Source organism: Citricoccus alkalitolerans (assembly GCF_039528175.1).
Classification (GTDB): Bacteria; Actinomycetota; Actinomycetes; order Actinomycetales; family Micrococcaceae; genus Citricoccus; species Citricoccus alkalitolerans.
In genome coordinates, this window is record NZ_BAAALH010000002.1 from 587,334 (window position 1) to 637,570 (window position 50,237).

The 50,237-nt window shown below is 69.0% G+C and carries 48 protein-coding genes and 1 tRNA gene; 9 read left to right on the forward strand and 40 right to left on the reverse strand.

All coding sequences use genetic code 11. The features are described from left to right. Nucleotides 1–56: 56 nt before the first annotated feature. From ABD134_RS08580 to ABD134_RS08605, 6 genes are all read right to left on the reverse strand, one after another. Nucleotides 57–1,028, reverse strand: a complete 972-nt coding sequence (locus ABD134_RS08580; protein WP_344228633.1) for a universal stress protein — start codon at nt 1,026–1,028, stop codon at nt 57–59. Nucleotides 1,029–1,088: 60 nt separating this feature from the next. Continuing rightward, nucleotides 1,089–2,045 carry a spermidine synthase gene (locus tag ABD134_RS08585; protein ID WP_344228634.1) on the reverse strand — a complete coding sequence of 319 codons (957 nt, stop codon included), beginning with the start codon at nt 2,043–2,045 and terminating at the stop codon, nt 1,089–1,091. Next, nucleotides 2,035–2,568, reverse strand: a complete 534-nt coding sequence (locus ABD134_RS08590; protein ID WP_344228635.1) for a GNAT family N-acetyltransferase — start codon at nt 2,566–2,568, stop codon at nt 2,035–2,037. Before ABD134_RS08590 ends, ABD134_RS08585 begins: the two co-directional genes overlap by 11 nt. Next, nucleotides 2,565–2,900: a thiamine-binding protein gene (locus ABD134_RS08595; RefSeq protein WP_344228636.1), complete on the reverse strand. Its 336-nt coding sequence runs from the start codon at nt 2,898–2,900 to the stop codon at nt 2,565–2,567. The genes ABD134_RS08590 and ABD134_RS08595 overlap by 4 nt, the downstream gene beginning before the upstream one ends. Before the next feature lie 50 nt (nt 2,901–2,950). Further along, nucleotides 2,951–4,297: an Nramp family divalent metal transporter gene (locus ABD134_RS08600; RefSeq protein ID WP_344228638.1), complete on the reverse strand. Its 1,347-nt coding sequence runs from the start codon at nt 4,295–4,297 to the stop codon at nt 2,951–2,953. A gap of 127 nt (nt 4,298–4,424) precedes the next feature. Further along, complete coding sequence (locus tag ABD134_RS08605) at nt 4,425–6,167, reverse strand: gamma-glutamyltransferase (RefSeq protein WP_344228640.1); 1,743 nt, start codon at nt 6,165–6,167, stop codon at nt 4,425–4,427. A 159-nt stretch (nt 6,168–6,326) separates the two neighbouring features. Here ABD134_RS08605 and ABD134_RS08610 point away from each other — a divergent pair, with 159 nt between their 5' ends. Next, nucleotides 6,327–7,415, forward strand: a complete 1,089-nt coding sequence (locus tag ABD134_RS08610) for a DUF418 domain-containing protein (protein ID WP_344228642.1) — start codon at nt 6,327–6,329, stop codon at nt 7,413–7,415. Nucleotides 7,416–7,418: 3 nt separating this feature from the next. Here ABD134_RS08610 and ABD134_RS08615 read toward each other — a convergent pair whose 3' ends face one another. Then, nucleotides 7,419–8,309, reverse strand: coding sequence for a glycerophosphodiester phosphodiesterase family protein (locus ABD134_RS08615; RefSeq protein WP_344230802.1), 891 nt, complete (start codon nt 8,307–8,309; stop codon nt 7,419–7,421). 159 nt (nt 8,310–8,468) lie between these two features. Here ABD134_RS08615 and ABD134_RS08620 point away from each other — a divergent pair, with 159 nt between their 5' ends. Beyond that, nucleotides 8,469–9,737, forward strand: coding sequence for a DUF445 domain-containing protein (locus ABD134_RS08620; RefSeq protein WP_344228644.1), 1,269 nt, complete (start codon nt 8,469–8,471; stop codon nt 9,735–9,737). An 18-nt stretch (nt 9,738–9,755) separates the two neighbouring features. Here the strand turns inward: ABD134_RS08620 and ABD134_RS08625 are convergent, their stop codons facing one another. From ABD134_RS08625 to ABD134_RS08640, 4 genes are all read right to left on the reverse strand, one after another. Further along, nucleotides 9,756–10,784, reverse strand: a complete 1,029-nt coding sequence (locus ABD134_RS08625; RefSeq protein WP_344228646.1) for a hypothetical protein — start codon at nt 10,782–10,784, stop codon at nt 9,756–9,758. Nucleotides 10,785–10,824: 40 nt separating this feature from the next. Beyond that, nucleotides 10,825–11,544, reverse strand: a complete 720-nt coding sequence (locus tag ABD134_RS08630; RefSeq protein ID WP_344230804.1) for an alpha/beta hydrolase — start codon at nt 11,542–11,544, stop codon at nt 10,825–10,827. Nucleotides 11,545–11,551: 7 nt separating this feature from the next. Continuing rightward, nucleotides 11,552–12,934: an endonuclease/exonuclease/phosphatase family protein gene (locus ABD134_RS08635; protein WP_344228648.1), complete on the reverse strand. Its 1,383-nt coding sequence runs from the start codon at nt 12,932–12,934 to the stop codon at nt 11,552–11,554. A gap of 389 nt (nt 12,935–13,323) precedes the next feature. Next, nucleotides 13,324–13,396 (reverse strand) — tRNA-Lys (locus ABD134_RS08640). A 206-nt stretch (nt 13,397–13,602) separates the two neighbouring features. On the opposite strand from ABD134_RS08640, the gene ABD134_RS08645 reads away from it, so the two are divergent. From ABD134_RS08645 to ABD134_RS08655, 3 genes are all read left to right on the forward strand, one after another. Continuing rightward, nucleotides 13,603–14,277 (forward strand): hypothetical protein, encoded by a 675-nt coding sequence (locus tag ABD134_RS08645; RefSeq protein WP_344228650.1) that lies wholly within the window; start codon nt 13,603–13,605, stop codon nt 14,275–14,277. Between the two features lie 178 nt (nt 14,278–14,455). Then, nucleotides 14,456–15,082: a hypothetical protein gene (locus ABD134_RS08650; protein ID WP_344228652.1), complete on the forward strand. Its 627-nt coding sequence runs from the start codon at nt 14,456–14,458 to the stop codon at nt 15,080–15,082. A 5-nt stretch (nt 15,083–15,087) separates the two neighbouring features. Then, entirely contained in the window at nt 15,088–16,107 is a 1,020-nt protein-coding gene (locus tag ABD134_RS08655) for an inorganic phosphate transporter (protein WP_344228654.1), read from the forward strand. Nucleotides 16,108–16,143: 36 nt separating this feature from the next. Here ABD134_RS08655 and pstB read toward each other — a convergent pair whose 3' ends face one another. From pstB to pstS, 4 genes are all read right to left on the reverse strand, one after another. Continuing rightward, nucleotides 16,144–16,923 carry a phosphate ABC transporter ATP-binding protein PstB gene (gene pstB / locus ABD134_RS08660; protein WP_159553339.1) on the reverse strand — a complete coding sequence of 260 codons (780 nt, stop codon included), beginning with the start codon at nt 16,921–16,923 and terminating at the stop codon, nt 16,144–16,146. 32 nt (nt 16,924–16,955) lie between these two features. Beyond that, complete coding sequence (pstA, locus tag ABD134_RS08665) at nt 16,956–18,140, reverse strand: phosphate ABC transporter permease PstA (RefSeq protein ID WP_344228657.1); 1,185 nt, start codon at nt 18,138–18,140, stop codon at nt 16,956–16,958. Beyond that, complete coding sequence (pstC, locus tag ABD134_RS08670; protein WP_344228659.1) at nt 18,140–19,108, reverse strand: phosphate ABC transporter permease subunit PstC; 969 nt, start codon at nt 19,106–19,108, stop codon at nt 18,140–18,142. The genes pstA and pstC overlap by 1 nt, the downstream gene beginning before the upstream one ends. A gap of 150 nt (nt 19,109–19,258) precedes the next feature. Further along, a complete protein-coding gene (gene pstS, locus ABD134_RS08675) occupies nt 19,259–20,359 on the reverse strand; it encodes a phosphate ABC transporter substrate-binding protein PstS (RefSeq protein WP_344228661.1) in 1,101 nt (366 codons plus the stop codon). 392 nt (nt 20,360–20,751) lie between these two features. On the opposite strand from pstS, the gene ABD134_RS08680 reads away from it, so the two are divergent. Together ABD134_RS08680 and radA are read left to right on the forward strand one after the other, a co-directional pair. Then, on the forward strand, nt 20,752–21,924 hold the full coding sequence (locus ABD134_RS08680) for an FUSC family protein (RefSeq protein ID WP_344228663.1): 1,173 nt from the start codon (nt 20,752–20,754) through the stop codon (nt 21,922–21,924). A 70-nt stretch (nt 21,925–21,994) separates the two neighbouring features. Next, on the forward strand, nt 21,995–23,395 hold the full coding sequence (gene radA, locus ABD134_RS08685; RefSeq protein WP_344228665.1) for a DNA repair protein RadA: 1,401 nt from the start codon (nt 21,995–21,997) through the stop codon (nt 23,393–23,395). 22 nt (nt 23,396–23,417) lie between these two features. On the opposite strand, the gene ABD134_RS08690 is transcribed toward radA, so the two are convergent. Further along, nucleotides 23,418–24,137, reverse strand: coding sequence for a hypothetical protein (locus tag ABD134_RS08690; protein ID WP_344228667.1), 720 nt, complete (start codon nt 24,135–24,137; stop codon nt 23,418–23,420). A gap of 78 nt (nt 24,138–24,215) precedes the next feature. On the opposite strand from ABD134_RS08690, the gene ABD134_RS08695 reads away from it, so the two are divergent. Continuing rightward, nucleotides 24,216–25,136: an HhH-GPD family protein gene (locus tag ABD134_RS08695; protein WP_344228669.1), complete on the forward strand. Its 921-nt coding sequence runs from the start codon at nt 24,216–24,218 to the stop codon at nt 25,134–25,136. A gap of 73 nt (nt 25,137–25,209) precedes the next feature. On the opposite strand, the gene ABD134_RS08700 is transcribed toward ABD134_RS08695, so the two are convergent. From ABD134_RS08700 to dacB, 24 genes are all read right to left on the reverse strand, one after another. Then, nucleotides 25,210–25,407 carry a CsbD family protein gene (locus ABD134_RS08700; RefSeq protein WP_344228671.1) on the reverse strand — a complete coding sequence of 66 codons (198 nt, stop codon included), beginning with the start codon at nt 25,405–25,407 and terminating at the stop codon, nt 25,210–25,212. Between the two features lie 80 nt (nt 25,408–25,487). Further along, entirely contained in the window at nt 25,488–26,000 is a 513-nt protein-coding gene (locus ABD134_RS08705; protein WP_344228673.1) for an amino-acid N-acetyltransferase, read from the reverse strand. Between the two features lie 137 nt (nt 26,001–26,137). Beyond that, nucleotides 26,138–26,326, reverse strand: a complete 189-nt coding sequence (locus tag ABD134_RS08710; protein WP_344228675.1) for a hypothetical protein — start codon at nt 26,324–26,326, stop codon at nt 26,138–26,140. 170 nt (nt 26,327–26,496) lie between these two features. Further along, nucleotides 26,497–29,034 carry an ATP-dependent Clp protease ATP-binding subunit gene (locus tag ABD134_RS08715; RefSeq protein ID WP_344228676.1) on the reverse strand — a complete coding sequence of 846 codons (2,538 nt, stop codon included), beginning with the start codon at nt 29,032–29,034 and terminating at the stop codon, nt 26,497–26,499. 152 nt (nt 29,035–29,186) lie between these two features. After that, nucleotides 29,187–29,486, reverse strand: coding sequence for a histone-like nucleoid-structuring protein Lsr2 (locus ABD134_RS08720; protein ID WP_344228677.1), 300 nt, complete (start codon nt 29,484–29,486; stop codon nt 29,187–29,189). A 391-nt stretch (nt 29,487–29,877) separates the two neighbouring features. Further along, nucleotides 29,878–30,153, reverse strand: a complete 276-nt coding sequence (locus ABD134_RS08725) for a hypothetical protein (RefSeq protein WP_344228679.1) — start codon at nt 30,151–30,153, stop codon at nt 29,878–29,880. Next, a complete protein-coding gene (gene lysS, locus ABD134_RS08730) occupies nt 30,153–31,685 on the reverse strand; it encodes a lysine--tRNA ligase (protein ID WP_378108244.1) in 1,533 nt (510 codons plus the stop codon). Before lysS ends, ABD134_RS08725 begins: the two co-directional genes overlap by 1 nt. Nucleotides 31,686–31,729: 44 nt before the next feature. Then, the gene (locus tag ABD134_RS08735) at nt 31,730–33,808 is read right to left on the reverse strand and encodes a M13 family metallopeptidase (protein WP_344228683.1); all 2,079 of its coding nucleotides are present in this window, start codon (nt 33,806–33,808) and stop codon (nt 31,730–31,732) included. 58 nt (nt 33,809–33,866) lie between these two features. Then, nucleotides 33,867–34,337, reverse strand: coding sequence for an SRPBCC family protein (locus ABD134_RS08740; protein ID WP_378108317.1), 471 nt, complete (start codon nt 34,335–34,337; stop codon nt 33,867–33,869). A gap of 125 nt (nt 34,338–34,462) precedes the next feature. Further along, complete coding sequence (panC, locus tag ABD134_RS08745; RefSeq protein ID WP_344228687.1) at nt 34,463–35,476, reverse strand: pantoate--beta-alanine ligase; 1,014 nt, start codon at nt 35,474–35,476, stop codon at nt 34,463–34,465. 136 nt (nt 35,477–35,612) lie between these two features. Next, nucleotides 35,613–36,521: a Rossmann-like and DUF2520 domain-containing protein gene (locus ABD134_RS08750; protein WP_344228689.1), complete on the reverse strand. Its 909-nt coding sequence runs from the start codon at nt 36,519–36,521 to the stop codon at nt 35,613–35,615. Continuing rightward, the gene (locus tag ABD134_RS08755; RefSeq protein ID WP_344228691.1) at nt 36,518–38,074 is read right to left on the reverse strand and encodes a PH domain-containing protein; all 1,557 of its coding nucleotides are present in this window, start codon (nt 38,072–38,074) and stop codon (nt 36,518–36,520) included. The genes ABD134_RS08750 and ABD134_RS08755 overlap by 4 nt, the downstream gene beginning before the upstream one ends. Before the next feature lie 65 nt (nt 38,075–38,139). Next, entirely contained in the window at nt 38,140–38,664 is a 525-nt protein-coding gene (locus tag ABD134_RS08760) for a PH domain-containing protein (protein ID WP_344228694.1), read from the reverse strand. Then, the gene (locus tag ABD134_RS08765) at nt 38,642–39,193 is read right to left on the reverse strand and encodes a DUF3180 domain-containing protein (RefSeq protein WP_344228696.1); all 552 of its coding nucleotides are present in this window, start codon (nt 39,191–39,193) and stop codon (nt 38,642–38,644) included. The genes ABD134_RS08760 and ABD134_RS08765 overlap by 23 nt, the downstream gene beginning before the upstream one ends. Beyond that, nucleotides 39,190–39,768 (reverse strand): 2-amino-4-hydroxy-6-hydroxymethyldihydropteridine diphosphokinase, encoded by a 579-nt coding sequence (folK, locus tag ABD134_RS08770; RefSeq protein ID WP_378108243.1) that lies wholly within the window; start codon nt 39,766–39,768, stop codon nt 39,190–39,192. Before folK ends, ABD134_RS08765 begins: the two co-directional genes overlap by 4 nt. Next, nucleotides 39,765–40,154: a dihydroneopterin aldolase gene (gene folB, locus ABD134_RS08775; protein WP_344228698.1), complete on the reverse strand. Its 390-nt coding sequence runs from the start codon at nt 40,152–40,154 to the stop codon at nt 39,765–39,767. Before folB ends, folK begins: the two co-directional genes overlap by 4 nt. Nucleotides 40,155–40,157: 3 nt before the next feature. Continuing rightward, nucleotides 40,158–41,096, reverse strand: a complete 939-nt coding sequence (folP, locus tag ABD134_RS08780; protein ID WP_344228700.1) for a dihydropteroate synthase — start codon at nt 41,094–41,096, stop codon at nt 40,158–40,160. Between the two features lie 85 nt (nt 41,097–41,181). Next, a complete protein-coding gene (folE, locus tag ABD134_RS08785; protein WP_344230808.1) occupies nt 41,182–41,790 on the reverse strand; it encodes a GTP cyclohydrolase I FolE in 609 nt (202 codons plus the stop codon). A gap of 92 nt (nt 41,791–41,882) precedes the next feature. After that, a complete protein-coding gene (gene ftsH, locus ABD134_RS08790) occupies nt 41,883–44,039 on the reverse strand; it encodes an ATP-dependent zinc metalloprotease FtsH (protein ID WP_344228702.1) in 2,157 nt (718 codons plus the stop codon). A gap of 206 nt (nt 44,040–44,245) precedes the next feature. Continuing rightward, nucleotides 44,246–44,797, reverse strand: a complete 552-nt coding sequence (gene hpt, locus ABD134_RS08795; RefSeq protein ID WP_115932510.1) for a hypoxanthine phosphoribosyltransferase — start codon at nt 44,795–44,797, stop codon at nt 44,246–44,248. Between the two features lie 36 nt (nt 44,798–44,833). Continuing rightward, the gene (tilS, locus tag ABD134_RS08800; RefSeq protein ID WP_344228705.1) at nt 44,834–46,051 is read right to left on the reverse strand and encodes a tRNA lysidine(34) synthetase TilS; all 1,218 of its coding nucleotides are present in this window, start codon (nt 46,049–46,051) and stop codon (nt 44,834–44,836) included. Beyond that, nucleotides 46,021–47,193, reverse strand: coding sequence for a zinc-dependent metalloprotease (locus ABD134_RS08805; protein WP_344228707.1), 1,173 nt, complete (start codon nt 47,191–47,193; stop codon nt 46,021–46,023). The genes tilS and ABD134_RS08805 overlap by 31 nt, the downstream gene beginning before the upstream one ends. Nucleotides 47,194–47,300: 107 nt before the next feature. After that, on the reverse strand, nt 47,301–47,786 hold the full coding sequence (locus ABD134_RS08810; protein WP_344228709.1) for a DNA-binding protein: 486 nt from the start codon (nt 47,784–47,786) through the stop codon (nt 47,301–47,303). A gap of 98 nt (nt 47,787–47,884) precedes the next feature. Continuing rightward, nucleotides 47,885–49,507, reverse strand: coding sequence for a D-alanyl-D-alanine carboxypeptidase/D-alanyl-D-alanine endopeptidase (gene dacB, locus ABD134_RS08815; RefSeq protein WP_344228711.1), 1,623 nt, complete (start codon nt 49,505–49,507; stop codon nt 47,885–47,887). 118 nt (nt 49,508–49,625) lie between these two features. On the opposite strand from dacB, the gene ABD134_RS08820 reads away from it, so the two are divergent. Further along, the gene (locus ABD134_RS08820; protein WP_344228713.1) at nt 49,626–50,207 is read left to right on the forward strand and encodes an inorganic diphosphatase; all 582 of its coding nucleotides are present in this window, start codon (nt 49,626–49,628) and stop codon (nt 50,205–50,207) included. Nucleotides 50,208–50,237: the final 30 nt, after the last annotated feature.

Below are 50,237 nucleotides of genomic sequence, written 5' to 3' on the forward strand. Positions count from 1 at the left end.
GGTGAACCCGGTGAGCTTTGCGGGCAGAAATAAGTACCAATTTCTGCCCGCAAAGCTCAGGAGAAGGTGGGGCCGAAGCTGGCGCGGTGGGCCAGTCGGCTGTCCTTGAGGTACGGGACCACCATGACGGGACCGTGCGCGTGGGAGATGACGCCCTGGGAGGTCGAGCCCAGCAGGGCGCCGGTGAAGCCGCCGTGACCGCGGGTGCCGACCACGGTCAGCCGGGCCGTCTTGGACTCGTTGACCATGACGTCCACGGGGACACCGTCCACGATGTCCGAGGTGATCTCGAGGGACGGAAACTCCGATTTCAGCCAGTCGATGCCGGCCTCGAGCCGTTCCCGCATCTCCCCCACCAGGGACTGCTCGTCCACGGTGGCGGGCAGCCAGGCGACGGCCCCGGAGATCGGCGGCATGGCGATCACCACGCGCAGCGGGGACTGACGGACCTCGGCCTCGAGGGCGGCGGCGAGGGCCGCGATCCGGCCCTGTTCGGAACCGTCCACGCCCACGATGACGGGAACCCCGGCAGCGGCACGGGAGGCGTGCTCGCCCTTGGGGACGATCACCACGGGGCACTTGGCGTGGGCGGGCAGGGCGGAGGCCACGGACCCGAGCAACCGGCCGAAGAAGCCGCCGCGTCCACGCGTACCGGCCACCAGCAGGTTGGCGTTGGCGGAGTAGTCGACGAGGACCCCGGCGGCATCCCCCATCTCCACGCGATGCACGAGCGGCACCTCGAGCTGGCCGAGCTGATTGACCACGCCCTGCAGCACCTGCATGGCGCCGTCACGGATCATCGTGTCATCCGGAACGCCGTAGCCGGCCTCGAGGGCCGAGGCCGCGAACACGGGCATCGTGTAGGCGGTGACGAGGGTCAGCGGCAATCCGCGCAGCTCGGCCTCCCGGGCGGCCCACTTGGCGGCCGAGACGGACTGCTCGGAGCCGTCCACACCCACCACGATGCCGTGCGTGGTGGCGGCGTCCTGGGTGCTGGGGGTGTTGTCCTGTTCGTGCGAACCGGTCATGACGGCCTCCTGTCATTCACGCCGTTGTCCTCGTTGACACGGGCTGATGGTGATTCCAGTTTAGGACCCCAGCAACGGTTCCCCGCAGTACCTGGACCCCGCCGTGAAGTCATCGAGGGGTTCCACCAGGCGCGTGGGCAGGGGGTCGGACAGCAGGTGGCGCACGAGGGCGTCCCGGCGGGTGCCCCCTCCGGTCAACGGCCCGTTGCTCGCCACGAATACGATGTTGCCCCGGCGCCGCCCCTTGAGCATCTGTGGATCGGCCAGCGCGGCGACCGTGGAGAACGCCTCTCGGAGGGTCGCCGCCTCCTGCCGGGCCGCTGTCAGATCCGGGCCCCCGCCGTGATTGACGAGGTAGATCCCGTCTCCCACCACGCGGGCCGCGGCCCGGGCCGCCTCCACCCCGAGCAGGTGTCTGGGCGTGAACTGGTCCTTCGGAGTGGCCCCGGCGAACACGTCCCGGATGATCACGTCCCGGCTGCCCTCATGTGCCCCGGCCAGCACCTCGCCCGCTTCCGCCACCCGGATGCGCAGCTGCGGGGCGCGGGGAAGGGCGAAGCGCGCCCGTGCCAGGGCGGCCAGGCCGGCATCGAGTTCAACGGCGGTCTGCCGGGCATTCGGGAACCACACCGCCGCCCAGCGGGCCAGGGTGCACCCGGCGCCACCGAGGTGCAGGATCCGCAACCCGGCATCCGGTTCCCACCGGTGCATTATGACGGCGGCCATCCACCGCATGTACTCGAAGCCCAAGTCCAGCGGGGTCTCCGGATTGATCTGGGAAGACTCCGCCCCGTTGAGCTTGAGCAGCCAGGCGCCGTCCGTGAACGGGTCGCGCAGGATCTCGGCAGTGCCGGCGTCGATGGGGAAGACCCCGGGCTCGATGACCGGCTCGTCTGCGCCGCGGCGGCGGCCGCGTTCGACGCGGTGGTCCTTCACGCCGCCCTGGGCCGCCTTCGCCCCGGCTTTGCCGGCTTTCGCTCTGTTCTTGCCGGACTTCGAACCGCGGTCACCCGCCACGGCGCACCATGAGCCGTTCCGTCAGCCCGGACCAAGGGCCGTCCAGGGGTACAGGATCCCCCACGGCGGCGAAGCCGTGCCGCCGGTAGAAGGACTGGGCGCGGGCATTGTCCTCGACCACCCACAGCAGGCACGGGCTGTCGCCGATCGCCCGTTCGAGCAGGGCATCGGCCACGCCGCTGCCCTGGGCCTCCGCCAGGACGTACAGCGCGGAGAGTTGAGTCTGCGGCAGATCGGCATCCGGCGGGTCCTGGACGGGGCCGGCCGCGGCCAGGCCCACGCACCGACCCCGGGTGTCCTCCGCCATCCAGAGGACCTGCCCCTTCGCCATCAGCCCACGCCAGTGTTCGGCCTGGCGGTCCAGGGTGGCCTCCGCGGCGGCGAAGAACGATTCGTCCCGCAGGTGCCCGTAGGCCTCCCGCCAGGCCCGTGCCTTCATGGAGAGCACGGCCTCGAGGTCCGCCGGGGCGGCGTCGCGAACGTAGTAGCGGGTGCCGGCGGCACCGTGTCCTCGCCGGGTCACTGGTCCTTCAGGGCTGCTTCCAGCCGTTCGAGCTTGCCGTCCAACTCGCCGGTGTGGCCGGGACGGATGTCCGCCTTGAGAACCAGGGAGATGCGGGACCCGAAGGGGGCCACGGCCTCGACGGCCTGCTTGACCACGCCCATGACCTCATCCCATTCACCCTCGATCTCCGTGAACATCGAGGAGGTGCGGTGGGGCAGGCCGGAACCGCGGACCACCTTCACGGCCGCAGCCACGGCGTCGTGCACGGAACCGTCCCCGGGCCGGCTCTGGGCGGCCGGGCCATCGGGACGGGGGTTGCCGGAGGGGGAGACAGAGAAGGCGATGATCATGTGCCCAGTCTGCCCCACCACCCCCGGCGGACCGAAGCCCCCGGGCCGCGTCAGCCGTCGAAGAGCGGGGAGACAGCCTTGACCAGTTCGCTGCCACCCAGCACCACGAACACCAGGGCGGTGATGCCGAGCAGGCCGTTGTGCACCCAGTTGTTGCGGAATTGGGAGGGGACCAACCGCTTCTGGTTGTTCAGGACCAACAGGGTGACCGCCAGGAATGGCATGAACAGCGCGCCGAGCGTGCCGTAAAGCAGGATCAGGAAGATCGGCCGGTCCAGGAACAGCAGGGACATCGGCAGGATGGTCAGCCAGATCAGGTAGAAGCGGGCCGGCTTCGACCTCAGCGACGGGGCGTCGTCCTGGTCAAGGCTGTCCGCGGGCTTGCGGAAGTTCGTCCAGAAGTCGGCGAACATCAGGGAGACACCGTGCCAGACGCCCAGCAGGGAGGAGAAGGACGCGGCGAAGAAGCCGATGAGGAAGACGTAGGAGTATGCCTCGCCGTAGCGTTCGGCCAGCACGTTGCCGACATCCAGCAGCCCCTCGTCACCGGCGGAGATCGCCAGGCCGGCCGAGTGCAGCAGCTCCACGCCCATGATCATGGTGGCGATGACGAAGATGCCGGTGAGGGAGTAGGAGACCGCGTTGTCATACCGCATGACCTTCATCCACTTGGGCCGGTTCCAGCCCTTCTCACGTAGCCAGTACCCGTAGGCCGCCAGGGTGATGGTGCCGCCCACGCCGCCGGCCAGGCCGAGCACGTAGAACATGGACCCATCCTCTTCGGGGATGCGCGGGATGAGGCCGGTGAGGATCTCCCCGATGTTCGGAGCGGTCAGGAATGCGGACCACAGCACCGTGATGAACATGATGCCGATCAGCACCGTCATCAGCTTCTCGATGAGGTTGTACTTGTTGAGCCAGACCAAACTCATGCCAATCAGGCCGGCGGCGATCGCGAAGACCTTGGAGTCCACCGCCGGGAAGAGCGCCGACAGGGGCAGCGCCACCGAACTCATGGCGGTGGCACCGTAGACGAAGCCCCAGATGATGATGTAGATGCCGAAGTACCAGCTGGTCCAGACGCCGAGGGTGCGCCAGCCCTGGAAGATCGTCTTGCCGGTGGACAGGTAGTACCGGCCCACACCCTCCACGAGCACGATCTTGAAGATGACGCCCAGGACCACGGCCCACATCAGGGCATAGCCATAGCGGGAGCCCGCCGTCAGGGTGGCGACCAGGTCGGCCGCACCCACACCGGTCGCGGCTGCCACGATGCCCGGGCCCAGGGAATTCCATTTGACCTTGACGGGCGTCTCGTTGATCTCGGCGTCGGTGAAACCGACGATGTTCGGATTGTGGACGGGATGCCCCATGTCCACGTGGTCGCCTCTTGACATCTGTGCCCCTCGTTACTACTCCGTGCGTTGTGCACCACAGACTAGTGTGGTTGTCCGCGAGTCGAGGAATCTTCGTCGATCCTGCACCTGGGCACCGGCGCGACCTGCGGGGACACACCCTTACCTGTCAATCCGCCGGCACCACCGCCACGTCACCCTCACGCCGGGAATCCCTGGCCCCGGTGATGGTGCCGGCCCCGTAGTCGATCTCCAACGCCTGCACCGAGCCAAAGACGGCATCGGCCCGCTCGGTCACACGCGGCTGCCACCCACGCTGGCGGATCAGCGCGGCCACGTCTTGCGCGGGCTGTTCCTCCAGGGAGAGCGCACCGTCCTGGAGGTAGTGGCGCGGGGAGTCGACCGCTTCCTGCAACGGCACGTCCTGCAGGGCCCAGGGCACCATGACGGTGGCGAGGATCGCGGGGATGACCTGCCCGCCCGGGGACCCCAGTCCCATCACCACGCGGCCCTCGGAGTCCAGAACCAGGCTGGGCGTTGACCAGCTGACGGACTTGCGCCCCGGCTCCGGCTGGTTGGCGGGGGTGTCCAGGGCCTCGAACCGGGACAACTGGTTGTTGAGGAAGAACCCTCCGACGGTGCTGGACTCGGCGCCGCCCCAGAAGCTGGTGATCGTGTTCGTCATGGACACCGTCAGGCCTTCGTCGTCGACCACGGTCAGGTGCGTGGTGTTCCCCGCTTCAACAAGCTCAGCAGGTTCAGCGGGCGCAGCGGACTCGGTGGAGGAGGTGAGGGCCGGCGCCACCTCGGTCCGGGCCAGCTCGGCGTTGGCCTCCGGGTCCGTGAGCCGCTCCACGGGGACGTCCACGAAGGCCGGGTCCCCGAAGGACTCCGTCACGCTGGCATCCGCCACCTGCCAGGCCGCGGCCATGGCGTCCACGTACTCCGCGGAGCCGGGCTCGGTCTCCGCCACCCCGAGCGCCTCGGCGACCTGCAGGAATTGCACGACGGCGGCGCCCGGCAGCGGCGGTGCGGCCGAGACGTATTCGTAGTCACCGACCGGGCCGCTGACCGGTGTGGAGGTGACCGTCTCATAGGCGGCGAGGGACTCGGCATCGAGCCCGTCCACGGCGGTGAGGTCGTCCGCCAGGCTTCCCGTGTAGAGAGCGTCCGGGCCCTCTTGGGCGAGCGTCTTCAGGGTGGCCGCCAACTGGGTTTGGACCAGGGTCTCCCCCTCCTCGAGCGGCGCGGCTCCCCCCGCGCCCCCACCGGAGTGGAACGGGGCCTGCTCCTTGATGGCCCCGGGCCCGTAGTCAGAGCGCATCCGTTGGGCCAACAGGGGCGAGACCGGAAACCCCTCATCCGCCAGCTCGATGGCGGGGGCCAGCAACTCGGACCACTCCAGGGAGCCGTGTTCGGCGTGCAGGGTGGCCATACCGTCCACGAAACCCGGGACACCGGTGCCGGAGGAGGGGATGTTCCCGTCCTGGGCCACGGTCTCGCGGTAGTCATAGGCCTGCGGGTCACCGTCTCCGCGGGCGACCAGCGCCGAACCACCTCCCCCGATGCCCGAGGCGAAGGGTTCCACCACGGCCACGGCGAAGGCGGTGGCGATGGCGGCATCGGCGGCATTGCCGCCCTGTTCCAGGATTTCGGCCCCGACCTCCACCGCCGCCGGGTGTCCGGCGGCGACTGCCTGCTCCTGGAGGGCCGCCTCGGAGGCCGACGGGGCCGGCGTCGTTCCGGGGGTGCCGTTCGAGGGTGGACCGGAGGCTGAGGAGGATGGGGAGCCGGACGCCGGTCCGGACGGTTCATCCGGTGCTGGGGAGGCGCATCCGGCCAGGGCCAGCAGCGCGGCCGAGAGGGCGGCCACGCGGGCCAGGGCGGGGACGGAGGTGCGGGACCGCTGCATCAGGGTTCCTCGGGTGCTCGAGTACGGCGGGCCCGAGCGATCCTAACGGTTCCGCCTGCATGCCGTCTGGGCGGCGGCTGGGCGCCTCAACCAGTCGCCTTCTCTACACTGCCCACGACCTCCCCCGCCACCACCACCGCACAGGACAGAATGGCTTCCATGACCCCAGCCAACGTGCCGGCCGCCTCGGATTCCTCCGCGGCGTCTCCGCCCCCCGGCGTGCGCCTGACCGGCCTCGACGCGGCCCGGGCACTGGCCATCGTCGGCATGATCGCAGTGAACGTGGGTCCTCGGGGAGAGCCAGGGATGGCGGGATTCGTGTACGACCTGCCGGTGGGGCGGGCCTCCATCCTGTTCGTGGTGCTGGCCGGGGTGGGGATGTCCTTCCTGACCCGGGCCGCCCGCGCACCCAGCGGGCGGCTGCCGTGGCGGACAGTGCTGTGGCGCTCCGCGCTGCTGTTCGCCGGCGGACTGGCCCTGCAGGAACTCGGCCACAACGTCAGTGTCATTCTCGCCGTGTACGGGGCGCTGTTCCTGCTGTCCCTGCCGTTGCTGAGGGCTCCGACGCCGGTCCTCGCCGCCCTGGCAGGAATCCTGTTGGCCGTGGGACCCGTGGTCTGGATCGGGGTGCAGCTGGCCTCCGGGACCGTCTTCCAGTTCGCCGACCCGGACCTGAGCAACGACGTGCCCCACCTGCTCCACCGGATCTTCATCTCCGGCTCCTACCCGGTACTCGTGTGGTGTGTGCCCTTCCTGGTGGGGCTCATCCTGGGACGGGCGCCGTTGACCGACCGCAGGCTGCAGAAGCGGCTGGTGCTGTGGGGCGGTGGTGCGGCCGCCGGCGCCTACGCACTCTCGCAGGTGCTGATCCGGCTGCTGGGCCAGCCGGGCGACGAGATCGGCTGGGACCGGCTCCTGTCCGCCGTGGGACACTCGCAGATGCCGTTGTGGCTGATCTCCAGCATCGGTACGGCACTGGTGGCCATCGGCGGGCTCCTCTGGGCCGGGGACCTCGTGGACCGCCGCCTGGGGATGCTGGTCTCGGCCGGACGGCTGTCCCTCAGCATCTACGTGGCGCACCTGTTCGTCCTGGCCGCCATCATCCGGCCGGAGCCGCACACCCTGCTCCGGGGCTACCTCATCACGATCGTGTTGTCCGCGGTGCTGGTCCTACTGGCCCACTTGTGGGTGAGATGGCGGCCGATCGGACCACTGGAGCAGCTCATGCGCCTGCCCGGGAGGCGCTGACGTTCAGGCCGGGGTGCCGACCAGCACGCGCTCATGGCGTCGCACCCGCTCCAGCACACGGGCCGGCAGGTTCGTGGTGATCTGCTGCACCCCGGCCCTCAGCAGCAGGTCCACGTCCTCGTCCCGGTCCGCCGTCCACACCCGCAGGGTGCGCCCCGCGGCGAGCCACGCCTTCACGTCGGCCAGATTCTGGCGCACGTAGGCGAGCCCCGGCCCGGCGATGCCGGTACGGCCCTCCCAGATCAACCGTTCGCCGTCCGCCACGGCCTGGCGCAGCGTGGCCCGCACGGCGGCACGGCTCAGTGGGCCGAGGTTGAAGCGGCTCGGCACCGGCTCGGCGGGCACCACGGAGAGTAGCTGGCACAGGTACTCGGAACCCACGAACGGCGCGAGGTACTGCAGGGAGCCGGCGTAGAAGCTCATGAACGTCACCTCGACCGCCCCGATCGCCGAGGTCTCCGGATCCCAGCCGGCACCCAGCAGCCAGGACAGGGCGCGTTCCTCGAGCTCATGACCGAAAGGGCTCGGATGCTTGAGCTCCAGGGCCAGCCGCACGGGGCGGCCGGCGGCAACGAGCAACTCGACCAGGTCCGGCAACGTCAGCAGCTGGGCGGAGGCGGAACCATACTCGCCCGGGATCCGCACGCCCTTCCACCGGTGGAAGTCGAGCCGGCGCAGCTCGGCCAGCGTATGGTCCGCCACGGAACCTGATCCGTCTGAGGTGCGCTCCAGGGTCGGATCGTGCAGGCAGACCAGGTGCCGGTCCCGGGTCAGGTGGACGTCCACCTCCACGCCGTCCGCGCCCTCGGCGAGTGCGTGCAGGAACGCCGCGCGGGTGTTCTCGGCGTAGGCTCCGGAGGACCCCCGGTGGGCGATCACCAGCGGTCGCCGCAACGGCCGGTGCCGGTCGACGTCGGTATGGCTCGGGGTGGTGCCGGGGCCTGGGGTGTCGAACACATCCTCAGGCTAGGGGGCCCGCCCCACGGAAACCGCCGGCGGCAGGCGTCGGGCTGGTTAACTTGTGCTGACACTTTGACCCCGGCCGGAGGACCTATGGAGAACATGATGCTCGACGCCGGCCCCTCCGAGGCCCAGCGCGCCTCCGCCCTGCGCCGGATGAAGGCGGTGGCCACGGGCGTCCTGGTGCTGCTGGCGGCGGTCTTCGTGGTGTCCTTCGCCCTGCAGGATGACCACCCCTGGCTGAGGTATGTCCGGGCGGCAGCCGAGGGCGGCATGGTGGGCGCCCTCGCCGACTGGTTCGCGGTCACCGCCCTGTTCCGGCACCCGATGGGCTTGAAGATCCCGCACACGGCGATCATTCCGCGGAAGAAGGACACCATCGGGGAGTCCCTGGGAGCTTTCGTGCAGGAGAACTTCCTGGACGGGGACGTGGCCCGGGAGAAGCTCGCCGGGCTGAAACTCGCCGACCGCACCGGGGCCTGGCTGCGCCAGCGCCCGCATGCGGAGCGGGTGGCGGTGGAGGTCTCCGCCTCCGCCGAACGGATCCTGGATGCCATGGACGATGTCCTGGTGCGGGACCTGCTGGCCAATCTGGCCCAGAAACACATGATCGACCCCGATTGGGCGCCCACTCTGTCCGAGGTCCTGGGCAAGGTGACCGCCGAACGCCACCACGATCAGGTGGTGGACCTGCTGGTGGCCCGGACCGGAGACTGGGTCACCCGGCACCCCGAGTTCTTCCTGAACAGCGTGCGGCAACGTTCCCCGCAGTGGGTGCCGGGCGTCGTCGACCAATTGCTGGCCGAGCGGATTCATGCCGAGGCCCTGAAGTACCTCGCTGCCGTGCGAGAGGATCCGGACCACGAGCTGCGCCGCTCCGTGGATGACTGGCTCGCGGACCTGGTGACTGACCTGCACCGGGATCCGGCCACCAGGGCGAAGGTGGAGCAGGCCAAGAGGGAGCTGTTCAACGATCCGCGCATGCGGGAGTGGGCCGAGCGGGCGTGGGCGACGACCAAGTCGGCGCTGCTGGCCCAGCTGCGGGATCCCGGGTCTGACCTGCATCTGGCCCTGGTGGCCGCCCTGCAGGACGTCGGCGTCCGGCTCGAGGAGGATCCGGCGCTGGCGGGCCGGGTGGACGGCTGGGCCTCCGACGGCGCCCAGCACCTGGCCCGCCGCTACGGTCCGGAGCTGGTGGCGATCTTCGGCGAGACCATCCAACGCTGGGATGGCCGGCAGGCCTCCCGCACCATCGAGCTGTACCTGGGCCGGGACCTGCAGTTCATCCGGATCAACGGCTCCATCGTCGGAGCCCTGGCCGGCCTGGCGATCTACACGGTCGCCACGCTGGCCTTCGGCTAGCTGTACTGACGGGGCGGTTCACTGTCCGCGGATGCGGTTCCGGCGGTGTTCGGCGCGGGCGGCCTCCACGTCCGCCGCGAACCCGGCCGGGTCCTCCGCCTTCAGGGCGTCGAGGGTGCCGTCCGCACGCAGTGCCTCGATGTCCGCGCGCACGTCATCCTCGAGTAGGGCCGCCAAGTCCGGATCCGTGCCGGTGTCCTCCGCCTCCGCGGTCAACTCTCCCGCCCCACGGGAGCCCGAGTCGGAACGCCGTGGTTTCGGTTTCTTCCCGGCCGGCAGGGCCTGGAGGTCCGTCACCAGCCCCCCGGGCAGTGATGCCGGCAGGGGCCCGAAGATGTTCTGGGCCGCCTTGATGACGCTCTTGCCCATGGACCGGTTACCGACGCCGCCGATCACGGCGCCCACCCCGAAGGGCACCAGGCGACCGAGCATGCCGGCACCCTGCCGGACGATGAACTTCTTCATAAACATGCGTTTCATCTGCTGGAACAGCGCATCGGAGATGCCTGACGCCCCGGAGATGGCAGCCACCGCGCCTGCCAGCGGGCCGGACCCGGAGCCATTCGCCTGGCTGGTGAAGTCACGCAGGAGCTTGCGGCCGTCATCACCGAGCATCACGGCCATGACCAGGGTCTGCGCGCGCTGCGGGTCGTCGGTGGTCACCCCCATCAGCTCCGCCACGGACTGGGCGTACAGGGCCGTGGCCTCGAGGAAGCCAATGGTGGCCGCGGCGGAGAGGCCCAGGGCGGCGGCCGTGCCGACCCCCGGCACCACGGCGGTACCCCCGACGGCGGCCCCGCCTCCGGTGACCGCGGTCAGGTACTGCGTCCCCAGGCGTTCGGCGAGCTGGGCTGGAGTCTCCTCCGGATGTGATCGGCGCAGGCGGTTGAGATTGCGCAGCACCAGCGGGCGCTGGACCTCGACGGCCTTGAGCACGATCTTCTGGAAGGCCGGGGTCGGGTTCCCATGCGGGTCCACGGCCCGGTTCAGGGCGAAATCGGTCGCCTTCTGCCCGGCGACCGTCGAGATGATCGATTTCTTTGCCATGGTGCTGGCCTCCTGGAACTGGTGAATCCTACCGACGACGCTACCGGAGCGTGTGCTTCAGGAAGATCCGGACGTCCCGGGCCTCCTCGGCGCTCATCCCGTGCCCCATGCCCTCATAGGTGCGGGCCGTGAGCCGGGTGTTGGCGTCCAGCCAGCCGGCCGTGTACGCGATGGCATCCGGGTTGATGACGAGATCCTCCACGTCCCGGCCCCAGAAGAAGGGCCTGGGCCCCGGGCCCTCCGGGGGCGAGTCCAGGGTCTCCAGCAACGGGTTGGAGAGCACGAAGCCGCTGAGGCCCACCACGCAGCTGAAGGCCTCCGGTCGGAGCCGGTACACCGTGGAGGCCATGGCCATCCCCTGGGAGTGGCCCAGCACCGAGACCGTCCGGAAGCCGCTCCGGGTGACCTCATCGGCATCGAGCAGGTCGAAGACCCGATGGGCGGCCGCCACCACCTCGGCGAAGTCGTTCGTCAGGAAATAGTCCAGCAGGAACCAGCCCCAGGCGCCCGGATCGGAGCCTGGACCGGCCCCGGCACCGTCCGTGCCCTCCATGACCGGCGCGGCGCCGGCGTCGATCTCGAACCCGCCGCGTACGGCCAGGCCCGTGGCGTTCTCGGGAAGCATCCCGAAGTAGGCCTGGGCGGCCCGGACCTCGTTGGACCCGTAGCCGTGGATGACCAGCACGAGGTCAGTGCCGTGGCGCTGCGACTCGGGCCGTGACCAGACCACGTGGTGGCCGGTGGACAGGGTCTCCCGCACGGGCCCGTCAGTCGCTTCCGGAGCCGAGGTCGAGGTCGGTCCAGACCAGGCGGTGCTCACTCGGGGTGGTCTCGTTGGGTTCGCCCGGTTCGCCACCGGGGGCATTGGCGCGGGTGAGGTGCGAGCCGAGCTGACCGGACTGGGGCCAGAAAACGCCGGACGCGGCGGTGGTCAGGGAGGACGACGGCAGCAGGTAGTCCGATCGTGCCACCGTCCAGTCACCGCCCTCACGGCCCACCACCTCGGTGGCCATAGGATGCTCGTCCCCGGTGAGGGCCCCGGCGCCGCGCGAGGTGGGCTCCGGGTCCTGGATCGCCTCCGACTCCAGCAGGCCGGCGATGACCGAGGGATGCTCCTCATCGTCCAGGGCGGTGCCGGTCAGCGGTCCGAACTCGCCGGCCAGGATGAAGGACTCGCCCTCGCCCAGACCGCCGGACTGACCCTCGTCGTCCTCGATGTAGGCGGAGTCTGCCGGGTCACCTGAGACGTAGTCCGCCCACAGCCGCATCTCGTCGTGGTGACGTTCCGCTCCACCGAAGCCGTTCTCGCCATCATCCGGCCGGGCGGCCAGCACGTGCACGGTCTGGTCGCCGACCTGTACGGGGATGTCCCAGTGCGAGGTGGACGAGAGCCGCAGGACGGACCGCTCGAGATCGGAGAAGGTGTCCTCCGGGATGGCGTTGCCCGGCATGGAATCCCACGGCAGTTCCTGGAAGGTGCGGATGCCCTCCGTGTCCAGGGGATGCTTGGAGTACAGCAACATGCCGTGCTGGCCAGCGAACTCGCCTGGGCCGAACGCGTCCCCGGGGCCGCCGATGATGCCGTCGTTGTCCAGGTCCGCCCCGGTGTCCACTCCGTTGTTGACCTCGGCCACGTACATGTAGGGGTAGTCGATGCCCTGCTGCCCACCCGTTCCGACGGCCAGGTAGTTCGTCCGGAAGGACTGGGCGAACTCCTCGCCGCCGTCCACGTCCACGTCCGTCAGCAGCACGATGTCCGGCGCGGCCCGCTGGACGGTCTCGGCCACCTGCTGCCCCTGCTCATCCCCGGGGGCGGAGAGATCTTCGGTCAGCTCCCCGGGGCCGGAGCGGCTCAGCCCGGCCGAGAAGGTGGCGACCCGCAGGTTATCCGGGGCTGCGGAGGGCACCTGCCCCTCCTTGATCCACAGCATCTGCCGCAACAGGTCGGGGTTCTCGGGAAGGGCGTCGTTGAAGTCGAAGGAGGCCACGCGTTGCGCCGGCGAGATCGAGGTGTGCGCTACGGGTGTTCGCTGGATGGCCGGTGCGGCCGTCGCCGCGGGTGCGGCAAGCAGCGCCGCCACGGCGGCTGCAGGCACAAGGGCACCGCCAAGCACCATGCGCCGACGGAGCACCCGGGGGAAAGCACTCATGCGCCCCACCCTAGGCATGGACACCCTTCGGCGATAGGGCCACCCCGGGGCCGCGAGGGCAGGTCACGGCACTGATCGGGCGATGACCGAACTCAACGGACCGGCCCAGAACCGCGAGGACAGCGCGTGTCGCGGCCACTATCTTCAGAGTGGTTCAACGGTTCCGCCCCTCATTCGAGCCGCAGAACTCGTCATGCGGTTATCAAATCTTGATCTGGGCAGTGCCACCGAGACTTTTCCGAAACATTTGCGGTCAACCTGATTCCTGGAGACCGGAACGGCGGGGACTGCCGACGTCGCAGCTCGGGTGAGGAGCGAGCACACCTTGGCATAGGGCACGGAAACGGCCCCTGACCCGGCGTGATGCCGATTCAGGGGCCGCTGTGCGGTGGGCCCTGCGGGGATCGAACCCGCGACCCGCGGATTAAAAGTCCGATGCTCTGCCAACTGAGCTAAAGGCCCTGGCCAGCCAGTGGCCGCATCCCATGCTAGCGGACAGACGCCCCCCGGAGGCCATCGCTCGCCCGGTGCCCGAGGCCAAGACCGTGCCGCCGGTGAAGGCGTACCGTGGAGTGGGTTCCCGGTGGCGCCGCCCCTTGCAGTACCACGCCCCACGCGGGATCGTGACCCAGAGCAGACACACCCCCTCCCGGAAAGGTGGCCCTCCCGTGACATCCTCCCGGAAACGTTCCGGCCGGTCCCCGAGCTCGACAGCGGCCGGCACCGCCCGCCGTCACCGGCCACGGCCGTTCGCCCCGGACCAATTCTCCGCCTTCCAAGGTGGCGCCGATCCTGCGGTCACCGCAGAGGGCGCGGCATTGCTGGCCCGCGCCCTGGTCGACGGCGGCCGGTCCACCTCAGACCGGTCAGCGATCCGGCGGCTGGTCGGTCTGGTCGAGGAGGCCGGGATCGACACCGTGGCCCAGTGGTGGGCCGATGCCCCGGCGATCTCCCTGAGCGGTGTCCTCTGGCGTCTGTACGCCCTCCGCTCGGCGACGATTCGCAACGGGGCCCAGTGGGCCGCCTGGTACCGTGCCGGCCACGACGCGCATGTGGCCCGCGCCGTGGCGGGGCCGGTCGAACCGCCCGGCGCAGGCGAACTGCAGCAACTGACGACCGACATCCTCACCGGGGCCTTCACCGGAGACTTCGACGTGGCACTCGAGCGGGCCGCCGCCTACAGCCGGGTGATCTGCCTGGGCCAGGCACACCACTCCGAGGCCCTTGAGGCCGGCCAGCCTGCCCAGGCCGCTGTCCTGCTGCACCAGGCCAAACGGCTCCTGGGCACCGCCGAGGAACTCGAGGAGGCGGCCGCCGCCTGGCGCCGCGGCACGCTCGATTGAGCCGAGGGCTGACAACAACGGCACCGGTGGACATCCGCGCCCCGGACCGCGCACACTGGATACCGGTGCCGGACCGCGGTAACCCCGGGCTCCAATATTCTGCCGCTACGAGCGGCCACTCGCCGAGAGGCGTTCCCGGTCCGGCACCGCCCCCTTGAGCGGGATACCCTCTTCTTTGATGAACCTCTCACTGTCCTCCCTCCTCGCCCCAGACACCGCAAGCCTCGAACACCTCGCAGCCCTGGCGGATGGCCTGGGTGCCGCCGTGCATCAGGTCGCCCAGTTGATGGGCTCCTCCAAGCCCGCCGCTGAGGACGTCAGTACCCGGTTGTCCGAGATCGACAGCGAGTCCAGCGTCCGCCACATGGCCTTGCTCACCAGCCTGCGCAGTTCCTTCATCACGCCCCTGCCACGCCAGGACCTCTACCTGATGGCGGACGGACTCAACAATGCCGTGGAGAAGGTCTGCAATGCCGGACTGCTCATCGTCTCCACCGAGCAGTACCGATTGCCGGCCGAGGCCATGGACGTCCTGGAGACCTTGGGACGGCAAGCTGAGCTCCTCAAGGAGGCCACTGCCCAGTTCCGGACCCTTGATGCCCTCGAGGAGACCTGGATCCAGCTCCAGCGCAACTCGAAGCGCGCCGAGCGCGTCATGGTCGAATGGGTCTCCGGGATGACCGGTGACCTGCTGCAGCGCAGCTACAACCGGCAACGGGAGGCAGCGCACGCCGTGGATGCCGCCATCGTCGCCGTCCGGCAGGTCACCGTCCACGTTGGCAGTGTCCTGGTGCAGGAGTCCTGACGGACGTGTCCCCCCTCGTCCTGGTCCTGCTGTGCCTCGTGCTCGCCCTCACGGTCGGGTACGGGCTGCTCAACGGCATGCGGGACGCGCCCAACGCAATAGCCCTGCCAGTCCGCAGCCGGGCCCTCACGCCGGGGGTGGCCCTGCTCCTGGCCGCCGTGATGAACCTCGGCGGCGGAATCCTGTCCGGTGGCCTGCTGACCGCCGTGTGGCGGGAGCTCCCCCCAGCCATCCCCGACGGCGGACCGGGCCTGCTGATGGCCGTCGTCGCCTTGGCCGTTGCGATCGCCTGGGGGCTGTTCGCCTGGCAGCGCGGCCTGCCCGTATCCATGACGCATGCCCTCATCGCCGGTCTCATCGGGGCCGGCGTGGCCCTGACCGTGACCGGTGACGCCTCCTTCGAGGGGATCTGGTCCCCCGTGTTGGTCACCGCGATGCTGGTGGGGCTGCTGCTGACCCCGCTGCTGGGCAGCTTCCTGTCCTGGATCCTCGTCACCCCGGCCACCTGGTTGGCCCGCGATGCCGCGCCCGGCGCGGTCAACCACACCGCCCGCATGGGGCTGGCGATCACCGGTGCCGCCAACGCCCTCGGCCACGGCGTGCAGTCCGGCCAGCGGATGGCCTTCATGGTTGCCCTCGCCCTCACCGCCATCGGCCGGCCCGACGCGATGGGTTGGTGGATTCCGGTGGCGACCGGTCTCATCCTAGCCATCGGCACACTGTTCGGCGGGTGGCGTGTTGCCCACACCCTCACGGAGAAGCTCGTGCACCTGGACCCGCTGCGCTCCGCGGTGGCCTCAACCGTCAGCGCCGGGCTGCTGTTCGTGGGCTCGTTCGCCCTCCACCTGCCCCTGTCCTCCACCCATGCCGCAGCGGCGACCATCCTTGGCGCCGGCCAGAACCAGCGCTATACCGCGGTCCGCTGGCAGCAGGTCCAGCGGGTCATCGGCTACTGGCTCGCGACCCTGGTGGTGCCCGCGGCCGCGGCGCTCATCCTCGCCGCAGCAGCCAGCCCGCTGTTCTGAGGCGAGCCCAGCCTGAGCTGAGCCTGCCGGCGGTGGTCAGCCGAAGCGGCCGGAGACGTAGTCCTCGGTCTGCTTGTTGGCCGGGTTGTTGAAGATGACGGAGGTCTCGTCGTACTCGATGAGCTTGCCGGGCTTGCCGGTGCCTGCGATGTTGAAGAACGCCGTCTTGTCAGCCACTCGAGCAGCCTGCTGCATGTTGTGCGTCACGATCACCACGGTGAACTCGTTCTTCAGCTCATTGATCAGGTCCTCGATGGCCAGGGTGGAGATCGGGTCCAGGGCGGAGCAGGGCTCGTCCATGAGGATTACATCCGGCTCCACGGCGATGGAACGGGCGATGCACAGTCGCTGCTGCTGGCCGCCCGACAGGCCGGAGCCTGGCTTGTCCAGCCGGTCCTTGACCTCATTCCAGAGGTTGGCTCCGCGCAGGGACTTCTCCACGATCCCGTCCGCCTCCGAGCGGGACATCCGAGCGCCGTTAAGCTTGTGACCGGCCAGGATGTTGTCCCGGATGGACATGGTGGGGAAGGGGTTCGGGCGCTGGAAGACCATGCCCACCTGCGTGCGGACGGTGACCGGGTCCACGCCCGAGGCGTAGACGTCCTCGCCGTCCAGGAGCAGCCGTCCCTCGGCGCGCGCCCCGGGGAGAACCTCGTGCATGCGGTTGATGGTCCGCAGGAAGGTGGTCTTGCCGCAACCCGACGGGCCGATGAACGCGGTGACGGACCGGGGTTCGATGTTGATGTTGACGCCTTCCACAGCCAGGAAGTTGCCGTAGTAGACGTTGAGGTCAATGGCTTCGATGCGCTTTGACATGTGGATTCCTCTGTCTTTCGTCTCTGCTCGGCTTAGCGGCCGGAGTTCTTCGGCGCGAACGCCTTGGCGATGATGCGTGCGGCCAGGTTCAGCAGCATCACGATGACGATCAGGACCAGGGCCGCGGCCCAGGCACGGTCCGCCGAGGGCATGCCGGCAGCCGGCGCGGTCGGGTTCATCAGCTGGCGGTAGATGAACACCGGCAGTGCCGTCATCCACTCGCCGAACGGATTCCAGTTGGTCGCGGCCGCATAGCCAGCGGTCACCAGGATCGGTGCCGTCTCGCCCGTCACACGAGCAATGGCCAGGGTGATGCCGGAGGCGATACCGGACATGGCCGTGGGGAGCACGACCTTGAAGATGGTCCGCCACTTGCGCACGCCGAGGGCATAGGACGCCTCCCGGAGCTCGTTCGGGACCACTCGAAGCATCTCCTCGGTGGAGCGGACCACCACGGGGATCATCAGCACGGACAGGGCGATGGCCGCCGTCAGGCCCATCTTGATCATCTGCACGTGCCGCGGTGTCTCCCCGATGAACGTGGTGATGAACAGTTCCATCAGGGCGAACGCGAACAGGCCGGCCACGATCGAGGGGATGCCGGTCATGACATCCACGAAGAACACGATGGCGCGGGAGAACCAGCCGCCCCGGCTGTACTCCACCAGGTAGATCGAGGTCAGCAGGCCGATCGGAACCGAGATGATCGTGGCCATCAGCGTGATCATCAGGGTGCCGGCCAGGCCGTGCAGGAAGCCGCCCTGCACGGAGCCGCCCTCATTCTGTGTCGCGATGTCATCCGCGCCGGTCACGCCGCTCATGTCTGTCCACAGCAGTTGCGGATTGGCCAGCAGCGTGGGCAGGCCGTTGGCGAACACGGTCCAGACCACGGAGATCAGCGGGATGAGCGCCAGGATGAAGGCGGACCACACGAGGTTGCGCCAGATGCCGTCCGTGGCACGGCGTTTGTTCTCGATGACGTAGGTGGCGGCGTACATGCCGGCGATGTAGAGAATGGCGGCGAAGATCAGCCAGCCGGTCCAGCTGAAGGATCCGCCGCCCAGCAGGGCCGTGAGGCCGGCGGCCAGGACCAGCGCGCCGATGGCGACGGCGATCCAGGTCCAGCGCGGCATCTGTCCGGCAGTCAGGGAGTTCTTCCTGGTTCCGCCCGGTTGCGGGGCGACGCCCCGCTGGGTGGTGTCAGTTGAGGTGGTCATCAGTTCGCTCCCGAGAATTCCTTGTGCCGGTTGACGATCCAGCGCGCGATCATGTTGACCACGAGGGTGATGATGAAGAGCATCAAGCCGGCTGCGATCAGCTCGGACTGGCGCATGCCGAAGGCCTCGGGGAAGTTCAGGGCGATCTCAGACGGGATGGTCGCGTTCCGCCCAGAGGTGATGATGCTCCACGAGAAGATGCCCGGGGAGAGCACCAGGGTGACGGCCATGGTCTCGCCGAGGGCTCGGCCGAGACCCAGCATGATCGAGGAGATGATGCCCGCCCGGGCGAACGGGAAGACGGTCATCCGGATCATCTCCCAGCGGGTGGCACCGAGCGCCAGGGCGGCTTCCTCGTGCAGCTTGGGGGTCTGGATGAAGATCTCGCGGCAGAGGGAGGTGATGATCGGCAGGATCATCACGGCCAGCACGATCGCGGACGTCAGCAGGGCGCGGCCGGTATTGCCGGCGTCGCCTCCGAACAGGGGGATCCATCCCAGGTACTCGTGCAGCCACTTGTAGAGAGGCACCACCCCCCCGGCCAGCGTGGTCATGCCCCATGCGCCGAAGACCACGGACGGAATGGCCGCCAGCAGGTCGATGACGTAGCCGACCGGGGTCGCCACCGACTTGGGGGCATAGTGCGAGATGTAGAGGGCGATCCCCACCGCCACCGGGGTGGCCAGCAGGATGGCGATGATGGAGGCGATCAGCGTGCCGGCCATGAGCGGCCAGACGTACTGCCAGAACGTGTCCGCGCTCTCGATGGTGTCCTGAGTGGAGAAGACCTCCGGCCACAGGGCCGGTAGGGACTCGACCAGCAGGAAGATCGCGACGAACGCCAGGACCAACAGGATGATGACGCCTGCCGCTAGGGCCAGGCCGGAGAAGACCTTGTCCCCTGCTGCGCCGCCACGCGACGCGGTGAGCGACGACTTCTTAGCCGGCTCAGTGGCAGTTTCAGTCACGGTGACTCCCCTCGGAGTTCGTGGTGCGGACCCGGGGTCCACATCTCAGGAATGGATGGCGTGTAAAGCATGGCACAGCCGCCGACCCTACTTGAGAGGGTCGGCGGCTGGACCGTGAGGCCAATCAGCACCGGCCGGAACCGGCGATGATCAACCCTGGACGGAGATGGCCTGGATGGACTCCAGAGCGGACTCGCGGGTGGCCTCGGAGATCGGGGCATTGCCCGCGGAGGACTCGGCAGCGGTCTGGCCCTCCTCGGACACCACGTACTCGCCGAAGGCCTTGGCCGCGTCAGCGGTCTCCTGATCCTGGTACTGGTTGCAGAAGATGTGGTACGAGACCAGCACGATCGGGTAGACGCCATCCTCGGTGGTGGTGCGGTCGAGCTCCACGGCACCGGCCTCGCCCGGCGCTGCCTTCTCGACGGCGGCAGCGGCAGCATCGGCGGAGTACGGCACGTACTCCTCGCCGACCTGGACGGCCACGGTGCCGAGATCGCCGATCTGGGAGGCATCGGCGTAGGTGATGGCACCGTCGGTGGACTGGGCAAGGGAGACCACACCGGACGTCTGCTGGGCAGACTCGGCGGTGATCTCAGAAGGCCAGGTCTCGACGACGTCGTAGGTCCAGGACTCCGGAGCCGCGGCCGTCAGGTAGTCGGTGAAGTTCTCGGTGGTGCCGGAGTCATCGGCACGGTGCACCACGGTGATGTCGGTGTCCGGCAGTTCGGCATCCGGGTTCTGATCGGCGATGGCCGGATCGTTCCAGGTGGTGATCTCGCCGGTGAAGACCTGGGCGAGGGTCTCGGCATCCATGTTGACCTGGTCGACACCTTCGAGGTTGAAGGCGACGGCGACCGGGGAGATGTAGGACGGGACGTGGAAGACGCCCTCCGGGCCACAGATCTGCTCGGCGGAGGCCATCTCCTCTTCGTCCATGGCGGCGTCGGAGCCGGCGAAGGAGTACTGGCCGGCGAGGAAGCCCTCACGGCCGGAGCCGGAGCCCACCGGGTCGTACTGGACGGTCAGGTCCGGGTGGACCTCGGTGACGCCGTTGGTCCAGGCGGTCATGGCGGACTCCTGCGAGGAGGCGCCACCACCGATCAGGGTGCCCGAGACCTCGGCCGGGGCACCCGACTCGGAGCCGGCCGGAGCGGAGGACTCGGAGCCGCCGTTGCCGCCGCAGGCGGTCAGGGCCAGAGCGGCGACAGACAGGACGGCGGCGTAGCGCCCGATGCGAAGAGCCTTCACGGATATGCCTCTTTCGAGTTCGATGACAGTGCAGGCGAGGCCGTCACCACTGCTTGTCCGAGTGGCAACTGACGAGCAGGGCAGGGATGCCGATGGCCTCGATCCACCAGAAAGCTATGGGGGCAAGGTGACGCGAGGGTCGGTGCAAGATTAACGCGAGCTTAACGAGGTCACGGCATCGGAGGTGGCATCACCGCCCCGACGGGCGGGGAGGCCAGTAATGGCGCGGAAGTAACCGACTTCTCTGAAGATTTCCTTGTCGGCGTGAGTAATCTCACGCCGCCGGGGACTCCACCAGCGTCCCGCCACGGCTCCTCGGCGGTCCCGTGGTCGCGGTCCCGGCCCGGGTCGATCGTCCACCACGCCGGCCGCTCCCGCCTAAGCTAGTCGGCATGGAGCAGCAGCCCGCGTCCGGCTCCTCCTGGACGAGAACGGTGACGAAGGCACGGCAGTGGTGGACCCGCACATGGTCCTTCGCCACCCGCCGGGCACGCTCGGGCGCCTCCCGGGTCACCTCGGCCCTGGTCCCGGCCGCCGTCACCGCCCTCTGCGCCGTGCTCGCGTACGTCTTCGCCGAGCTCGTCCTGGGCCACGAGGATCCCCTCTTCGCCGCCACAGCAGCGCTCATCGCCCTCGGCTTCAACCGGGACCCGAAGGTCCGCAAGGTCATCGAGGTAGCCGTGGGATGCACCCTCGGCATTCTCATCGGCGACCTCATGCAGGCCGTGCTGGGCCAGGGCTATTGGCAGGCCGTGCTGGTCGTCTACACCTCGATCCTGGTCGCCCGATTCATCGACTCCGGGGCCACCTTCACCCTGCAGATGAGCTTGCAGTCAGTATTGGTGGTGCTCCTGCCAGCAGCGGAGGGTGGGCCGTTCACGCGCAGCCAAGATGCCATCGTCGGTGGTTTCATCGCTCTTCTGGTGACCCTGCTGATGCCGAAGAACCTGCGCAAGGAGGCTGCCACCGGCCTGCGCGACCTCTACGCGACGCTCACGGGTGCCCTGCGGGACTGCTCCGAGGCGCTGCGCTCCCATGAGTCCCGGACCGCGTGGATGGGCCTGGTGGCCTGCCGTGGCACGCAGACCGCCGTGGAGAACCTGCGCAAGGACGTCAAGAACGCCCGTGAGCTGGCCACCTTCTCCCCCACCAAGCGGCGCGCCCGCCCCGAGCTGGACGAGACGGCCCACACCGTGGAGATGTCCGATCTGGCGGTGCGGAGCATGCGAGTCGTAGCCCGCCGTGTCATCAGTGTGATCGACAACGGCGCCCTGGACGACGAGGGAACCGGCCTGCTGGCGGACTGGTTCGACGAGGCCGCGGACGCCGTCGGAATCCTGGGCCGGTCCCTGGGGGAGCCGGCGGCGGCCGGCCGGCACAAGTCGCTCTCCGTGGCCCGGGGTGCCCTCGGCGGGGCGGCCGCGCGGCTCGATCCAGCGGAGTTGGGCGCCACGACCCTGCACGCCGAGGCACTCGTCATGCTGTTGCGACCCATGATGGTCGACCTCATCGAGGCCACCGGATCCTCCCACGACGAGGCCGTCGGGTACCTGCCGCGCCTCTGAGATCAGGCTCAGGTGGACTCTGCACCGGCCCCGGAGTTAGCGCGTCCGTGCGCGGCACTAGCCTTGGTCCATGGCAACGAAGACCAGCAGACGAGCGACCCCCGGCTACCGCTGCAGCGAGTGCGGGTGGACGACCGCCAAGTGGGTGGGGCGGTGCGGCGAGTGCCAGGCCTGGGGCACGGTGACCGAGGCCGGAGCGGACGCCTCATCCGGCCGCACGCCCCCCGCCACGGTCGCGACGCCGGCCGTGCCGATCGGTGAGATCGACGCCTCACAGGCCCGCTTCCACACCACCGGGGTGTCAGAACTGGACCGGGTGCTCGGCGGCGGACTGGTTCCGGGCGCGGTGGTTCTGATGGCCGGCGAGCCCGGCATCGGCAAATCCACCCTGTTGCTGGACGTGGCTGCCAAGGTGGCACGGCACCGCCGCCCGGAGGGGTCCACGCGGTCTGTCCTGTATGTGACCGGGGAGGAGTCCGCGGCCCAGGTGCGGTTGCGTGCAGACCGGATCGGCGCGGTCGCCGACACCCTGTTCCTGGCGGCCGAGACGGATCTCGGTCGGGCCCTGGGCCAGATCGAGAGGGCCGAACCGGACCTGCTGATCGTGGACTCCGTCCAGACGCTGCAGTCCCAGTCCGTGGACGGCACCGCCGGAGGCGTCACCCAGGTGCGCGAGGTGGCGGCCAGTCTGATCAACGAGGCCAAGAGCCGGAACATGACCACCGTGCTCGTGGGCCACGTGACCAAGGACGGTTCCATAGCCGGTCCCCGCCTGCTGGAGCACCTGGTGGACGTGGTCTGCCAGTTCGAGGGTGAGCGGCACTCACGCCTGCGCCTGGTCCGGGCCGTGAAGAACCGCTATGGGCCGACGGACGAGGTGGGGTGCTTCGACTTGGGAGATGCCGGCATCGTCTCCCTGGAGGACCCCTCCGGGCTGTTCCTGTCCGGGACCCTAAACCCCGTGGAGGGCACCTGCGTGACGGTGACCCTGGAGGGGCGGCGGCCTCTGGTGGCCGAGGTCCAGTCCCTGCTGACCCCGTCCGGGCAGGGCAGCCCGCGCCGGACGGTCAGTGGGCTGGACTCGGCCCGCATCAACATGATCCTGGCCGTCCTGCAGCGCCGAGCGGGATTCCCCCTGAACCAGGACGACTGTTACGTGGCCACCGTGGGCGGGGTACGGCTGACCGAGCCGGCGTCTGACCTGGCGGCGGCCCTGGCCATCGCGAGCGCCAAGCTCAATGCCGTGGTGCCCAAGGGCCTGATCGCCTTCGGGGAGCTGGGGCTGGCCGGGGAGGTCCGCCCCGTGCCGGGCATCGGCCGGCGCATCCGCGAGGCCGCCCGGTTGGGTTTCCGCCGTGCTGTGGTGCCCAAGTCCCCCGAACCGCTGGGTGAGTTGCCGGACGGCGTGGCCGTGGCCGAGGTCCGCACGCTGACGGAGGCCCTGGAGACCATGAAGGACTGGGCCTCCTGATCCCCCGGCCTCCTGACCGGGATCACTGCAGGTTGAACGTCACTGGCTGGGCCCTGAGGTCCCCCAAGGACACCTCGAGACGATAGGTACCGCTGCGGGGCTCCTGGGTGGTCTCGCCGCAGTCCTCGGAGGAGCGCACGCGCGGCCAGGTGAACCGGGCACGCTCCTGCTCATCCGGGGAGATCTCCACCAGGGCGTCCTGGCCGTCCACCTGGCAGTCCTCCGTGGAGAAGATCCGGTCCGGGCCGGAGTACACGGTGAACACCTGCTGCGTGGTGCCGAGGTTCGCCTCGCAGGGTTCCTCACCCGTGTTGTCCACGCGCAACTCCAGGACCGGTTCCTCCCCCTCCCCGTAAGTCGGCTGATCCGTCGCGGCGGAGATCACGATGTCCCCGGGCGGGCAATTGCCCGAGGCCGCGGCCTCACCGGAGGCCGAGGTCGAGTCAGATGAGGACGGCTCAGCCTCGGCCCCGTCGGTGGCGTCGGATTCGGGCGCGGATCCCGTGGCGGACGCCGATGGCGAGGCCTCGCCGGAGGGGGTGGCGGCCACGCTCGGGGACGGTGTCGGCACGGGGGCGTCCTCGCTGCCGGCCGGCCGGAAGAGCGAGACAAGCCACCAGACCAGCCCGACCACGATCGCCAGGACCACCACGACCAGCACGAGGGCGACCAGCCGGCGACGGCGGTACACCGCGCTCGATTGCGGTCGCAGCAGGTCGTTGTTTCGGGGCTCACCGGGCATACCTCCAGCCTAGGGACAGCGGTGGCCGGACCCGGACTGGCCACGCCGAGGATCGGCAGGCGCACTACAGTAGACGGCATGTCTGCGCCGGTGATCACGTCCACCCTTCACCACCGGGTCAACGACTGGTTCTCCGGCCATGCCCGGGATCTGCCGTGGCGTGACCCGGAGTGTGACCCGTGGGGTGTCCTCGTCAGCGAGATCATGCTGCAGCAGACCCCTGTGGTGCGAGTGCTGCCCGTCTGGACGGCCTGGATGGAACGCTGGCCCACACCGCGGGACCTGGCCGCAGAGCCACCGGGCGAGGTCATCCGCGCCTGGGGCCGGTTGGGCTACCCACGCCGGGCACTCCGACTACAGGCTGCCGCCGCGGCGATCGCCGGCTCCCACGGGAACCGGGTGCCGTACCGTGTCGACCAGCTCCTCGCCCTGCCCGGCGTCGGCACCTACACGGCCGCCGCAGTCGCCTGCTTCGCCTTCGATCAGCCTGAGGTGGTGGTGGACACCAACATCCGCCGGGCACACGCGAGGATGGTCTCGGGCCGGGCGCTGCCGGAGAAATCCCTGACCAGTGCCGAGATGGCCCTGGCCCGGGACCTCATGCCCGAGGATCCAGACCAGGCCTGCCGGTGGAATGCCGCGGTGATGGAGCTGGGGGCTCTGATCTGCACGGCCCGATCCCCCCAGTGCGAGCTCTGTCCGGTGGCGGACCTCTGCGCCTGGCGAGCGGCGGGCATGCCGGAGCCGCACTACAAGCCCACGGGCCAGGCCTGGGCCGGCACCGACCGCCAGGTGCGCGGCGCCGTCATGTCCCTACTCCGTGCCAGCGGTTCCGTGAGGCTCTCCGCCCTTCCCGCACTCACGACGTCGGCCGGCACCTTGGGCGCGCATCGCCCGGAAGCCGTCCAGTATGAGCGGTGCGTGGACGGCCTGGTGTCAGACGGACTGGCCGTCCGGAACGGCAACGGCCCGGAGGCCATGCTCAGCCTGCCTGGCTGAGGGCCCCCGGGCCGCCCGGTGCCGGAACCCACGGCCGCCGTCTCGACGACCGTGGCTCCGACGACAGCGTTGGTCAGTTCTTCTTGTCTCCGCCGAAGAGGTTCCCGGCGGCGTCCTTGACATCCTCGACCTTGTCCTTGATCCCGGCCTTGGCCTCATCGGCCCGGCCCTCGTTCTTCAGACGGTCGTTGTCCGTCGCCTCTCCCAGACCCTGCTTGGCCTGGCCCTTGACCTCGTCAGCCTTGTTCTCAAAGCGATCTCCGGTACCCATAGTCTCCTCCTCGCGACGGTGGACGGCCGGCCCCGGCCGACCCTTGCCCCTGCAGTCAAACATGGCAACCCGAGCTGTGGCTACAGGTTGATGATCATGCGGGTGTTGCCGAGGGTGTTGGGCTTGACCCGGGCCAGGTCCAGGAACTCGGCTACGCCCTCGTCCTGGGAGCGCAGCAGCTCGGAGTAGACCTCCGGGTCGACGACCGACTGATCTGCCATGACCGCGAATCCGTGGCGGCTGAAGAAATCGACCTCGAAGGTCAGGCAGAACACCCGGGTCACACCCAACGCGCGGGCCCGGTCCAGCAGCCGATCCAGGACGCGGTGGCCCACCCCGTGGCCGCGCCACTGACTCGACGTGGCCAGTGTGCGCACCTCGGCGATGTCCTCCCAGATCACGTGGAGGGCACCGAATCCTGCCAGCGTGCCGTCCGGCGCCTCGGCCACCATGAACTCCTGGATGGACTCGTAGTAGGCCACGGCTTCCTTCTGCAGCAGCACGCGTTCACGGGCCAGTGGCTCCACGAGGGCGCGGATGGCCGGGACGTCCTGAGTCCGCGCGGTCCGGATGATGAGTGCAGTCGAGTCCATCGGTTCAGTGTAGGACTCCGTCAGCGGCGTCAGCCCCCTACGGCAGAGGACCCGCCCTTCGGGGCGGGTCCTCTCGGCATCAGCTGCCGTCAAGCCTCGGGGCCGGGCTGACGCCCGCACCGGATGGGTGTCAGTGGTCAGTTGCTCTGCTCGTCGTTGCCCTGACCGCCGAGGAACTTGTACTGTGCACCGTCAACGGCACCGTTGACGGCGTCACCATGCTCACCCAGCTTGTCGCCATGCTGTTCCTGGGCGCCGTCCACGGTCTCATTGAGCTTGTCACCATGCTCGTCGGCGAGGTTTCCGAGGTTATCTGCGAAGGACATGGGCATCTCCTTGTTCGGGAACACGACGGGTCACCCGAAGGGCCCCCGCCGCTTCGCCATCCAGCGGTAGTCCCAAACCTAGAGGGACGGAGCGGCTGGGTTCAATCCCTCCAGACTGGGAATCCCCTGATCAACCACTGAATCAGCTGCTCGCGATGGACTCCTCGAACCTACTGCCCGGGGGCCGAGGCTTCGATCTCCCCGTGTTCCGGAGCCGCTTCCAGGGCCTCGGGCTGGTGGGCGACGGTGAAGGTGAGCTTGGCCGTCTCCGCCTCCCCTTCCAGACCCACGCTGATGGCAGAACCGGGCGTGATCTCCCCGAACAGTATCCGCTCGGAGAGCTGGTCCTCCACGAGGTGCTGGATGGTACGACGCAGCGGGCGGGCGCCCATGGCTGGGTCGTAGCCCCGGTTGGCCAGAAACTCCTTGGCCGGGGTGGACACGCTGATGGTGAGGTCCTGCTCGTCCAGGCGCTTCTGCAGGCGCGCGATGAACAGGTCCACGATCTGCACGATCTCGCCCCTGGACAACTGCGGGAAGACGATCACGTCATCCACGCGGTTGAGGAACTCCGGCCGGAAATGCTGGCGCAGTTCCTCCTGGACCTTGCCCTTCATCCGGTCGTACCCGGTCTGCGTGTCCGCGGCGGACTGGAAGCCCGTCATGACGCCCTTGGAGATGTCCTTGGTGCCGAGGTTCGTGGTCATGATGATCACGGTGTTCTTGAAGTCCACCACGCGGCCCTGGGAATCGGTCAGGCGGCCGTCCTCCAAGATCTGAAGCAGAGAGTTGAACAGGTCCGCGTGGGCCTTCTCCACCTCGTCGAACAGCACCACGGAGAACGGGCGGCGACGGACCTTCTCCGTCAGCTGGCCGCCTTCCTCGTAGCCCACATAGCCGGGAGGGGCACCGAAGAGACGGGAGACGGTGTGCTTCTCCTGGAACTCGGACATGTCCAGCGTGATGAGGGCTTCCTCGTCACCGAACAGGAACTCGGCCAGGGCCTTCGCCAGCTCGGTCTTGCCGACGCCCGTGGGTCCGGCGAAGATGAACGAGCCGGAGGGCCGGTTCGGATCCTTCAGGCCCGCGCGGGTCCGGCGGATCGCCTGAGACAGCGACTTGATGGCCTCGTTCTGGCCGATGACCCGCTGGTGGAGCTCGGCCTCCATGTTGCGCAGTCGATCGGTCTCCTCCTCGGTGAGCTTGAAGACCGGGATCCCCGTGGAGGCGGAGAGCACCTCGGCGATGAGATCGTCATCCACCTCGGCAATGCCCTCGGTGACGGAGGTCCGCCATTCCTCTTCCTTCTGGTTGCGCTCGTCCGTGAGCTTCTGCTCCTGGTCGCGCAGGTTGGCTGCACCCTCGAAGTCCTGGCCGTCGATGGCGGCCTCCTTCTCGGCGCGGACCTCGGCGATCCGGGCCTCGAACTCCTTGATCTCCGGCGGTGTGGTCATCCGCTTGATGCGCAACCGTGCCCCGGCCTCGTCGATCAGGTCGATGGCCTTGTCCGGCAGGAACCGGTCCGAGACGTACCGGTCAGCCAGGGTGGCGGCCGACTTCAGGGCCTCGTCCGTGATCGAGACCCGGTGGTGTGCCTCGTAACGGTCACGCAGCCCCCGGAGGATCTCGGTGGTCTCTTCGACGGAGGGCTCGTTGACCTGGATCGGCTGGAAGCGGCGCTCCAGCGCGGCATCCTTCTCGATGTGCTTGCGGTACTCGTCCAGGGTGGTCGCACCGATGGTCTGGAGTTCGCCGCGGGCCAGCATCGGCTTCAGGATCGACGCGGCGTCGATGGCGCCCTCGGCGGCACCCGCGCCCACGAGGGTGTGGATCTCGTCGATGAACAGGATGATGTCCCCACGGGTGCGGATCTCCTTGAGCACCTTCTTCAGGCGCTCCTCGAAGTCACCGCGGTAGCGGGAACCGGCGACCAGCGAGCCGAGGTCCAGCGTGTACAGCTGCTTGTCCATCAGCGTTTCCGGGACATCGTTGCGGACGATGGCCTGGGCCAGGCCCTCAACCACGGCCGTCTTGCCGACGCCGGGCTCACCGATGAGCACAGGGTTGTTCTTGGTGCGGCGGGACAGCACCTGCATGACCCGCTCCATCTCGAGGGCACGCCCGATGACCGGGTCCAGTTTGCCCTCGCGGGCCGCGGCGGTCAGGTTGCGGCCGAACTGGTCCAGCACCACCGAGCCGGCGGGGGCCCCTTCGGACTGGCCGCCGGCGGAGACGCCGGCTCCGGCGGTCTCCTTGCCGCTGGCACCACCCTGATAGCCGGACAGCAACTGGATGACGGTCTGGCGGACCCGGTTGAGGTCAGCGCCGAGCTTCACCAGCACCTGGGCGGCCACGCCCTCGCCCTCGCGGATCAGCCCCAGCAGGATGTGCTCGGTACCGATGTAATTGTGGCCCAGTTGGAGGGCCTCGCGCAGGGAGAGCTCCAGGACCTTCTTCGCCCGTGGCGTGAAGGGGATGTGGCCGGACGGGGTCTGCTGACCCTGGCCGATGATTTCCTGGACCTGCTCGCGCACCGCGCCCAGGGAGATGTTGAGCGACTCGAGGGCCTTGGCGGCCACTCCTTCGCCTTCATGGATCAGACCGAGCAGGATGTGCTCGGTACCGATGTAGCTGTGGTTGAGCATCCGCGCTTCTTCCTGCGCGAGCACCACCACCCGCCGGGCACGGTCCGTGAATCTCTCAAACATTTGGGCACACTCCTTGCTGACTGTGGTGTCGATGCTACGCATCGCAAGACGACTTCGGGCGGCTGTTCGCCACTGGGAGAACAGCCGCCCGAAGGGGAGCGGGTGCGGCGCGGGGACGGGAGCGGAGTGGTCCGCCCTACCGCGCCACTGAATTACTTCTTCGCGTTCCGGTATGCCTCGACGATGTCCCGGTGCAGCCGCCCCCGGCGGGAGACCTCATAGCCGTTGTCCGCGGCCCATTCACGGATCTTCGCCGCCTCATTCGCGGGGGCCGGCGGTGCCACGGCGCGTGCCTTGCGGATGTACCCCTTCAGGGTTGTGCGCAATTCCTTGGCGTGCTCCGCCGACAGGTCGATTTCATAGTGGCGTCCGTCCAAGGCGAACTGAACGGTTTCTTCAGCCGGTGTTCCGTCCAGATCGTCAACCAAGACCACTTCCACTTTCTGTGCCAAGACTCCCCCTAGGTGTTCTGCTTTTCCCTCTCCAGCATCCGTTCAATCGACCGCGGTGATCCACGGACAATGCAACGGCAATCTGGAATCTGATCCACTGATCTTGATCCGAATACCGAGTATTGCGGAGAAGATAAGAAACCTTCAACTCAGAACGGCTTCCAGGTCATCATTCCATGCGAACTCACAGGTTCGGAATGCGTGATGAATCGGAGCAGCAAAGATCCTCAACGCCGTCTTTCACCCTGATATGGCGAGGCATTAACCGATCAAGGAGTGACATATTCTCGTGTCATTGACACCAGAATGGCGTTGTTTTCCCGGGTATCCACTCTCCCTGGACCTGGGGGTGAAACCGTGCCGCGACCGGTGCCCGGGACGGACCGGAGGTTCAGTCGCGGGGGGACTGACCGCGTCGGTCGAACTGGCCAGAGCCACCGAGCCGATCGACTCCGTCGACCCGACCAGGGTCGTCCTGTCGGTCCGCTGTCATGCCCTGCCCCCCACGCCGGCGGGCCCACTCTTGCGCCTCGCGCTCCTCGAGCTCCGCCTTGGCCTGGCGCTCCCCGGTGTCCACCCGGAACACCGAGCGCATGACGAGCCAGAAGATCAGGGCCAGACCCACGGAGGGGGCCAGGACGGAGAAGTAATCCCAGAAGCTTGCCATCAGTGACCGCTCCCGGGGGCCTCTGGCTTGAGCAGGGGGAACAGGATGGTCTCCCTGATTCCGGCACCGGTGAAGAGCATGACGAGCCGGTCGATGCCGAGACCGATGCCGCCCATGGGCGGGGCTCCGTACTCGAGGGCTCGCAGGAAGTCTTCGTCGAACTGCATGGCCTCGTCGTCCCCGGCCGCTGAGGCCCGGGACTGCTCCACGAGCCGCTCTCGCTGGATGACCGGATCGATCAACTCGGAGAACGCGGTGCCGCGCTCCATACCACCGATGATCAGGTCCCAGGCCTCGATGACCTCCGGCTGGTCCCGGTGCGGGCGGGCCAGCGGCTGAGCTGCGGGCGGGTAGTTGTAGACGAAGGTCGGGTTGATCAGAGTCGGCTCGACGATCTCCCCGAACAACTCGAGGACCATCTTCTCGGCGTCCCAGAAAGGATCGAACTTCACCTCGTGCTTCTCGGCGACCGCCCGCAGTTCCTCGACGGCGGTGTCCGGGGTGATCTCCTGACCCACAGCCTCGGACAAGCCGGGGTATACCTCGATCCAAGCCCACTCCCCACCCAGGTCGATCTCGCCCTGGGCGGTCTGGATGAGACGACCGGCGCCCACGGCATCGGCGGCGTTCAGGATCATCTCCTTCATTCGGTCCGCCATGACGTACATGTCCGCCCAGGCCTCGTACGATTCCAGCATGGTGAACTCGGGCGAGTGCGTGGAGTCCACGCCCTCGTTGCGGAAGACGCGGCCGATCTCGAAGACCCGGTCGATGCCGCCGACGACAGTCCGCTTCAGATAGAGCTCCGTGGCGATGCGCAGGGTCATGTCCTGGCCGAAGGCATTGAGGTGGGTCTCGAACGGGCGGGCGTGCGCGCCGCCGTGCACGAGCTGCAGGATCGGGGTCTCGACCTCCACGTAGTCGCGCGCTTCCAGGGTGGTGCGAATGGATCGGATGATGGCCGCCCGGGTATGCACCATCTTCCGGGCCTCGGGCCTGACGATCAGGTCCGCGTAACGCTGGCGGACGCGGGTCTCCTCATTGAGTTCGGCGTGCAGCACGGGAAGCGGCCGCAGGGCCTTGGAGGCCATCTGCCAGGAGTCGGCCATGATGGACAGCTCGCCGCGGCGCGAGGCGATGACCTCGCCGCTCACAGCCAGGTGGTCGCCGAGGTCCACGAGACGCTTCCAGTCCGCGAGGGAGTCCTCGCCGACATTCGCCAGGGAGACCATGACCTGCAGGCGGACTCCCTCGCCGCCGTCGTCTCCCACGCCGCCTTCCTGCAGCGTGGCGAAGCACAGCTTGCCGGTGTTCCGCAGGAACACGACGCGGCCGGCAACGCCGACCGCGTCTCCCGTCTCCGTGCCGGGTTCGAGGTCGGGGTAGGCCTCGCGGATCTGCTGCAGGGAGTGGGTGCGCCCGACGGCGACCGGGTACGCCTCGCGCCCGGCGGCCAGCATCTCGGCGCGCTTGTCATGGCGCACCTGGCGCTGATCGGTGGTGCTGGTGGGATTGTCCGTGCTCACGGTCATCCAGTCTACGTGCCCCCGGCCGGACGCACATTGACGCTCGAGTGTCACCAGATGGTGACGCGGTCCTCCGGGTCCAGCCACATCGCGTCGCCGGGTTCCGTGCCGTACGCCTCGTGGAACGCGTCCAGGTTCTTCACCACCTGGTTGCAGCGGAACTCGTTGGGCGAGTGCGGGTCCGAGGTGATGCGTGTGATCGCGGTCTCCGTGCGGGTCAACTGGCGCCAGCACTCGGCCCAGGACGCGAAGAACGCCCGGTCCTGCTCGCGGGAGGCCTCGGCGGCGTCGGCCCGCTCCGCGGGGCCGTCGGTATCCGCGTGGCCCTCGGTGTCAGCCCTCTGCTCCTCAGTGCCGGCACCGTCCGCGCCGAGATTCTCCTCGCGCCAGATGCCCAGCGCCTGGGAGGCGATGCCGAGCCCGCCCAGGTCGCCGATGTTCTCGCCGAGCGTGAGTTCGCCGTTGACGCGGTGATCGGGGGCCTCGGCAGGGCTCAGCACCTCGTACTGGCCGACGAGCTGGGCGGTGCGCTCCTCGAAGGCCGCGCGGTCGGCGTCGGTCCACCAGTTCTGCAGGGAGCCGTCGCCGGCGTACTGCGAGCCCTGGTCATCGAAGCCGTGGCCGATCTCATGGCCGATGACCGCGCCGATGGCCCCGAAGTTCTCCGCCGCCAGACGGTTCGGGTCGAAGAACGGGGGCTGGAGGATGGCCGCGGGGAACACGATCGCATTCTCCAATGGGGAGTAATAGGCATTGACCGTCTGCGGGGTCATGTGCCACTCCTCCGGGTCCGGCCCCGTCTCGATCCTGGCGAGGTCCCGTTCGAACTCGAACGCATTGGCGGCCCGGACATTGGCGATGAGGTTCTCCGGGTCTACCGCCAGGGACGAGTAGTCGATCCACTTCACGGGGAAGCCGACCATGGGCTTGAACATGGACAGCTTCTCCAGGGCCTTCTGGCGGGTGTCCTCACCCATCCAGTCGAGGCTACTGATCGACCGGCGGTAGGCCTCGATGAGGGCGGAGATGAGGCTGTCCATGGCGGCCTGGTGACCGGCCGGGAAGTGCTTCGCCACATACAGCCGGCCGACGTCCTCGCCCACGGCGCCGTTCACGAAGGCGACGCCGCGCTTCCAACGGGGCCGGACCTCCTCGGTGCCGGCGATCTTGCGGCCGTAGAACTCGAAGTTCTCGTTGACGAAGGCCTCGGTCAGGTAGGGCGCGGCGGACCGGAGCAGCTGCAGCTGCAGCCACCGCTTCCACGTGCCCAGATCCTCGTCCATGAGCAACCTCTGCATCGCGGCCAGGAAGTCCGGCTGCCAGGCGACAACCTCGGCACTGCGGGCACCGGAGGCGCCGACCCCCTCGAGCCAGCGATCGGCCAGCGGGAAGGCCTCCAGCAGGGCGGTCCGGTCCAGGAGGTTGTACCGGGCCACAGCGTCCCGGACCTTGACGACGTCCCAGTGGGCCGCAGCGATCTTGGCCTCCAGGTCCACCACCCGGTCCGCGTCCCGCTCGGCCTCGTCCCGGTCCCCACCGATGCCGGCGAGCATGAACACGTTGTCCACGTGCTGGCGGTAGTCCGTGACCAGATCCGCGAACTTCTCCTCGCGGTAGTAGGACTCATCCGGCAGTCCGAGGCCGTCCTGGATCAGGTGCAGCAGCATGCGCTCGGGGTTGCCGGCGTCGTTGAGGGAGCCCGTGGCGATCAGCCCACTGACGCCGGCGCGCTGCAACTGGCCGGAGAGCTGGATGAACTCCTCCGGGGTGGACACGCCCTCGATCTGGGCCAGGTCGGCGACGATCGGTTCGAGGCCGCGCTCCTCCACTCCGGATTCATCCATGAAGGACGCGAAGAGGGCGCCGATCCGGCGGCGAGCGCCGTCGTCGTCATTCCCCGCAGTGAAGGAACCGGACTCACGTCCCGCGCCCGGACCGGACCAGAAATGAGCGGCCGCGTCCTCCGCGATGTGCCGCACGGCCAGTTCCGAGGCATCCCGCAACTCCATGAACGCCCCGTAGGCGCCCTGGTCCGCGGGGATCGAGTTGGACTGCAGCCAGGCACCGTTGACGTGCCGGTAGAGGTCCTCGCGGGCGCTGGGCTGCCGGGATGGGGTGGTTTCAGTCACGGATGCTCCTAGGAAGGGCCGGGCATGTCCACCGATCCTAGCGGCGAAGGGCCCCGACTCAGACGAGCGACTGCAGACGGGCCAGGGACTGGTCCATCTGATCCGAGCTGATGGCGGGGAAGATGTTCTTGGCCAGCAGCTCCTGATCGGTGACCTGGGACCAGTCGTAGGTGAGAGAGACCTCCGTGGTGTCCTGGTCCACCGGTTCCAGCTGGTACACCCACTGCCAGCCGCCCGGTTCCCCTCCGACGGGGCCCGGCTTCCAGCCCACGAGCTTGTTCTCGTCATAGGCCACGACATGGTTCTCACGCTGGTAGTCACCACCCTGGGACTCGGCGTGCATGTTCATGACGAACGTGTCCCCGACCTGCTGGATGCGCTGGGACTTCTCATCCGCGCGCACCATGTCAGAGCCGTCGAACTCCTGATGCCTGGCCGGCAGGGTCAGGATCCGGAAGATGTCCTTGGCCGGAGCCTCGATGGTCCGGGTGACAGTCTGCTTCTTCTCGCCGTGTGCGGTCTCGTTCATCGTCATGCTGCACCCTAAACATGTCCGGCTCCCGAGTTTCAAGGGCGGTGGCGCTCGGACCGGTCAACCGGAGCAGTTGGTCAGAGCGGTTTGCCGGGGCGATGGTCATCCCGCGTCATCCCGGTCTACCGCCGCATGGCCGGCAGGATCATGTTGTCGATGAGCCGGACCGATTCGACGGTGGCGGCCACCAGGGCCAGCGCCTCATGGTCCAGGGGGGCGGCGAGCTGCTCGGCGCTCAGGGGCTCCAGGGTCGAGTGGTCCACGATCTCCAGATAGTCCAGGCCCGCCAGGGGCTCGGCCCGGACCAACGCGCGGGCCGAGTCAAGATCGAGGGGACGGCCGGCGTCGGCGGCCAGGCGCAGGGATTCCAAGGCGCGGTGCAGCACCAGGGCCGCCTCTAGGCCCGCGGGGGACAGCCGGGTGTTCCGGCTGGATAACGCGAGGCCCTCCGGTGAGCGGATCAACGGGACCGGGCGGATCTCGAGGTCGAAGTCCAGATCCGCCTGCATCCGTCGCAGGACGGCCAGCTGCTGGGCGTCCTTCTGCCCGAAATAGCTGCGCAGCCGCGCAGGGGCGGGTGGCATCGCGGCATGCCAGAGCTTCGCGACCACGGTGCAGACGCCGTCGAAGTGCCCCGGACGGGCGGCGCCCTCGAGGACCTCGCCCATGTGGCCGGCGGTGACGGTGACCCTGGGCGCGTCCGGATAGCCCGGATACATCTCTTGCAGGTCCGGGGCGAAGACCAGCTCGCAACCCTCGGCACCCAGAATCGCCCGGTCCGCCTCGAGGGTGCGCGGGTAGTTCTCCAGGTCGGACGGATCACCGAACTGCAGCGGGTTGACGAACACCGAGGCGATCACGATGTCGTTCTCCTCGCCGGCCTGCCGGACCAGGGCCGCATGACCGCCGTGCAGCGCGCCCATGGTCGGGATCAACCCCACGGTGGGCTCAGGCACCCCGGCGGCGACGGCGGCCCGCACCTTCTCCGAGAGCGCGGCCTTGAATGCCGCCCGGGTGGTGTGCACGGCGGGCAGGTCACCGGCAACCGGGGCCGGCTGGCGAGCCGTGTCCTCCAGGGTCAGGCCGGTGCCGGCGGGGATAGGGGTGCGGTCGGGAACGCGGTCGAGCGGGGTCACGCAGGCGAGTCTAGGACGGTCCAGGCGGGCGCTTCCTGTCGAGTCGTCAGTTGGCGTGGCGAAAGGCCCCCCACCGGCGCCACAACTCCCGATTCGATGCCCGGTTCGGCCTGCCTCCGCACGCGGGCCGTCAGGGTCACTGGTCCAACAGGTCCAGCAGTTCGGCCACTCTCGCCTCGGACAGCGCCCCCCGGGCCAGGGCGCGCTGTGCGGTCGCCGAGGCCATGGCGCGGTAGGCCTGCCCGACGTCGGCCGGGATTCCCTCGGCGGCGAGCACCTGCAGGTGCCGGCGCACCGTGCCCACGTCACCACGGGCCACCGGCCCGGTGAGGGCCCCATCCCCGTTGGCGAGGGCGTTCTCGAGGGAGGCGTTCAACAGCGGGGAGAGCATCCGGCCGGTCTGCTCCACGCCGATCGAGGCCAGGACCTGTGCGGCCTGCGAGGTCAGGGTGACGAGGTGGTTCGAGGCGTGCGCGAGGGCCGCGTGGTAGGTTCCACGGTCTGCCTCGGCGATGACGGCAGGCTCGCCGCCCATCTCCACCACGAGGGCCTGGGCCACCGGCAGCACGATCGGGTCGGCGGTGACCCCGAACATGCAGTCCTGCAGCCGGGCCAGGTCCAGGGTCAGCCCCGTGAAGGACATGGCGGGGTGGATCGCGAGTGGGATCGCCCCGGAGGCCCGCACCGGGTCCAGCACGGAGACACCGTGCGCACCGGAGGTGTGGACCACGAGGTGGCCGGTCTGGAAGTGACCGGCCTCGGCGAGTCCTGAGACCAGGTCCGGCAGCACGTCGTCGGGAACGGCAAGCAGGACCATCTCGGATCGGCGCAGGATCTCCGGGATCTCGAGCACCGGAACCTCGGGCAGCAGGGCTTCCGCCCGGCTGCGGGAGGCCTCGGAGACAGCGTGCACGCCCGTGACGGCGTGGCCGGCGTTGCGCAGGGCAGCCCCCAGCACGGCACCGACCTTGCCGGCTCCGATGACACCGACACCCAGCCGGCCCGGGCGGTTCTGCGGCTCAGCAGCCCAGGGCTGGGTGCTCACTGCTTGATCGCCTGCTGAGTGCGTTGCTCGAAGCGGGCCAACTCGTCCTCGCGCATCCACTGGTTGCGGTCCCGCATGCGACGGGAGACGGCGGCGATGTCCGCCTCCTCGTGGAACAGGCGAACGGCGACATCCAGATCCGCGTGCGGCAGCAACGGCACCACGGGGCCAGCGGTGGAGTGGAATCGCAGGGTGGCCACGCGCAGGCGTCGTTCGAGGGGACCCTGGTGCAGGCCGATGGATTGGATCCGCTCGTGCGGCATCAGGACCAGGTAACGCTCGAGCCTGCCCGAGCGCAGCAGGACCATGGTGTCCGTGGACCGGTAGGCGTTGCGTTTCCAGGTCAGCGGGTCCAGCCACCACACGCGCCGCGGCGAGTGCGTGAAGCCCTGCCCGTCGCCGCTGCCGGTGATGCCTTCACCGATGACCTCGGGCGCGTTCTCCACGCCCGGGTCCGGCGCCACCACGGAGAGCACGCGCATGACGTCCTCGATGGTCCCGACCGGCAGCACCGTGGACTTGTCGCTGCCGGTCCCCTCCACGCTGGGGCCGTAGCCCGCCACGTTGACACTCATCTTGTACCAGCCGAAGGCCCGCCACAGCAGCCCTTGGCTGATGCGGATCGCCTGGACACGGCCCGGCGGGACGGTCTGCTGCGAGGTCTCGAGCAGGCCGTACCGCAGGCGCAACCCGTCCGGAGAGGTCGCGACCGTGAAGTTGTAGCCCTTGTTGAATCCGCCCCACGCGACGCCGATCAGGGAGAACGCGAAGGGGATGAGGACGAACAGCAGGATCAGCCACCAATTGTCCTCGCCGTCCTGGGGGATGGTCATGTCCAGGATCCAGGCACCCAGGACCAGGAGGATGATGATGGAGAACATCACGAGCATCGCCGTGGACAACAGCACCGACCCGATCATCCGGCCCGCCGGGACCTTGAGCATGACGTGCTCGGGCGCCTCCGGGAGGGGCTGCTGCGGGGCCTCGGCCGGAGGCGGGCCCTCGCCGGGGTCCTCATTCAGCTCCTCACCCGACTCGGCAGTAGCCGCCGCGGCACCCCGCCGTGCAATCTCCTCGGGGTCCGCCGCGGCACGGATGCCCGCGGCACGGCCCATGATCTCGGCGCGGAGGATGCGGGCCTCGTCCTCCTTGATGAAGGCCAGCTGCATGGCCGTACTGCCGCCGTCCGCCGCCTCGAACTTCAGTTCCGCGAGTCCGAAGATGCGCGCCACCAGCGGTTGTCGGATGTCCACGGCCTGGACCCGGTCGTAGCGCACACGCCGGTGCTGACGGAAGATCACGCCGGTGTCCAGCAGGACCTGTTCCTCGGCGAGCTGGTACTTCGTGAAGCGCCAGGAGAAGTAGTAGATGACCACCATGACCACGAACACCGCACCGTAGATGGCCAGGGTGATCCACAGTCGTCCGGCATCTTGGAACTCGCCCTGGCCGACGAGGGTCCGGACCATGTCCTCGCCAAAGGACTGAGTGGCGAAGAACAGCATGGCGACGAGGATCACCCAGCCCCGCACCCAGGGGCTGATGGGATGCACGCGGTGCCATTCGCCGTCGGCCGCCTCCGGACGCCCCGCGCCGGGGGATGGCTCAGCCGGCGCCGTCACAGTCCGGCCAGACGTGCCTGTCCGCGGGCCATGAGCTGGTCGCGGAGCCGTTCACTGTCCTCGGCCGGAATGCCTTCGATGGTGGCGTTGGTGGCCGCCGAGGCGGTCTGCAGTTCCAGGGAGCGGATGCCGAAGCGCCGCTGCACGGGGCCCTCCTTGATGTCGAGGTACTGGAGGCGGCCGTAGGGGACGGCCAGCACGCGGCGGAACCACAGGCCGGACTTGAACACGAAATCGTCCTCACGTTCGGCGTAGCCCATGGCGCGCACTCGGCGCGGGACGAGTACCAGGTCCACGAGGCCCCACACCAGCACGACCCCCGGCAGCCCCCAGGCCAGCCAGGCCGGGTAGGCGGGCCAGACATCCACCAGCATGAGGACCAGCGGGACGGCCAGGACCGCCGTGATGATCAGTGTGGTGAGGCCAGTGGAGATGAGGTGGGCCGGGACCAGCTTCGGGGACACCGGGATCCAGTCCACCTGCTCCAGGTCGCCCACATCATGAGTCGTTCGTTCGCGCATATCCGCCTTCCCCCTCCGCGCCGTAGGCGGGTCCGGTCTGTCCCCGGCGCCCCTCGCCGTTCCGGCCGTTTGCGTCTGTGGTGCCGTCCGCCCCGTCTTCCGGGGGTAGGCGGCAGAATTGCTCCACGATGTATCCCACGATAACCAGAACCAATCCCGCGACCACCATCAGCAGTGCGTCGTTCACCGTGGGGGTGCCGAAGCCGGTAGCCGAGGTCAGGTGAACGAGGACGCCCCCGTGCCAGCCTGCGATGAGCGATCCGGCGTAGGCCCCGGCCTGCGCCAGTGCCAGGGTCCGAGTGGCCACGAACGGGTTCATTCGGGCTGCAGGCGGGCGCTTCTTGTCCCGTTGGACGCGGATGCCGAGCACGAGCACCAGCAGGGCGACGGATCCGAGGGTGATCGTGGAGGAGCGCACCAGCACCGGTGCGACCACGCCCACCTCGGCCGTCAGCAGCGCGGCCACCCAGCCCAGTCCGCCGGAGACGAGCAGGATCAGCAACAGCCACAGGGGGCGGATGCCGTTCATGAGCCCGGCCCCTCGGTGCCGGTGGGCAGCCGCCGTACCGACCCGGCGTCGTCCGCCTGTGCGGCCAGGTCCGCGACGAGCGCACCGCTGAGCGTGGCCTCGGGGTCCATCCAGGACCACGGGGTGAGCACGAACGCGCGGAGGTGGGCGCGTGGGTGCGGAAGGGTGAGGTCGGGCTCGTCCGAGGTGAGGTCATCGTAGGTGATCACATCGATGTCCAGGGTGCGCGGTCCCCAGCGCACCTCGCGGGTGCGGTGGTGCGTGCGCTCGATCTCCTGGCCGGCCGCGAGCAGGGCACGCGGGGACAGGCGAGTCATGAGGGTCAGCACGAGATTGAGGTAGTCGGGCTGGCCCGGGGGGCCGCCCACCGGCTGGGTCACCGCCACCGGGGACACCCCGGTCAGTTCGATCCCCGGCGCTTCGGCGAGCTGGCGGACCGCTTCCGTGAGGGTCGCGGCTGCGTCACCCAGGTTCGCCCCGAGTGCCAGCACCGCCGGGACCGGGACGTGCGGGACGCGGTCGAGGTCGGGGCCCTGATGACCGGCCTCGTCAGCGGGCGAGGCGTGCGAGGTCACGTCCGGCTCCGGAAGACCGTGACCGCGACGTCAGTGAAGTCCGCCTGGATGGGGGCGTGCGGTTTGTGCACGGTCACCTCGACAGCGGTGGCCACGGGCTGTTCGGCGAGGAGTGCGCGGGCGATGCGGTCGGCGACGGTCTCGATGAGATCGAGGGACTCCCCCGTGACCACGCCGAGCACCGTCTCGGCGACCTGGGCGTAGTTGACGGTGCGGGCCAGGTCGTCACCGGCGGCGGCCGGTGCCGCGTCCAGGTGCACCACCACGTCCGTGGTGAAGTCCTGGCCGTCCCGCTTCTCCTCGGCGAAGACACCGTGGAATCCCCGAGCGGTCAGCCCGGTGAGGGTGATGCGGTCGACCGGCCGCCCGCCGGTGCTCTCGACCACGGCTCAGGCTCCCCGACGGCGGGTGCTGGCGGATTCCGGATCCAGCCACGCCCGAGCGGTCTTGACCGCGTGGAGGCTGGGCTCGATCTCGTGGACACGCACTCCCCACACCCGGCTCAGGGCGGACAGGGCGGAGACGGCTGCGGTGGCGTGGTCGCGGTCCGCGGGCGCCGGTTCTGCGCCGGCCTCATTGGCCAGCAGGGTACCGAGGAAGCGTTTGCGGGAAGCGGCCACGAGGACCGGGAATCCGAGGGACTGCAGGCGGTCCAGGCCCTTCAGCAGCTCCCAGTTCTGCGCGCCGGCCTTCGCGAAGCCCAGTCCCGGGTCCAGGATGAGCTGCGCGGGCTGGACGCCGGCCGCCAGGAACGCGTCCTTCAGCTCGGTCAGCTCCCGGGTCACATCCTCGACCACGTCACCGTAGTCCGCGAGGGAATCCATGGTCTTGGAGTCCCCGCGGTTGTGCATGAGGACGTACGTCGCCCCCGTGCGGGCTATCAGCTCGGGCATCTCCGGTTCATAGTTCAGCCCCGAGACGTCGTTGATGATGACGTCCCCGAGCCTGAGGGCTGCCTCGGCGGTGACGGTGTGCATGGTGTCCACGGACACCACGGCGCCGGCCTTCACGAGGGCCTCGACGACGGGCAGGATGCGGTTCTGCTCCGTGACCGGGTCGATGGCCTCCGCCCCGGGACGGGTGGATTCCCCACCCACGTCAATGATGTCCGCACCGGCGTAGTGCAGGCGCAGCCCCTGCTCGATGGCAGCATCCGCGGCGAGGTACTCCCCGCCGTCCGAGAAGGAGTTGTGGGTGACGTTCACGACGCCCATGATCAGCGTGCGGTCCGTGGGCAGGTCACGCAAGGTGCGGCGGCGAACCTTGCGGACCACCGAGAGGGGGCCCGTGTTGGGCCCGGTTCCGGTCTGTGCTGCCATCGAGTCCATCGGTGGTCCTTTCATCGCGGTGGCCGGTGACGCCGGTGGCGCGCGGCAGGTCAGAGCTGCTGGCGGTGCCTTGGTGGCGCCGAGCTCAACCGTGCAGGATCAGGCTCATCGCCTCGGAGCGGGTGGAGGAGTCGCGGAGCTGGCCCCGGACGGCCGAGGTCACGGTCTTGGCACCGGGCTTGCGGACGCCACGCATGGACATGCACATGTGCTCGGCCTCGATCACCACGATGGCCCCGCGGGGGCTCAAGTGGGCCATGAGGGCCTCCACGATCTGCGTGGTCAGCCGCTCCTGAACCTGGGGACGCCGGGCGAAGACCTCCACCAGCCGGGCCAGCTTGCTCAGTCCGGTGACCAACCCCTCCGGGGAGGGGATGTAGCCGATGTGGGCGGTGCCGTGGAAGGGCACCAGGTGGTGTTCGCACGTGGAGTAGAACGGGATGTCCTTCACCAGCACGAGTTCCTCATGAGCGATGTCGAAGGTGACGCCCAGGATGTCACCGGGATCCTGCTTCACGCCGGCGAAGAACTCGCCGTAGGCCTTGGCCACGCGCTTCGGGGTGTCCTGGAGACCCTCCCGGTCCGGGTCCTCGCCGATCGCCTCGAGGATCTCGCGCACGGCTGCCTCGATGCGGGGACGGTCCACCCCGGCTGGGGACAGCTCAGCCTCGTCGTCCACGTCCACGTCCCTCAGGGTGTTCTGTGTCTGCTCCACGATTCCGATCCTATCGGTGAGTGAACCGGTGCGGCGGCCGGGCCACCGGGCGGTGGCCGGTGGCGGACCGGTCAGGTCTGGTCGGCGCGAGGCAGGTCCGTGGGGCCCGAGGGCCCCCCGGGCCGGCCGGTCCCGCCGTCGGGCTTCCCGGGCAGCTGACTGCCGGGGCTGGGGTCCACCGTGGGATTCAGCGAATCCGAGGAGGACTCGGGGTCCACGGGAGGTTCCTGCTCCGGATCGGAGTGACCGTCAGAACCCCTGCGGCCGGCGTCGCCTCCCTGGCCGTTCGATCCGGCCTTCTCCGCCACGGCCCGGCGCTCGGCCGGGGACAGGATGGGCGGCTGGTCGGAGACCGGCCGGTCCTCGCTGGAGAGCCATACGGTGCGGGGCTCGCGTTGGCGGATCTCGGAGAAGATCTCGGCGATCTGGGCCTGGTTGAGGGTCTCCTTGGCCAGCAGCTCGTAGGCGAGCCGGTCCAGGATCTCCCGGTTCTCGTTGATGATCCAGTATGCCTCGTCATGGGCCTGGTCCAGGAGCTGGCGCACCTCGGCGTCCACCAGGCCGGCGACCTGCTCGGAGTATTCACGGCCGCTGCTCATGTCCCGGCCCATGAAGGGCTCACCGCTTCCGGTGCCGAGCTTCACAGCGCCGATGCGCTCGCTCATGCCGTACTCAGTGACCATCTTCTTGGCCGTGTCTGTGGCCTTGGAGATGTCATTCGAGGCTCCGGTGGACGGATCGTGGAAGATGATCTCCTCGGCCACGCGGCCGCCCATGGCGTAGGCGAGCTGGTCGAGGAGCTCGTTGCGGGTGACGGAGTACTTGTCGTCCTCCGGGACCACCATGGTGTAGCCGAGAGCGCGCCCACGCGGCAGGATCGTGATCTTGGTGACGGGCGCCGAATTGCGCAGTCCGGCCGCCACCAGCGCGTGGCCACCCTCGTGATAGGCGGTGACCTTTCGCTCGTGCTCCTTCATCAGGCGGGAACGCTTCTGCGGTCCGGCCATGACGCGGTCCACAGCCTCGTCCAGGGCGCGGTCGTCGATCAACTGCGCATTGGAGCGGGCCGTGAGGAGTGCGGCCTCGTTGAGGACGTTGGCCAGATCAGCACCGGTGAATCCGGGGGTGCGCTTGGCCAGGCCCCGCAGGTCCACCCCGGGGGCCATCGGCTTGCCCTGGGCGTGCACGGACAGGATCTGGTGACGGCCCTCCAGGTCCGGGGCCTCCACCGGGATCTGCCGGTCGAACCGGCCCGGGCGCAGCAGGGCGGGGTCCAGCACGTCGGGCCGGTTGGTGGCCGCGATGAGGATGACGTTGGTGGTGGCGTCGAAACCGTCCATCTCAACCAGCAACTGGTTCAGGGTCTGCTCGCGTTCGTCATTGCCGCCGCCCACGCCGGCACCACGGTGGCGGCCGACGGCGTCGATCTCGTCCACGAAGATGATGGCCGGGGAGTTGTTCTTGGCCTGCTCGAACAGGTCGCGCACCCGGGAGGCACCCACGCCCACGAACATCTCGACGAAGTCGGAGCCGGAGATCGAGTAGAACGGCACCCCGGCCTCGCCGGCCACGGCCTTGGCGAGCAGGGTCTTACCGGTGCCGGGCGGGCCGTACAGCAGCACGCCCTTGGGAATCTTGGCGCCGACGGCCTGGAACTTGGCGGGCTCCTCGAGGAATTCCTTGATCTCGTGGAGTTCCTCCACGGCCTCCTCGGCCCCGGCGACGTCCGCGAAGGTCACCTGGGGCATGTCCTTGGTGATCAGTTTCGCCTTGGACTTGCCGAATTGCATGACCTTGCCGCCGCCGCCCTGCATGCGGGACATCAGGAACCAGAAGACCAGGCCGATCAGGAGGAAGGGGATGATGAAGCCCAGCATGGACAGCAGCCAGTTGTTCTGCACCGGCTCGTCCGTGAAGCCGTCCAGGCCGGAGGCGTCGATGGTCTCGACCACGTTGTCCGCACGGGCCGTCGAGTAGTAGAAGTAGACGTCCGTGCCGAGGTCACGGCCGTCCTGGGAGTAGGACTCGCGCAGGGTCAGGTCGACGCGCTGCTCGCCGTCCTGGATCTTGGCCTGAGCGGCCCTGTCCTCCTCGAGCAGGACGAGGCCCACGTTGGTGTCCACCCGGGCGGAGGATCCCTGCGTCAGCGCCGGGATGATCAGCATCAGGAACACGGCGGCCAAAACGATCCAGATGATCGGGCCCTTGAAGACCTTCTTGGCTTTCAACAACTCTCCTGACCTTGACCTGCTCCGATGGGCACGGCGTGTCCATCCGGTACGGCACTGTGCCGTTGACCCGCTGCGGAACGGAGCAACCGGCTCCGGGCAGAGCCGTACCCGTCCACGGTACCGGGGGACAGTCTACGGCCGGGGTCTGAGAGTTCGCCGTTCGCGGGAGGTGGAATGGCCGCGAGCGCCGTCGGGGAACGGCGTCAGGAGTAGACGTGCGGGGCGAGCGTCCCGATGAAGTCCAGGTTGCGGTACTTCTCGTCGAAGTCCAGGCCGTAGCCGACCACGAACTCGTTGGGGATGTCCTGGCCGACGTACTTGACGTCGATCTCGACCTTCATGGCCTCCGGCTTGCGCAGGAAGGCGCAGATCTCCACCGAGGCGGGGCCACGGGACTCGAGATTGGTCTTGAGCCAGGACAGCGTCAGGCCGGAGTCGATGATGTCCTCGACGATGAGCACGTGGCGGCCCATGAGGTCGGCGTCCAGGTCCTTGAGGATCCGCACCACACCGGAGGACTGGGTCCCCGAGCCATAGGAGGAGACGGCCATGAAGTCGAGGGTGACGTGCGAGTGCAGTGCGCGGGAGAGATCTGCCATGACCATCACCGCCCCCTTGAGCACCGCCACCAGGAGGACGTCCTTGCCCTCGTAGTCGCGGTCGATCTGGGCTGCCAGATCCTTGATGGTGTCCTGGATCTGCTCTGTGGTCATGAGCACATGATCCAGGTCGCCGTGCACGTCCTGTGCTTCCATGCGGGCTGCTCCTGCTGCGGGTTTCTGTGGCTTGCGCTACCGGGAAGGCGCCGGGGGAACTGGGGGGTCCGCAAGGGACTCCAGGACCGCTCCGGTGCCGAAGTCCAGTGTCGCATACCCGCCGGTACGACGGCGGTGGGAGACCACGCCGCCCGGCAACTGGACCGGCCCGGCCGAAGTTCCCCCGCCGGACCGGCCGGCGATCAACCCGTCCACGGCCAGCACGCGTTCGCGGCTGGGCCGCTCACCGCCCGCTGCGACGACGGCGCAGCCGATGACCCGGTACCGGATCGCGTCCGGCAGCGTCGCCAGCTCCTCCAGTGGCAGGGACACGTTCGCGCCCCGACCGGCCGTGATGTCGGGACGGCTGCCGGCGCCGGAGACATGTCCGCCGGACCTGTACCTCACGAGTCGCGTGTACTCACGGGAGGCCCACTGCTCGAGGGCATCGGCGTCCTCGGCCGCGATGTCCGCACTGCGGGCCAGGGCCGCGGATAGGCCGGGGCCCAGACCTGCCTCCGGATCCTCGAGCGCGGGCAGGACGCGGGTGCGGAGCCGCGATCGCAGGTATGCCGGGTCCGCGTTGGCCGGATCCTGCCACCAAAGCACGCCGGCCCAGCGGCAGATGATCTCCGTCTCCTCCCGCGTCAGGTCCAGCAGCGGACGCAGGATCAGCCCCCGACGGCGGGGGATCCCCGCGAGCGACCGCGTCCCAGATCCCCGGGCGAGACCCAGGAGGACCTGTTCGGCCTGGTCGTCGCGGGTGTGCGCCAGCAGCACGGCGCCGGAGTCCAGACGCTGGGCGGCGCCCTCGAGCGCGGCGTAGCGGGCCTGGCGGGCCTCGGCCTCGGGTCCGGCGCCGGTGGCGGGGACCTGGACGCGCTCGATCACCACCGGGTCGAGCCCCAGTTGCCGTGCGATGGCGGCGGCGCGGTCTGCCACGGCCGCGGAGCCCGCCTGGAGACCGTGGTCCACGACGACGGCGCCCGCACCACCGTCCAGCGCCGGGTTGGCCCGGGTGCGGACAGCCTCCGCGGTGGCCACGGCGAGCGCCAGGGAGTCCGCACCACCGGAGAGGCCGACCAGCGGCGTCCGACGGCCCTGGGTGGCGGCAGCGACCGCATGCACGGCCCGGTGGAGGGCCTCCGGCCAACGGAAGGCGGGCGGCCAGGCCTCCGGGCCGGCCGGAGTCGTGCGGGGGTCCGGGCCGTCCGGTACCGCGTTCAGCCCGTCCCCCGGATGCGCTGGATCCACTGTTCCGGGTGCTGGATCTCCTGCTCCCCGGGCAGGTTCTCAGCCTTCTCCCACACCACATTGAAGCCGTCCATGCCGAGTTCCCGGACCACATGTTTCACGAATCTCTGACCCTCACGGTACTGGCGCATCTTGGCGTCCATGCCCAAGATGCGGCGGATCCAGCGGTCCAGGGAGGAGCGGGTGGCGCCACGGTGATCGAAGCGCTGGCGGATGGTCTTGACGGTGGGGACCACAGAGGAGTCGATGGCATCCATCACCACGTTGGCGTGCCCCTCCAGCAGGGACATCACAGCGTTGAGGTGGGCGAGGCGCTTCTTGTCCTCGGGGTCCTGGATCAGCTCGAGCAGACCCATGGAGGCGGGATGCTCCTCCGTGCCCAGCTCGGCGGAGCCCTGGCCCCGCTCCACAGAGTCAGGGTCCGCCTCCGGCCCCTGCAGCAGGGCCCGGACACGGGCGGAGAGGCGCTCCGGCAGGGTGTCGGCCTTCTCGAACATGCCCGCGACCAGGGCCACGATGTGGGACTGCAGGTGCTCGCGCAGCCACGGGGCGGCCGCGAACTGCACACGGTGGGTCTGCTCGTGCAGGCAGACCCAGAGCCGGAAGTCCTCCGGGTCCACATTCAGCTCCACCCTGACCTCAGCGATGTTGGGTGCCACCAGCAGCAGTCGGCCGCCCTCGGGCCCGGCGGACGTCCCGTCCGGGCCCGACAGGGCACAGAACGGCTCGTATTGGCCGAGGACCTTCGAGGAGAGGAAGGCCAGGAGGGCACCGGCCTCCATGGCGGTGGCCACGGTTCCGACTCCACCGGTGGCGCGGGCATACTCGGCTGGGCGGACCGACTGGACGTGCTCGAAGGCCGGCCCCAGCAGCGTGGAGAAGGCCTGGACATTGGCCTGCGTCCAGGTCGGGCGGTCCACCACGAGCACCTCGGAATCACGCAGGTCCTCCGCGGCGTCCAGCTGGGTGATCCGGTGGACGTGGTCCACGGACACCTCGGCGGCGCGGCGCAGGCCGTTGGCCTCACGCTCCGCCTGGTGACGGGTGAACCTAGGCCCGGCGGCACACAGGCGGGCCGCGGTGGAAGCGGCCAAGTCCCAATTCACCGGGGACGGGACGCTCTGACTCGCGACGTATTCCATGGACCCATCCCACCACACGGCGGGCCTGACGCACAGAACGCTGTGGCGAGGGCGAGAGCGAGGGCGAGAACGCCGTCGCGGGGGGCGGATGCGGCGATGGGGGCTGTTCAGCCGCGCAGCGTAGCCGCGCGGTCCAGGACGTCTGCGAGGGCGGCGGCCCCGGCGATACGGGCGGCCTCAGCCGTGGCGCGGAGTTGCTCTCCCGTGGCCAATCCCACCAGCGGGGCTACGGGATCGGGATCCCGGAGTGCGCCAGACTCGGGCGCCAGATGGAGAGGCTGCCGGGACCGGGAGGCATGGGTGGTCAGGACCGGCTCCGAGGCTTCCACCTCGGCCAGCACCCGGGTCAGATCCTCCTCGTCCTGGCGCTCCTCCAGCATGACCAGTCGCTCATAGACGGCGGGATTGCCGATCTTGATGCGCTGGGCATTGATCAGTTGGGACAGCATGGGCGCGGAGAGCCCCAGCACTCGGGCCAGGGACCGTTGGCTGAGCCCGTAGGCGGCCATGATGACGCCGAAGCGCTCAGACAGGGAGATCCCGTAGATGGCCTGCTGCTGGGCGAGGCGCTGATCGGTGTCCGGCGAAGGCATGGGGTTCATCCTAGCCAGATTTCCACTTGCAAAGGCGCGCCGTGGACCTATCCTCGGTCTGTCCAAGGGCACTCCGGCCGGCAGCCACACACCGTGTCCTAGCGGCAGCCGCACCCGGCGAGAACGACGGCCCCGCGGTCCACGGCGAAACGAGCGTTGTCCAGCACGCCCGGCTGGCCGTTGGCGACGAAGCTGAACAACAGTGTCCGGCCGTCCTCGGTCTTCACGGTGCCGGTCAGTGAGGCGACGGAGCTGAGCGTGCCCGTCTTCGCCTGCACGTTGCCTGCGGCCTCGGTTCCGACCATGCGCTCCTCCAGCGTGCCCTGCTCCCCGGCCACGGGCAGGCCGGTGACGGCCGCCTCCAGGTCGGGGGCCGTCGTCGCAACCTGCATGGCCGCGGTCAGCTGGGAGGCGGACACCAGGTTCTCGCCGGAGAGGCCGGAGGCATCCACCAGAGCCAGCCCCGTGGTGTCCACCTCGAGCCCCGCCAGGGTCTCCTCGATGGTCTGCGCGGCACCCGAGAAACTGCCTGGCGCGCCGGCGGCGAGCGCCAGGTTGCGCCCGGTGGCCTCGGCCACCTGGTTATCGGAGGACTGGAGCATGTACGTCATCTGCTCGGCCAGCGACGCGGACTGCACGCTCGCCAATTCCGTGCCCGTTGATTCCGGTTCCGGAGACGTCGGCTCAGCCGCCGCCGAGTCGGCCGGAACCCGGCTCGTCTCCGCGGCGAGGGTGATGTCTAGTTCGAGGGTCTGCGCGTGCGCGGCCAGCTGGTCACGGAACACCTCGGCTGCATACAGCGCCGGGTCGTGGAGGCGGTCGGTGTCCCTGCTGGGCACGGCCCTGCCCCCGTAGGTGGCCATCGGCTGCACCACGGAGGCGTTGCCGGAGGACACGATGTCGCCGCTCCAGTCCGGCGAGGTTGCGGGACCCTCGTAGCCCGAGTCGTCGAGTTGGACCGAGACCGTGCCCGTGGTGCCCTGGGCCTGGAGAGCCTCGGCCGTCTTCAGCGCCAGCGTTCCGAGCCCGGCTCGTCCGTTCGCCTCATCAGCGTTCGCGCCGGTCCCCAGCATCACGTCTCCCCCGGCCTCCAGCACGACGGCAGTGCCTTCCGGTCCCGCGGGCATGCCCACGGCCGCCGTGGTGTACCGGTGGTCCGGCCCGAGGACATCCAGGGCGGCCACGGCGGTCAGGACCTTGACGGCGGAGGCCGGCACCACGGCGGTGTCCGCTCCCTGGTCGTAGAGCAGTTCCCCGGTCAGTCCATCCCGGACCGCGGCGGAGACGGAGCCGTCCTGCACTGTCAGCGCCTCGTCCAGTAGCGGCGACAAGACCTCCGGGTCCGGACTCGGGACCAACAGCGGTGTCAGATCAGGGAAGTCCAGGAACTCGGTCAGAGCGGCCACGGCGGAGGCCGCCGCCAGTGGTTCGGCGGTGCTGGCAGGGTCAGCGGTGCTGGGAAGCGCAGTAGTGGAAGACGGGACGGCGCCGGACGCCTGACTGGGCTGGGAGGAGCCGGCCGACGTCGTGCTGCTGGTGGTGTTGCTGGCGGCCGCACCGGATGTGCCGGTGGACGCCGGGACCGGTATGACGGTGCAACCGGCCAGCAGCGTGGCCACCATAGCCCCCAGAGCCACTCGTGCCACCTTCGCCGCTCGCGCGGTCCAGGAGATCGGTCTGCCCGCGCGGGCGGGCCGGCGCAGGGCAGGGCGTTCGGTCACGGTGGGGCTTTCCTGGTGGGGCGCGGGATACCCTTGATTCTAGACGCCGCGCCTGGCAGCGCCATCCGGCGCGGTGACCACAGAAGCCCACCCGAAGCAGCGCCTAGGAGCACCGCCCATGAGCCATGACGTCACCATCGAGATCCCGGCTGGATCCCGCGTCAAGTACGAGTTCGATCACGAGTCCGGACGCCTGCGTCTGGACCGCATCCTCTTCACGTCCATGCAGTACCCCACGCACTACGGGTACTTCGAGGACACGCTGGGCGAGGACGGCGACCCGCTGGACGCCATGGTGTTCCTGCCCGGCTTCGACCTCGTTCCCGGTGTGATCGTGGAGGCCCGCCCCATCGGCGTGTTCAATATGACGGATGACGGCGGCGGCGATGCCAAGCTGCTGTGTGTTCCGGCGGACAAGCGCTTCGACCACATCCAGGAACTCGAGGACATCGACGAGTGGTTGAAGAAGGAGATCGAGCACTTCTTCACCCGCTACAAGGACCTGGAGCCCGGCAAGTGGGTCAAGGCCGAGGGTTGGCAGGGCCGCGAGGCCGCTGAGGCTGAACTCGCCGCATCGGTCGAGCGCTTCGCCGCCCACGGCCAGGAGACCCCGGAGGACGAACCGCAGGGCCGCGACGTCGAGACCGAGGAAGAGAACCCGGCCGTCTCCTCGGGCGCCCCGCAGGGCCGCGACGCCTGATCGCCTCCCTGACCTGACCACGTCGAGGGC

Bases quoted from the DNA above. Each gene is read 5' to 3' on its own strand.
- ABD134_RS08820 (WP_344228713.1), top strand. From the start codon at position 49,626: ATGAGCCATGACGTCACCATCGAGATCCCGGCTGGATCCCGCGTCAAG.
- ABD134_RS08635 (WP_344228648.1), bottom strand. From the start codon at position 12,934: ATGAGTGCTTTCCCCCGGGTGCTCCGTCGGCGCATGGTGCTTGGCGGT.
- ABD134_RS08605 (WP_344228640.1), bottom strand. From the start codon at position 6,167: ATGCAGCGGTCCCGCACCTCCGTCCCCGCCCTGGCCCGCGTGGCCGCC.
- pstA (WP_344228657.1), bottom strand. From the start codon at position 18,140: ATGACCACCTCAACTGACACCACCCAGCGGGGCGTCGCCCCGCAACCG.
- ABD134_RS08580 (WP_344228633.1), bottom strand. From the start codon at position 1,028: ATGACCGGTTCGCACGAACAGGACAACACCCCCAGCACCCAGGACGCC.
- radA (WP_344228665.1), top strand. From the start codon at position 21,995: ATGGCAACGAAGACCAGCAGACGAGCGACCCCCGGCTACCGCTGCAGC.
- ABD134_RS08705 (WP_344228673.1), bottom strand. From the start codon at position 26,000: ATGGACTCGACTGCACTCATCATCCGGACCGCGCGGACTCAGGACGTC.
- ABD134_RS08740 (WP_378108317.1), bottom strand. From the start codon at position 34,337: ATGAACGAGACCGCACACGGCGAGAAGAAGCAGACTGTCACCCGGACC.
- folP (WP_344228700.1), bottom strand. From the start codon at position 41,096: ATGGACTCGATGGCAGCACAGACCGGAACCGGGCCCAACACGGGCCCC.
- pstB (WP_159553339.1), bottom strand. From the start codon at position 16,923: ATGTCAAAGCGCATCGAAGCCATTGACCTCAACGTCTACTACGGCAAC.
- ABD134_RS08680 (WP_344228663.1), top strand. From the start codon at position 20,752: ATGGAGCAGCAGCCCGCGTCCGGCTCCTCCTGGACGAGAACGGTGACG.
- ABD134_RS08610 (WP_344228642.1), top strand. From the start codon at position 6,327: ATGACCCCAGCCAACGTGCCGGCCGCCTCGGATTCCTCCGCGGCGTCT.
- ABD134_RS08765 (WP_344228696.1), bottom strand. From the start codon at position 39,193: ATGAACGGCATCCGCCCCCTGTGGCTGTTGCTGATCCTGCTCGTCTCC.
- lysS (WP_378108244.1), bottom strand. From the start codon at position 31,685: ATGACCGTGAGCACGGACAATCCCACCAGCACCACCGATCAGCGCCAG.
- ABD134_RS08715 (WP_344228676.1), bottom strand. From the start codon at position 29,034: ATGTTTGAGAGATTCACGGACCGTGCCCGGCGGGTGGTGGTGCTCGCG.
- ABD134_RS08760 (WP_344228694.1), bottom strand. From the start codon at position 38,664: ATGCGCGAACGAACGACTCATGATGTGGGCGACCTGGAGCAGGTGGAC.
- hpt (WP_115932510.1), bottom strand. From the start codon at position 44,797: ATGGAAGCACAGGACGTGCACGGCGACCTGGATCATGTGCTCATGACC.
- ABD134_RS08620 (WP_344228644.1), top strand. From the start codon at position 8,469: ATGGAGAACATGATGCTCGACGCCGGCCCCTCCGAGGCCCAGCGCGCC.
- ABD134_RS08810 (WP_344228709.1), bottom strand. From the start codon at position 47,786: ATGCCTTCGCCGGACACCGATCAGCGCCTCGCCCAGCAGCAGGCCATC.
- ABD134_RS08700 (WP_344228671.1), bottom strand. From the start codon at position 25,407: ATGGGTACCGGAGATCGCTTTGAGAACAAGGCTGACGAGGTCAAGGGC.
- ABD134_RS08625 (WP_344228646.1), bottom strand. From the start codon at position 10,784: ATGGCAAAGAAATCGATCATCTCGACGGTCGCCGGGCAGAAGGCGACC.
- ABD134_RS08650 (WP_344228652.1), top strand. From the start codon at position 14,456: ATGAACCTCTCACTGTCCTCCCTCCTCGCCCCAGACACCGCAAGCCTC.
- ABD134_RS08725 (WP_344228679.1), bottom strand. From the start codon at position 30,153: ATGGCAAGCTTCTGGGATTACTTCTCCGTCCTGGCCCCCTCCGTGGGT.
- ABD134_RS08805 (WP_344228707.1), bottom strand. From the start codon at position 47,193: ATGGAATACGTCGCGAGTCAGAGCGTCCCGTCCCCGGTGAATTGGGAC.
- ABD134_RS08595 (WP_344228636.1), bottom strand. From the start codon at position 2,900: ATGATCATCGCCTTCTCTGTCTCCCCCTCCGGCAACCCCCGTCCCGAT.
- ABD134_RS08600 (WP_344228638.1), bottom strand. From the start codon at position 4,297: ATGTCAAGAGGCGACCACGTGGACATGGGGCATCCCGTCCACAATCCG.
- ABD134_RS08695 (WP_344228669.1), top strand. From the start codon at position 24,216: ATGTCTGCGCCGGTGATCACGTCCACCCTTCACCACCGGGTCAACGAC.
- ABD134_RS08710 (WP_344228675.1), bottom strand. From the start codon at position 26,326: ATGTCCTTCGCAGATAACCTCGGAAACCTCGCCGACGAGCATGGTGAC.
- ABD134_RS08690 (WP_344228667.1), bottom strand. From the start codon at position 24,137: ATGCCCGGTGAGCCCCGAAACAACGACCTGCTGCGACCGCAATCGAGC.